The 57,671-nt window shown below is 38.6% G+C and carries 64 protein-coding genes and 1 riboswitch (1 of these 65 running past the window's edge); of the genes, 52 read left to right on the top strand and 12 right to left on the bottom strand.

Features of this window, described 5'->3' with window-relative positions:
- Positions 1–123: transposase (locus AC1DSK_RS06320; RefSeq protein ID WP_477598137.1), on the bottom strand; the 123-nt coding region annotated here is incomplete at its 3' end.
- A gap of 432 nt (positions 124–555) precedes the next feature.
- Here AC1DSK_RS06320 and AC1DSK_RS06325 point away from each other — a divergent pair.
- From AC1DSK_RS06325 to AC1DSK_RS06375, 11 genes are all read left to right on the top strand, one after another.
- Positions 556–2,640, top strand: coding sequence for an HD family phosphohydrolase (locus AC1DSK_RS06325; RefSeq protein WP_477547303.1), 2,085 nt, complete (start codon positions 556–558; stop codon positions 2,638–2,640).
- Between the two features lie 12 nt (positions 2,641–2,652).
- On the top strand, positions 2,653–3,141 hold the full coding sequence (ybeY, locus tag AC1DSK_RS06330) for an rRNA maturation RNase YbeY (protein WP_477547187.1): 489 nt from the start codon (positions 2,653–2,655) through the stop codon (positions 3,139–3,141).
- Positions 3,128–3,493, top strand: a complete 366-nt coding sequence (locus AC1DSK_RS06335; protein WP_477547304.1) for a diacylglycerol kinase family protein — start codon at positions 3,128–3,130, stop codon at positions 3,491–3,493. The genes ybeY and AC1DSK_RS06335 overlap by 14 nt, the downstream gene beginning before the upstream one ends.
- 12 nt (positions 3,494–3,505) lie before the next feature.
- Positions 3,506–3,916, top strand: coding sequence for a cytidine deaminase (locus AC1DSK_RS06340; protein ID WP_016426894.1), 411 nt, complete (start codon positions 3,506–3,508; stop codon positions 3,914–3,916).
- Entirely contained in the window at positions 3,900–4,814 is a 915-nt protein-coding gene (era, locus tag AC1DSK_RS06345; protein ID WP_477532468.1) for a GTPase Era, read from the top strand. The genes AC1DSK_RS06340 and era overlap by 17 nt, the downstream gene beginning before the upstream one ends.
- An 18-nt stretch (positions 4,815–4,832) precedes the next feature.
- A complete protein-coding gene (gene recO / locus AC1DSK_RS06350; protein WP_016426896.1) occupies positions 4,833–5,627 on the top strand; it encodes a DNA repair protein RecO in 795 nt (264 codons plus the stop codon).
- Between the two features lie 214 nt (positions 5,628–5,841).
- Entirely contained in the window at positions 5,842–6,381 is a 540-nt protein-coding gene (locus tag AC1DSK_RS06355) for an AAA family ATPase (RefSeq protein WP_477547188.1), read from the top strand.
- Positions 6,382–7,118: 737 nt separating this feature from the next.
- Positions 7,119–7,664: an N-acetyltransferase family protein gene (locus AC1DSK_RS06360; protein WP_477547189.1), complete on the top strand. Its 546-nt coding sequence runs from the start codon at positions 7,119–7,121 to the stop codon at positions 7,662–7,664.
- 123 nt (positions 7,665–7,787) lie between these two features.
- Complete coding sequence (locus AC1DSK_RS06365) at positions 7,788–8,297, top strand: DinB family protein (RefSeq protein ID WP_477598108.1); 510 nt, start codon at positions 7,788–7,790, stop codon at positions 8,295–8,297.
- Positions 8,298–8,415: 118 nt separating this feature from the next.
- Complete coding sequence (locus AC1DSK_RS06370) at positions 8,416–8,853, top strand: GNAT family N-acetyltransferase (protein ID WP_477547191.1); 438 nt, start codon at positions 8,416–8,418, stop codon at positions 8,851–8,853.
- A gap of 71 nt (positions 8,854–8,924) precedes the next feature.
- A complete protein-coding gene (locus tag AC1DSK_RS06375; protein WP_477547192.1) occupies positions 8,925–9,692 on the top strand; it encodes an alpha/beta fold hydrolase in 768 nt (255 codons plus the stop codon).
- A gap of 106 nt (positions 9,693–9,798) precedes the next feature.
- Here the strand turns inward: AC1DSK_RS06375 and AC1DSK_RS06380 are convergent, their stop codons facing one another.
- A complete protein-coding gene (locus tag AC1DSK_RS06380) occupies positions 9,799–11,181 on the bottom strand; it encodes a glycine--tRNA ligase (protein ID WP_477547193.1) in 1,383 nt (460 codons plus the stop codon).
- 330 nt (positions 11,182–11,511) lie between these two features.
- Between AC1DSK_RS06380 and ccpN the strand changes: the two genes are divergently transcribed.
- From ccpN to AC1DSK_RS06420, 8 genes are all read left to right on the top strand, one after another.
- The gene (gene ccpN / locus AC1DSK_RS06385) at positions 11,512–12,150 is read left to right on the top strand and encodes a transcriptional regulator CcpN (protein ID WP_477547194.1); all 639 of its coding nucleotides are present in this window, start codon (positions 11,512–11,514) and stop codon (positions 12,148–12,150) included.
- A 13-nt stretch (positions 12,151–12,163) separates the two neighbouring features.
- Positions 12,164–12,967: a pyruvate, water dikinase regulatory protein gene (locus AC1DSK_RS06390; RefSeq protein WP_477547195.1), complete on the top strand. Its 804-nt coding sequence runs from the start codon at positions 12,164–12,166 to the stop codon at positions 12,965–12,967.
- A gap of 301 nt (positions 12,968–13,268) precedes the next feature.
- Complete coding sequence (dnaG, locus tag AC1DSK_RS06395; RefSeq protein ID WP_477547305.1) at positions 13,269–15,080, top strand: DNA primase; 1,812 nt, start codon at positions 13,269–13,271, stop codon at positions 15,078–15,080.
- A gap of 29 nt (positions 15,081–15,109) precedes the next feature.
- Positions 15,110–16,240, top strand: a complete 1,131-nt coding sequence (gene rpoD / locus AC1DSK_RS06400) for an RNA polymerase sigma factor RpoD (RefSeq protein WP_016426907.1) — start codon at positions 15,110–15,112, stop codon at positions 16,238–16,240.
- Positions 16,241–16,378: 138 nt separating this feature from the next.
- The gene (locus AC1DSK_RS06405) at positions 16,379–17,518 is read left to right on the top strand and encodes an acyl-CoA dehydrogenase (protein WP_477547196.1); all 1,140 of its coding nucleotides are present in this window, start codon (positions 16,379–16,381) and stop codon (positions 17,516–17,518) included.
- Positions 17,519–17,658: 140 nt separating this feature from the next.
- Positions 17,659–18,021 carry a cytochrome c550 gene (gene cccA, locus AC1DSK_RS06410; protein WP_477547197.1) on the top strand — a complete coding sequence of 121 codons (363 nt, stop codon included), beginning with the start codon at positions 17,659–17,661 and terminating at the stop codon, positions 18,019–18,021.
- 240 nt (positions 18,022–18,261) lie between these two features.
- Entirely contained in the window at positions 18,262–18,960 is a 699-nt protein-coding gene (locus tag AC1DSK_RS06415) for a tRNA (adenine(22)-N(1))-methyltransferase (protein WP_477547198.1), read from the top strand.
- Complete coding sequence (locus AC1DSK_RS06420; RefSeq protein ID WP_477547199.1) at positions 18,957–20,075, top strand: Nif3-like dinuclear metal center hexameric protein; 1,119 nt, start codon at positions 18,957–18,959, stop codon at positions 20,073–20,075. Before AC1DSK_RS06415 ends, AC1DSK_RS06420 begins: the two co-directional genes overlap by 4 nt.
- 32 nt (positions 20,076–20,107) lie before the next feature.
- On the opposite strand, the gene AC1DSK_RS06425 is transcribed toward AC1DSK_RS06420, so the two are convergent.
- Entirely contained in the window at positions 20,108–21,085 is a 978-nt protein-coding gene (locus tag AC1DSK_RS06425) for a 4-hydroxy-3-methylbut-2-enyl diphosphate reductase (protein ID WP_477547200.1), read from the bottom strand.
- Positions 21,086–21,150: 65 nt separating this feature from the next.
- Positions 21,151–21,711 carry a VrrA/YqfQ family protein gene (gene vrrA, locus AC1DSK_RS06430; protein ID WP_477547201.1) on the bottom strand — a complete coding sequence of 187 codons (561 nt, stop codon included), beginning with the start codon at positions 21,709–21,711 and terminating at the stop codon, positions 21,151–21,153.
- A gap of 122 nt (positions 21,712–21,833) precedes the next feature.
- Between vrrA and AC1DSK_RS06435 the strand changes: the two genes are divergently transcribed.
- Both AC1DSK_RS06435 and AC1DSK_RS06440 read left to right on the top strand, forming a co-directional pair.
- Positions 21,834–23,135, top strand: a complete 1,302-nt coding sequence (locus AC1DSK_RS06435) for a DEAD/DEAH box helicase (RefSeq protein ID WP_477598110.1) — start codon at positions 21,834–21,836, stop codon at positions 23,133–23,135.
- Between the two features lie 12 nt (positions 23,136–23,147).
- Entirely contained in the window at positions 23,148–24,035 is an 888-nt protein-coding gene (locus tag AC1DSK_RS06440; RefSeq protein WP_477547202.1) for a deoxyribonuclease IV, read from the top strand.
- A 52-nt stretch (positions 24,036–24,087) separates the two neighbouring features.
- Here AC1DSK_RS06440 and AC1DSK_RS06445 read toward each other — a convergent pair whose 3' ends face one another.
- On the bottom strand, positions 24,088–24,327 hold the full coding sequence (locus AC1DSK_RS06445) for a hypothetical protein (RefSeq protein ID WP_016426916.1): 240 nt from the start codon (positions 24,325–24,327) through the stop codon (positions 24,088–24,090).
- A 103-nt stretch (positions 24,328–24,430) separates the two neighbouring features.
- Here AC1DSK_RS06445 and AC1DSK_RS06450 point away from each other — a divergent pair, with 103 nt between their 5' ends.
- From AC1DSK_RS06450 to AC1DSK_RS06460, 3 genes are read left to right on the top strand one after another with little or no spacing between them, the layout of a single operon-like run.
- Positions 24,431–25,204, top strand: coding sequence for a metal ABC transporter ATP-binding protein (locus tag AC1DSK_RS06450; protein WP_477547203.1), 774 nt, complete (start codon positions 24,431–24,433; stop codon positions 25,202–25,204).
- Positions 25,201–26,067 carry a metal ABC transporter permease gene (locus AC1DSK_RS06455; RefSeq protein ID WP_477547204.1) on the top strand — a complete coding sequence of 289 codons (867 nt, stop codon included), beginning with the start codon at positions 25,201–25,203 and terminating at the stop codon, positions 26,065–26,067. Before AC1DSK_RS06450 ends, AC1DSK_RS06455 begins: the two co-directional genes overlap by 4 nt.
- On the top strand, positions 26,064–26,474 hold the full coding sequence (locus tag AC1DSK_RS06460) for a Fur family transcriptional regulator (protein ID WP_477547205.1): 411 nt from the start codon (positions 26,064–26,066) through the stop codon (positions 26,472–26,474). The genes AC1DSK_RS06455 and AC1DSK_RS06460 overlap by 4 nt, the downstream gene beginning before the upstream one ends.
- Before the next feature lie 30 nt (positions 26,475–26,504).
- On the opposite strand, the gene AC1DSK_RS06465 is transcribed toward AC1DSK_RS06460, so the two are convergent.
- From AC1DSK_RS06465 to AC1DSK_RS06480, 4 genes are all read right to left on the bottom strand, one after another.
- On the bottom strand, positions 26,505–27,083 hold the full coding sequence (locus AC1DSK_RS06465; RefSeq protein WP_477547206.1) for a hypothetical protein: 579 nt from the start codon (positions 27,081–27,083) through the stop codon (positions 26,505–26,507).
- A gap of 14 nt (positions 27,084–27,097) precedes the next feature.
- Complete coding sequence (ispG, locus tag AC1DSK_RS06470) at positions 27,098–28,204, bottom strand: flavodoxin-dependent (E)-4-hydroxy-3-methylbut-2-enyl-diphosphate synthase (protein ID WP_016426921.1); 1,107 nt, start codon at positions 28,202–28,204, stop codon at positions 27,098–27,100.
- Between the two features lie 95 nt (positions 28,205–28,299).
- Complete coding sequence (locus tag AC1DSK_RS06475; protein ID WP_477598112.1) at positions 28,300–28,632, bottom strand: hypothetical protein; 333 nt, start codon at positions 28,630–28,632, stop codon at positions 28,300–28,302.
- A 52-nt stretch (positions 28,633–28,684) separates the two neighbouring features.
- Entirely contained in the window at positions 28,685–29,173 is a 489-nt protein-coding gene (locus AC1DSK_RS06480) for a DUF1189 family protein (protein WP_477547306.1), read from the bottom strand.
- A 200-nt stretch (positions 29,174–29,373) separates the two neighbouring features.
- Here AC1DSK_RS06480 and AC1DSK_RS06485 point away from each other — a divergent pair, with 200 nt between their 5' ends.
- From AC1DSK_RS06485 to AC1DSK_RS06550, 14 genes are all read left to right on the top strand, one after another.
- Positions 29,374–31,005, top strand: coding sequence for a Na/Pi cotransporter family protein (locus AC1DSK_RS06485; RefSeq protein WP_477547208.1), 1,632 nt, complete (start codon positions 29,374–29,376; stop codon positions 31,003–31,005).
- An 80-nt stretch (positions 31,006–31,085) separates the two neighbouring features.
- The gene (locus tag AC1DSK_RS06490) at positions 31,086–31,565 is read left to right on the top strand and encodes a DUF456 domain-containing protein (RefSeq protein ID WP_477547209.1); all 480 of its coding nucleotides are present in this window, start codon (positions 31,086–31,088) and stop codon (positions 31,563–31,565) included.
- A 119-nt stretch (positions 31,566–31,684) separates the two neighbouring features.
- Positions 31,685–32,293, top strand: a complete 609-nt coding sequence (locus AC1DSK_RS06495) for a superoxide dismutase (protein ID WP_477547210.1) — start codon at positions 31,685–31,687, stop codon at positions 32,291–32,293.
- A gap of 351 nt (positions 32,294–32,644) precedes the next feature.
- A complete protein-coding gene (locus tag AC1DSK_RS06500; RefSeq protein WP_477547211.1) occupies positions 32,645–34,846 on the top strand; it encodes a peptidoglycan D,D-transpeptidase FtsI family protein in 2,202 nt (733 codons plus the stop codon).
- A 150-nt stretch (positions 34,847–34,996) separates the two neighbouring features.
- Positions 34,997–35,932, top strand: a complete 936-nt coding sequence (locus AC1DSK_RS06505) for a PstS family phosphate ABC transporter substrate-binding protein (RefSeq protein WP_477547212.1) — start codon at positions 34,997–34,999, stop codon at positions 35,930–35,932.
- A 233-nt stretch (positions 35,933–36,165) separates the two neighbouring features.
- Positions 36,166–37,113, top strand: coding sequence for a phosphate ABC transporter permease subunit PstC (pstC, locus tag AC1DSK_RS06510; RefSeq protein WP_477547213.1), 948 nt, complete (start codon positions 36,166–36,168; stop codon positions 37,111–37,113).
- Between the two features lies 1 nt (position 37,114).
- Positions 37,115–37,993 (top strand): phosphate ABC transporter permease PstA, encoded by an 879-nt coding sequence (pstA, locus tag AC1DSK_RS06515; protein WP_477547214.1) that lies wholly within the window; start codon positions 37,115–37,117, stop codon positions 37,991–37,993.
- A gap of 27 nt (positions 37,994–38,020) precedes the next feature.
- Positions 38,021–38,845 (top strand): phosphate ABC transporter ATP-binding protein PstB, encoded by an 825-nt coding sequence (gene pstB / locus AC1DSK_RS06520; RefSeq protein ID WP_477547215.1) that lies wholly within the window; start codon positions 38,021–38,023, stop codon positions 38,843–38,845.
- A 19-nt stretch (positions 38,846–38,864) separates the two neighbouring features.
- Positions 38,865–39,524 (top strand): phosphate signaling complex protein PhoU, encoded by a 660-nt coding sequence (gene phoU, locus AC1DSK_RS06525; RefSeq protein WP_477547216.1) that lies wholly within the window; start codon positions 38,865–38,867, stop codon positions 39,522–39,524.
- 160 nt (positions 39,525–39,684) lie between these two features.
- Positions 39,685–39,834, top strand: coding sequence for a 50S ribosomal protein L33 (gene rpmG / locus AC1DSK_RS06530; RefSeq protein ID WP_016426933.1), 150 nt, complete (start codon positions 39,685–39,687; stop codon positions 39,832–39,834).
- 55 nt (positions 39,835–39,889) lie between these two features.
- The gene (locus tag AC1DSK_RS06535; RefSeq protein WP_477547217.1) at positions 39,890–40,462 is read left to right on the top strand and encodes a 5-formyltetrahydrofolate cyclo-ligase; all 573 of its coding nucleotides are present in this window, start codon (positions 39,890–39,892) and stop codon (positions 40,460–40,462) included.
- 4 nt (positions 40,463–40,466) lie between these two features.
- Entirely contained in the window at positions 40,467–40,673 is a 207-nt protein-coding gene (locus AC1DSK_RS06540) for a YqgQ family protein (protein ID WP_477547218.1), read from the top strand.
- A gap of 417 nt (positions 40,674–41,090) precedes the next feature.
- Positions 41,091–42,992, top strand: coding sequence for an LTA synthase family protein (locus tag AC1DSK_RS06545; protein ID WP_477547219.1), 1,902 nt, complete (start codon positions 41,091–41,093; stop codon positions 42,990–42,992).
- 117 nt (positions 42,993–43,109) lie between these two features.
- Complete coding sequence (locus AC1DSK_RS06550) at positions 43,110–44,213, top strand: YqgU-like beta propeller domain-containing protein (protein ID WP_477547220.1); 1,104 nt, start codon at positions 43,110–43,112, stop codon at positions 44,211–44,213.
- Positions 44,214–44,412: 199 nt separating this feature from the next.
- On the opposite strand, the gene AC1DSK_RS06555 is transcribed toward AC1DSK_RS06550, so the two are convergent.
- Entirely contained in the window at positions 44,413–44,592 is a 180-nt protein-coding gene (locus AC1DSK_RS06555) for a DUF2759 domain-containing protein (protein WP_016426938.1), read from the bottom strand.
- 162 nt (positions 44,593–44,754) lie between these two features.
- Between AC1DSK_RS06555 and AC1DSK_RS06560 the strand changes: the two genes are divergently transcribed.
- Positions 44,755–45,393 carry an MBL fold metallo-hydrolase gene (locus AC1DSK_RS06560; protein WP_477547221.1) on the top strand — a complete coding sequence of 213 codons (639 nt, stop codon included), beginning with the start codon at positions 44,755–44,757 and terminating at the stop codon, positions 45,391–45,393.
- A gap of 103 nt (positions 45,394–45,496) precedes the next feature.
- Here AC1DSK_RS06560 and AC1DSK_RS06565 read toward each other — a convergent pair whose 3' ends face one another.
- Positions 45,497–45,739: a DUF2626 domain-containing protein gene (locus tag AC1DSK_RS06565; RefSeq protein WP_024534515.1), complete on the bottom strand. Its 243-nt coding sequence runs from the start codon at positions 45,737–45,739 to the stop codon at positions 45,497–45,499.
- 353 nt (positions 45,740–46,092) lie between these two features.
- Between AC1DSK_RS06565 and AC1DSK_RS06570 the strand changes: the two genes are divergently transcribed.
- The 11 genes from AC1DSK_RS06570 (at position 46,093) to gcvPB (ending at position 55,142) form a co-directional block, all read left to right on the top strand.
- Positions 46,093–46,287, top strand: coding sequence for an ArsC/Spx/MgsR family protein (locus tag AC1DSK_RS06570; protein ID WP_477547222.1), 195 nt, complete (start codon positions 46,093–46,095; stop codon positions 46,285–46,287).
- Between the two features lie 215 nt (positions 46,288–46,502).
- Positions 46,503–47,546, top strand: coding sequence for a competence type IV pilus ATPase ComGA (gene comGA, locus AC1DSK_RS06575; RefSeq protein WP_477598115.1), 1,044 nt, complete (start codon positions 46,503–46,505; stop codon positions 47,544–47,546).
- Positions 47,515–48,579, top strand: coding sequence for a competence type IV pilus assembly protein ComGB (gene comGB / locus AC1DSK_RS06580; protein ID WP_477547224.1), 1,065 nt, complete (start codon positions 47,515–47,517; stop codon positions 48,577–48,579). The genes comGA and comGB overlap by 32 nt, the downstream gene beginning before the upstream one ends.
- A 15-nt stretch (positions 48,580–48,594) precedes the next feature.
- Entirely contained in the window at positions 48,595–48,921 is a 327-nt protein-coding gene (gene comGC, locus AC1DSK_RS06585) for a competence type IV pilus major pilin ComGC (RefSeq protein WP_477547225.1), read from the top strand.
- Positions 48,908–49,339 carry a prepilin-type N-terminal cleavage/methylation domain-containing protein gene (locus AC1DSK_RS06590; RefSeq protein WP_477547226.1) on the top strand — a complete coding sequence of 144 codons (432 nt, stop codon included), beginning with the start codon at positions 48,908–48,910 and terminating at the stop codon, positions 49,337–49,339. The genes comGC and AC1DSK_RS06590 overlap by 14 nt, the downstream gene beginning before the upstream one ends.
- The gene (locus AC1DSK_RS06595) at positions 49,332–49,631 is read left to right on the top strand and encodes a hypothetical protein (RefSeq protein WP_477547227.1); all 300 of its coding nucleotides are present in this window, start codon (positions 49,332–49,334) and stop codon (positions 49,629–49,631) included. The genes AC1DSK_RS06590 and AC1DSK_RS06595 overlap by 8 nt, the downstream gene beginning before the upstream one ends.
- Positions 49,616–50,056 (top strand): competence type IV pilus minor pilin ComGF, encoded by a 441-nt coding sequence (comGF, locus tag AC1DSK_RS06600; protein WP_477547228.1) that lies wholly within the window; start codon positions 49,616–49,618, stop codon positions 50,054–50,056. The genes AC1DSK_RS06595 and comGF overlap by 16 nt, the downstream gene beginning before the upstream one ends.
- Before the next feature lie 205 nt (positions 50,057–50,261).
- Positions 50,262–50,780 carry a shikimate kinase gene (locus AC1DSK_RS06605; protein ID WP_477547229.1) on the top strand — a complete coding sequence of 173 codons (519 nt, stop codon included), beginning with the start codon at positions 50,262–50,264 and terminating at the stop codon, positions 50,778–50,780.
- Between the two features lie 142 nt (positions 50,781–50,922).
- A riboswitch (glycine riboswitch) is annotated at positions 50,923–51,015 on the top strand.
- Positions 51,016–51,214: 199 nt separating this feature from the next.
- Positions 51,215–52,318 carry a glycine cleavage system aminomethyltransferase GcvT gene (gcvT, locus tag AC1DSK_RS06610; protein ID WP_477547230.1) on the top strand — a complete coding sequence of 368 codons (1,104 nt, stop codon included), beginning with the start codon at positions 51,215–51,217 and terminating at the stop codon, positions 52,316–52,318.
- Between the two features lie 24 nt (positions 52,319–52,342).
- On the top strand, positions 52,343–53,689 hold the full coding sequence (gene gcvPA, locus AC1DSK_RS06615) for an aminomethyl-transferring glycine dehydrogenase subunit GcvPA (RefSeq protein WP_477547231.1): 1,347 nt from the start codon (positions 52,343–52,345) through the stop codon (positions 53,687–53,689).
- Complete coding sequence (gcvPB, locus tag AC1DSK_RS06620; RefSeq protein WP_477547232.1) at positions 53,652–55,142, top strand: aminomethyl-transferring glycine dehydrogenase subunit GcvPB; 1,491 nt, start codon at positions 53,652–53,654, stop codon at positions 55,140–55,142. The genes gcvPA and gcvPB overlap by 38 nt, the downstream gene beginning before the upstream one ends.
- Before the next feature lie 466 nt (positions 55,143–55,608).
- On the opposite strand, the gene AC1DSK_RS06625 is transcribed toward gcvPB, so the two are convergent.
- Positions 55,609–55,989 carry a rhodanese-like domain-containing protein gene (locus tag AC1DSK_RS06625; protein ID WP_342543497.1) on the bottom strand — a complete coding sequence of 127 codons (381 nt, stop codon included), beginning with the start codon at positions 55,987–55,989 and terminating at the stop codon, positions 55,609–55,611.
- Positions 55,990–56,098: 109 nt separating this feature from the next.
- Here AC1DSK_RS06625 and AC1DSK_RS06630 point away from each other — a divergent pair, with 109 nt between their 5' ends.
- Positions 56,099–56,935, top strand: a complete 837-nt coding sequence (locus AC1DSK_RS06630) for a lipoate--protein ligase family protein (RefSeq protein ID WP_477547233.1) — start codon at positions 56,099–56,101, stop codon at positions 56,933–56,935.
- Positions 56,936–57,111: 176 nt separating this feature from the next.
- On the top strand, positions 57,112–57,671 hold the 5' portion of the coding sequence (locus tag AC1DSK_RS06635; RefSeq protein ID WP_477547234.1) for a vitamin B12-dependent ribonucleotide reductase. It continues 2,005 nt past the right edge of the window; only the first 560 of its 2,565 coding nucleotides appear in the window; it begins with the start codon at positions 57,112–57,114; the stop codon falls past the right edge of the window.

Consider the following 57,671-nt stretch of genomic DNA (forward strand, 5'->3'; position numbering starts at 1 on the left):
TTTATAAAGTGTGGATCTTGGAATTTCTAATTCACGAGCAACCTCCGTTGCTCTGCGTCGGTCTTCAACAATGATTTTAGCTATTTGTTCTTTGTACTCATGCGAATAATGTTTCCCATTCAATTTCAGCGCCTCCGCCCAGTTTCTTTTAGTATAAAGATTCTCTTTCAGGCGTGTACACTTTTTRGACTAACCCCATTACTGACCATTTATCACAATTTTTGTCCATTCAGCAATAGTTACCGTCCATTCGAAAACACTTTCTGYCCATTCGCTTGGACACGGACACTCAGTCCTTACCAGAAACACATACATACAAAAAAACCTGACATTTCATTAGGGGTCAGGTTTTTAATCTGATTTGAAAAATGAGTTGTGCGCAAATTCATTTTTTCATTTCTATTCAATCAACTAGTCTACGAGTCTATGAATGTGTAGTGTTGTTGCTTTACGCATTTCATAAATCTTTTACAATTGTCGGTGTAATGATAGAAAATTCTTGATATGATAGAAGGTAGAAGATGGGGTGATGCAGTGAATAGCTGGATTAATAAAATGCAGTCACTAGTGGGCTACCGAACATTTACCGTTTTAACGATAGTGATAACAGGTTTACTCCTTTTTTTAATTCTCATAAACGGAGTTAGACCAGAGAAATATGATATAAAAGAATTTCACCTATCGAAAGATACAATTCGCTCCATAAAAACAGTTGAAGATCCTGTGAAGACTGAAGAAGAACGTCAAAGAGCAGCTTCAGAGGTAACAAGTGTTTATCAATTCTCCGAAGAAATTGGCGAAAATCGTGCAGCAATTGTTACGTCCGTAATTGATTATGTTCTGGAAGAAAAAGCAGAATCAGTTAAATCGGCTACGCCAATAGAACAACAAGTAAATAACTTGAAGAAAAACCTTAATGTGCTAGAAACTGATGGGGAAGGAATTCGCTTTACCGATGATGCCCTGGTTTCCTTACTGTTATTGGAGAATGAGTCCTTAATAACTTTAAGAGATTCTCTAACTGCTTCAGTACGCGATATTATGAGTAAGCCGATTCGCACTGAGCAAGTAGCCAATGCCAAAAATGAAATCGAACGAAGCATTCGGGAAAATTTGCAGATACCAGAAAGTGTTCTGCCCACAGCTGTGTTAATTGGACGCTACAGCATCACTGTAAATGAAACGTTAAATGAGGAACTGACTCAGGCCCGAATCGAGCAGGCGCGAGCGAGTATTGAGCCGACCCGAATTCTTCAAGGGCAAGTAATTGTTCAGGAAGGTCAAATCATCGATCGAGAAGTGTATCGACAACTTGAACTTCTGGGAATGTTAACGAATCAATCGTCATTGGAACCGATTTTGGGGCTGATTCTCTTTATTTCACTTTGTATGTGGCTTGTACATATGCAAATGACAAAATGGCGTACGAATAAAGAAGAACGGCAACGGGCACTTCTTGTTGGAATGCTGATTTTTATTTTGTCTGTCATCGGGATGAAATTAATCAGTTTGGTATCAGACAATTTTGACGTGACAATTGCCTTTTTATTCCCCACTGCATTAGCTCCAATGCTAGTACGTTCATTAATAAATGAACGCTTTGCCGTATTAATGACCTTTTTGACGGCAGCAGTCGCAGGTCTAGTGTTCCAGGAAGGGTATTCTACTGTACTTCAGATGGAAATTGCCCTATATATTTTATTCGGTGGATTTGCAGGGTTATACGTGATTCAAGGTGCTGAAAAACGGTCACACTTACTTCAGACGAGTTTAAATGTAGCTGTTGTCAATTTCATTTTTATGGCATTTTATTTACTAATGACTCAATCAGACTATGGGGTCAGTGAATTGCTGTTTTACGGAATTGCTGCTCTCACCTCTGGTCTTTTGTCCGGCGCTTTGACCATTGGCTTATTACCGTTCTTTGAATCAGCTTTCGGATTAATTTCCACAATGAAACTGATCGAACTCTCAAATCCGAATCATCCATTGCTGAAAAAGATCTTAACTGAAACACCAGGAACATATCATCATAGTGTAATGGTCGCAAATCTGGCTGATGCGGCCTGTGAATCAATTGGTGCAGATGGATTATTAGCACGAGTAGGCTGTTACTATCATGATATCGGTAAAACAAAACGACCAGGATTTTTTATAGAAAATCAAATGAGTCATGCAAACCCTCATGATGCACTTCCTCCAGAAACCAGTAGGGACATCATTTTATCCCATGGTAGTGATGGAGCAAAATTATTGCAAAAGCACAAAATGCCAAAAGAAATTATTGATATTGCTGAACAACATCATGGTACAAGTTTATTAAAATATTTTTATTTCAAAGCAAAAGAGGAAGGGCAGCCCGTAAACGAAGAAGATTATCGTTATGCAGGGCCTAAACCTCAGAAAAAAGAGACAGCTATTATTTCTATTGCAGATAGTGTGGAGGCTGCTGTCCGTTCAATGAAGCATCCTACAGCAGAAAAAATACAGGAAATTGTACATTCCATTATCAAAGACCGATTACATGATGGGCAATTCGATGAATGTGATTTAACACTTAAAGAACTTAAAACCGTCGAACGCGTTCTTTGTGAAACTTTGAATGGTATATTCCATTCTCGAATTGAATACCCACAATAAAGGAGCTTAAATATGCACTTAACGCTAGATTTAATTGACCAAACAGAATCATTATCAACGGAGAACTTGGAGCTTATTGAAAAAATGTTACATCATGCAGCTCAGGCTGAAGGTATTGAAGCTGGCAGCGAGTTATCTGTGACATTCGTGAACAATGAGGATATTCAGCAAATCAACCATGAATATAGAGGTAAGAATGTACCGACAGACGTCATTTCATTTGCAATGGAAGAACTGGGAGAAGGTGAAATGGCGATTGACGTAGAGGGTGTGCCACGTATGCTAGGGGATATCATCATTTCAGTCGAACGCGCAAAGGAACAGGCAGTTGATTACGGCCATAGTGAAGAAAGAGAATTGGGCTTTTTAGCAATACACGGTTTCCTTCATTTACTCGGCTATGATCATATGGAAGCCGAAGACGAAAAAGAAATGACTCAAAAGCAAGAGACGATCTTACAGTCTTTTGGATTGCGACGTGAACAGGATGAAAAGCAATAGTTTCTTGAATTCATTCAAGTTTGCATTCGAAGGAATCATTTTTGCAAGTAAAAGTGAACGGAATTTTCGCTTCCATTTGCTTGCAACAATTGCCGTGATTTTGGCGGGAATGTTCAGCCATTTATCAACAGTTGAGTGGATTATCTTGATTTTATGTATTTCCGGGATGTTGAGTCTGGAATTGGTCAATTCTGCTTTAGAAAGAGTCGTTGATCTCGCTTCACCAGAAATTCATGTTTTAGCTAAGCTGGCGAAAGATATGAGCGCTGCTGCAGTTCTTGTATTTGCCTGTGCAAGTGCTATAATCGGAATACTCATCTTTTTACCTAAGTGGATGGAAATTATTAATTGAGGTGTTTGACTAATGGATAAATTACAACTAATGGAAGAATCCAAAATCGCACGCGAAAATGCGTACGTACCATATTCAAAATTTAAAGTGGGTGCTGCTCTGCTTACGAAAGAAGGCAAAGTATACCACGGCTGTAATATTGAAAATGCATCATATAGCATGACAAACTGTGCAGAGCGCACAGCGATGTTTAAAGCTGTTTCTGAAGGCGTTCGTGACTTTGCTTCACTTGCTGTCGTAGCTGATACGGACGGTCCTGTATCGCCATGTGGAGCATGTCGTCAAGTCATTGCAGAGTTCTGTGAGCCAAACATGCCTGTCTATCTTATTAACTTAAAAGGAGATGTACAGGAGACAACAGTTGCTGGGTTGTTGCCAGGTGCATTTACTCCGGAGGATTTAGCTTATGCTGGAAACAAATAAAGGGTACAAGTCTGGATTCATTTCAATCATTGGCCGTCCAAACGCTGGGAAATCGACATTCTTAAACCGTGTTATCGGTCAAAAAATAGCGATTATGAGTGACAAACCTCAAACAACAAGAAATAAAGTTCAAGGTGTTTTAACAACGGACACGGAACAACTTATTTTCATTGATACTCCGGGAATCAATGAGCCTAGACATAAACTAGGGGACTTTATGCTGAAAGTCGCGAAAAACACGTTACGTGAAGTAGATGCGATTTTGTTGATGGTTGATTCTACTGACCGTATCGGTAAACAAGACCGTTACATTTTAGATATGCTCAAAGGGAATGAAACACCAGTCTTCCTGGTGATGAATAAAATCGATTTAATCCATCCTGATAAGCTTTTAAGCGTAACTGAATCTTTCAGAAATGAATTTGAGTTTGCGGATGTATTGCCGATTTCTGCACTTGAAGGCATCAATATCGAAGGATTGTTGAAAGTCCTGACTCAACACTTACCTGAAGGACCTCAATATTACCCAGCAGATCAAGTAACTGATCACCCAGAACGTTTCATCATTTCTGAGTTGATTCGTGAAAAAGTTCTTCACTTAACTCATGAAGAGATTCCTCATTCAATTGCTGTTGTTATTGAGAAAATCAAACGAGACGAAGACAGTGAAAAAATCCGTGTGACAGCGACGATTATGGTAGAGCGCGACTCACAAAAAGGTATTGTTATTGGTAAGAAAGGTGCTCTTCTTAAAGAAGTTGGGATGCGAGCACGTAAAGATATCGAAATGTTACTTGGAAGCAAAGTATTTCTTGAGCTTTGGGTAAAAGTCCAAAAAGACTGGCGTAACAAACAAGTTCATTTACGAGATTTCGGTTTCCGCGACGACGAATATTAATAAGGGGCGTGGGGGCAGTTGCTGAATCGAATTGAAGGCATTGTCTTAAAAACGCAAGATTACGGGGAATCCAATAAAATAGTCACCATCTATTCACGAGAAGGCGGTAAGGTAACTGCAATGGCAAGAGGTGCGAAAAAGCCAGCCAGCAGACTCGCTGCCATCACTCAACCCTTCACTCATGGGTCCTTCCTGGTCCAGCAAGGACGAGGAATGGGGACCATGCAGCAAGGGGAGCAAATGGAGTCTTATCGTCATATCCGGGAAGATATTGAAGCGACTGCCTATGCAAGTTTTGTGGTGGAATTAATCGATCGTGCAGTGGAAGAACGCACCGCTCAACCAGCTATTTTCAATTTACTTCAACAAGCACTGCATGCCATCTCGGAAGAATATGACCCTGAAGCGATTGCTTTGTTCGTGGAGTGGAAAATGTTGCCGGTCACCGGGATTTACCCCACACTGCATCAATGTGCTAATTGCGGAGCAACAGATGGAGAATTTGCTTTTTCGTTTCAACAGATCGGTTTTTTATGTCATCGGTGTTTTGATATTGATCGCTATATAATTCGTTTGACTCCTGCTCAAGTCAAGCTCATTCGGACGTTTTACACGGTGCCGATTGAGCAAGTTGGGAAGTTGACATTAAAAAAAGAAACGAAAACGTTTATCAAGAAAATCGTGAGAACCATATACGAGGAACAAACAGGCATTCGACTCAAGTCCAGGTCATTCATTGATCAACTCGATCGTTCGCCGCAATATTTCCCCAAAAAAGAAAATCCGTCTATTGCCCCTGAAGAAGGGCAGTAAGACGGTTTTTTTTATGCGAAATACGTGTGCTCACGGAATATTCTCTAACCTTTTTGGTAAAATGGATATTGCTGGTATAATATGAGGGGTTATTGCTGGTGGATATGAAAAAATATTTACTGATTGGCATGCCAGTATTATTACTGCATTAAATGGTCCCAAAACAAAATCTGAATTTTAGAATGGAGCTGGATTATTGAAGAGGTTAGTTATTATGACAGTTGGTATCACTCATAGCGGTAAGACTACATTTGCGAAAGCTTTAGAAACAGAGATGCCTAACTCAGTTGTGATTGATCAAGATAATCATGCTGAATTCCTCCATACATACTACCAAACGTTATTACCGAAACAAGGACATAATACGATCAAGTACTCTCTTACACAAACTATTGTGAATTATGCAGTTAATGAGACTAATTGCCACCTCATTCTTTGTAACTCAAATCGCAATCGTAAAGGCCGTTTGAAGCTGCTTGAACATTATCATAATGAAGGATTTACAAGCATTCTTGTGAATTTTGATGTGCCAGAACATGTTCTTAAAGAGCGGGTTGCGAAAAGTAAACGAAGTACAAAAATATTAAGAATTGCTTCAACGTTTGAGGAAGTGCGAACTAGGCAACAGAATGAGACTAATAAAGGTGATGTGATAGCACCGATAGAAGGCGAAGCGGAGCATTTATTTGTAATCAAAAACGCTGTTGAAGTTCAGTCTGTTATTAGAAAAATTATCGAAATTGCTGATAATTGATGAATGCCAAAAATTTATCTAAAGTGTACATAAGTTAAGATTGCAAAAGGTTTGCGTTTTTACTAGAAGAATCTCGCTTGTTGACAAAAGAATAATAATTAATATAAAAGTATAAAAATTGAGTTCTTATTTTTTGCACTCTATCGAAAAAGATTGTGGTCGGCTATTTCTTTCGCTTTCCGCGGTCGAAAAGCTGAGCCTGTGGGGTCTAGCTTGTTTCGTTTTTCCGCAGGAGTCTTCAGAAATAGCCAACCACCTTCCAACTTAAATATTTTGCAGAGACACGCTTACAGAAGCAATTTCTTTTGATTAGAGTGGAGGCGGCGGAAAACAACTGCTCCTGTGACCGCGAAACGCGTCCGCCGCAATGAAAATCAACATTTTCTTGCATAGGCTCTTTTTCAATAGTATACAGTTATATTCACTCATTTTTTTGTTTGTCTACAGTCTGGGATTGCGTTTTTACTAGAAGAGCTTTTTTTATTCCTAGAAAGCGTATCAATTTAATCTCACAGGACAAATGGGGGATACTTAGTGAAATAAAACACTATTATGGATCGGAATCGGTAGCAACTTTTAATAAAGATCAAATTAAGGAATTTAAAGAAAATTAACATCAATTAGAACACTTATTCCAGAGGATTATCTGAAGGAAATAGATGAGTTGACCGTCATTTTTAGTAATGAAAAGATGATAAGGTCAAGATCGCAGGTGATTAAGACCAGGAGGCTATGGAATGAAAATTAATCCTATGGGATGTTTTATCAATAATTTACGTTATTCTATAAGATCTGCAATAGAAACCGATGCGAAAAATTTATCTGAAGTTAGATTGCAAATAGATGGAGAAACGGAAAATTTAGATAGGGAAAAAGGCGAGGCATACATAGACGAAACAGGCTTTAAACAAGTAATTAAAGATGATACGGAAAGTATCAGCAACCTATTTTTAGTGGCAGAAGTTAATGGGAGAATTGTTGGTTTTTCAAGATGTGAAGGAAACAAATTGAAAAGAAGTTCTCATAAAGTAGAATTTGGTGTCTGTGTATTACAAGAGTTTTGGGGCTATGGAATCGGAAAAAACCTGTTACAACAATCCATTCAATGGGCAGATTCTAATGATATTAAGAAAATAACCTTGAAGGTTCTCGAAACCAATGATCAAGCTATGGAACTATATAAAAAATATGGTTTTGAAGTGGAAGGCATGTTAAGAAAAGACAAACTTCTTTCTGATGGAAATTTCTATAATACCATATTGATGGGGAGATTTAATGATTGACTCTTCTATTCGTTTAACTTTTTGTATGCCATTATTCCGTGCGATTACTATTCATGAATATTTTAAACCATGGCGAATAGTATGTTACGTGGTAGATAAATTGACTTGAAAGGTTGGGATGTTTTGAGTAAATTTGAAAATAAAAATCTGTTAATAACGAGAAATAATCTGCTAAATGAAATGAATTTATTAAGTGATGAAGAATTCAATTATAGTTCTGGAATAAAGAGCTGGAGTATTGCGCAAATATGCAACCACTTAGCTTTGACAGAAGAAACTTTTGCTAAGGCAATTGCTTATGGACTCAAAAAATCCAACATCAGTGCAGAACCCAAAAAAATCGATTATTTATTAGACAGATCAAATAAGTTGGAAGCACCAGAACTCGTTAAGCCACAAATTGAATCTGCCGAGACTCATCAAATTATTGACCAATTAAACAAGTCAAGAAATTTATTAAATAACATCTTAAATACTGTAGAAGATACATCGATCTTGGCTGACAAATCAGTAAAACATCCATACTTAGGTGATTTACCTCTTTATCAATGGATCGAATTAATTTATTTACATGAACAGCGGCACATTGAGCAAATAAAAGAAATTAAATCACTGTACCAAACCACCCGGTAGTCTTAATCAATTGAACTGGTGCTTTACTTCAAGATGGAGTAAAGCATTTTTCTTTATGGGACATTTAAAAATCAATTGAAACTGATAAATAATATAAAGTAAACAGGATGGTTAATCAATGACAATTGAAATTAGAAAAGTACAATCATCTGATTATGAAGATTTACTCGAATTGATGGCGGAATTAGGTTATCCTACATCACTTGAAGAACTTACGAAACGATTTGAGTTATTATTAAGTCATACTGAATATGAAACATTAGTGGTTGTAAAAAATAATCAATTAATTGGTTTTGCAGGGTTATGTAAGGCTCTATCTTTTGAAATTACTGGAGTATTTGCACGAATACAGGCATTCGTTATAAGTTCAAAACAACGTAAACAAGGGGTCGGCTCAATGCTATTGAAAGCTTGCGAAGAATGGGCTATTGTGCAAGGCGCAGGTTCCATAACTTTAAACAGTGGAAATAGAGAAGAGCGAATACCAGCACATGCTTTTTATATAAGAAATGGATATATTGGTAAAAGTACGGGTTTTACAAAAAAATTAATATGAGGTTCAGAAGTTTCTCTATTCAATTACCGGTTTTACTTCATGTGACCTCGTACAAAATGAGGTGATGCGCATTGAAAATAGAGAAATATTACGTGGAAACATCTAAAGGAAAGCTGCAATATAATATTAGCGGAAAAGGCAAACCCAATGTCGTTTTGATTAACGGTGGGTCGGGTCCCATTGAAGGTTGGATGAAAATACTCCCGGAAATTTCGCAATTCTCATCAGTATTTTCTTATAATCGATTTGGTGTTACTGGTAGCGATAAGCCAAACGAAAATCAAGATGGGATGACAATTGTTAATGCTCTACATGAAATACTAAAAATCTTGGGATTTGAACCTCCTTACTTACTTGTTGGACATTCTCTAGGGGGCTTATATGCAAATTTATATGCGCGACTCTATCCTAACGAAGTAGCTGGAATTGTCTTTTTGGAATCCAGCCATCCAAAAGATATCAAACTTGAAGAATTGGAAGGTAAGGCAGTAAAAACAATTAATAAGGTGCTCAAAATGTTGGATTCCTTATCTTCACACAAACAATTCGATGAAGTACATTTTGTAAAACGAACTGTGAGTCAAATTCATCAAATAGATGCTTTTCCCGAAATACCTGTATTTGTTGTTACAGGTGGGAAGAAAAATCGAATGATGCCAGAGGAAGTACGAATACAGCGACAAGATAATCAATTGGAATTACTGACATTGTCAAAGAATAGTAAACACATTGTTGCTGAAAAAAGTGGACATTTCCCGCAATTATCAGAGCCAAGAGTCGTCATTGATACGATCAAAGATTGTGCAAACGAAATAAATGAACTAGCCCATAACAAGTAGTCTCATATTGATAAAAATAGGGAGGGAGTTGTGATAAAATTCACATCTCCCTCCCTTAAATTATTCTATAGAGCAACTGAGCCCAAAAGCTTCAATCCTGTTTAAATTAAAATTCCAAGTGTTTTTCAATATATGCTTTAACTTCTACGATAGGCATACGTACTTGTTCCATTGAATCACGGTGACGTACTGTTACTTGACCGTCTTCAACTGAATCAAAGTCATACGTGATACAGAAAGGTGTTCCAATTTCGTCTTGTCGACGGTAACGTTTCCCGATTGATTGAGACTCATCATAATCGACCATAAATGATTTGCTTAAATTAGCAAACACTTCACCAGCGCCTTCAGCTAATTTTTTCGATAATGGTAAGATAGCCGCTTTTACCGGAGCTAATGCAGGGTGGAAACGTAACACGGTACGTTTATCATCGCCTTCAAGAGCTTCTTCAGCATATGCATCACATAAGAATGCAAGTGTGACACGGTCTGCACCTAATGATGGTTCGATACAGTATGGTACATAACGTTCATTCGTTATCGGATCGATATAGTTGAAATCTTCACCAGAGTGCTCCATATGGCGTTTTAAGTCGAAGTCTGTGCGGTCTGCAATACCCCAAAGCTCGCCCCAGCCGAATGGGAATTTGTATTCCACATCTGTTGTAGCAGATGCATAATGTGATAGTTCTTCTTTATCGTGATCACGTAAACGCATGTTTTCTTCGTTCAAACCTAAGTTCAGTAACCAGTTTTTACAATAGTCGCGCCAGAAAGTAAACCATTCCAAATCTTCACCTGGCTTACAGAAGAATTCAAGTTCCATTTGCTCAAATTCACGCGTACGGAATGTGAAGTTACCTGGCGTGATTTCATTACGGAAACTCTTACCGATCTGAGCAATCCCGAATGGCATTTTTTTTCGCATTGAACGTTGCACATTTTTAAAGTTTACAAAAATCCCTTGTGCCGTTTCTGGACGTAAGTAAATATCGTTAGAAGAAGTCTCCGTCACACCTTGAGAAGTTTTGAACATTAAATTGAACTGACGGATGTTTGTGAATTCTTGAGCTCCACAATCTGGACAAATAATGGCGTGTTCGCTGATTAATTCTTCCATTTTTTCGAATGGAAGTCCGTCAACAATCATTTCGATTCCTTTTGCTTCAAGAGCATCTTCAATCAGTTTGTCTGCACGATGGCGTGCTTTACATTTTTTGCAGTCAATCATAGGGTCATTGAAATTTCCGATATGACCTGATGCTGACCAAACTTTAGGATTCATCAAGATAGCTGCGTCAAGACCAACATTATAAGGAGATTCTTGAACAAATTTGCGCCACCAAGCTTTTTTGATATTATTCTTAAGTTCAATTCCAAGTGGACCGTAATCCCAAGTGTTGGCTAAGCCTCCATAAATATCTGAGCCAGGGAAGACAAAACCTCTGTGTTTCGCTAAACTAACTACATTTTCCATTGTGATTGTCATAACAATCCCTCCAAAAATAAAAATAGCACTCGTCCCCGGACAATAAATGTCCGGGGACGAGTGCATAATACCCGCGGTTCCACCCCAGTTAATTGCTAAAAGCAATCCACTTTCATTAGCATGACTCCAGGACGCCTTTTCTTGTTCGTTGCAGACTTGCACCGTCTCTGCTCGCTAAAGGATGAACAATACTTATTTTCCTATCTTCGTCTATATAATTGACTATATTATAGCATATTAAAATCTAAAGTGCCACTTAAACAGGGTACTAGATAAGCCCACTTAATTAGTATATAATATTGAACATTGAGTATAACACTTTTTGAGGCGGTGAGTCCGATCGAACTCAACAAACGTCAAGAGGACATTTTGCAAATTGTAAAAGAAAATGGTCCGATTACAGGAGAACAAATTGCAGAGCGTCTGCATTTAACAAGATCTACACTTCGACCGGATTTAGCTATATTAACCATGTCGGGGTTTCTTGATGCACGACCTCGTGTAGGATATTTTTATTCGGGCAAAAAAACTGGTCAAGCTGTTTCTGACAGCATGATGAATATGAAGGTTCGGGACTTTCAGTCAATCCCGATTGTTGTAGCAGAAGATATGACCGTATATGATGCCATCTGTCAAATGTTTTTGGAAGATGTCGGCACGCTATTTGTTGTAGATAAAAATTCATATTTAACAGGCGTTTTATCAAGAAAAGATTTACTTCGCACGAGTTTAGGTCAACAGGACTTAAATAAAATTCCCGTACATATCATAATGACTCGGATGCCAAATATAACATTTTGTTATAAACACGACTCACTTATCCATGCCGCGAAGAAGTTGATTGACAAACAAATAGATGCTTTGCCAATCGTAAAACAACATCCGGATGGTTACGAAGTGATTGGTCGTTTGACCAAAACAAACATTACACGTGCTTTTCTGTCATTAGCGGAAAATCACGATTTGTGAGGTGACGGAAACCATGAAAAAACTGCAAATATTTATTGTTTCGGATTCAGTGGGCGAAACAGGAGAATTAGTTGCGAAAGCAGCGGTAAGTCAGTTTAGACCTGGTTTACAGGATACGTCCTTAAAACGATTCCCTCATATCGAAACACTCGATCATGTGAAAGAAATTGTAAATCTTGCAAAACTGCAGCAAGCGATTATTTTATATACGCTTGTCCGAAAAAAGATGCGCTCAACTTTGCAAATGGAATGTGCAAAACAAAGTGTAAGATCCATCGATTTAATGGGTCCACTGATGGATACACTTGAACTTGAATTGAATGAAATTCCTTTTGAAGAACCAGGGTTAGTGCGGAAATTGGATGACGATTATTTCAAAAAAATTGAAGCAATTGAGTTTGCTGTAAAATACGATGATGGACGGGATCCACGTGGTTTACTATTGGCTGACATCGTCCTCGTCGGCGTTTCCCGCACTTCCAAGACCCCTTTATCTCAGTATTTAGCACACAAACGATATAAAGTCGCAAATGTTCCATTAGTGCCTGAAGTAGAGCCTCCGGAAGAGTTATTCAAAGTTGACCCGGAAAAATGTTTCGGACTTGTCATTTCTCCAGAGAAGTTAAATTCAATCCGGAAAGAACGATTGATTGCTTTAGGACTTAATGATGATGCAAGCTATGCAAAATTGGAACGCATTAAACAAGAAATCGTCCATTTTGAAAAAGTAGTTTCCCGAATTGGATGTCATGTGATTGATGTGACGAATCGTGCAGTCGAAGAAACAGCAAATGTCATCTTAAACAAAATCCAGTAAGGTGAAAACCATCCCTATGAGGGAAGGTTTTTTCTTTTGAAATAATAATTATTTTGTAGATTTTTCAAGAAAAACGTTTTATAATAAAAAATTGTGGTAAAAATATTTAATAAGGGTTGTCATTTCGTAAGTTTTGTCAAGATTTCAATAATTTTGATTTTTGAAAATCGCTATAAAAAAAACATTATTACTTCTACAAAGGGGGTAATATGTATTTTTTTTATTATTTTGTCGAAACTTGCAGGATTTTCATCGATTATCTCGAATTCAATATATAGCCTATAAAGATGGTGATGACAACGTGCAACGAATTCCGGAAGAAACAATTGAACAGATTCGCACGAGTAATGATGTTGTTGATGTTATTAGCGAATACGTTCAATTAACAAAACGTGGACGCAACTGGTTTGGTCTTTGTCCTTTTCATGGAGAACAAACACCTTCATTCTCAGTTTCACAAGATAAACAAATCTTTCATTGTTTTGGATGTGGTGCCGGAGGAAATGCCATTACCTTCGTAATGGATATCGACAATCTTTCTTTTCAGGAAGCAGTTAGCAAATTAGGATCACGTATAGGTATCGACCTGGACATTGAACCTCAGAATGGCGAAGCCAAAACGGTATCCAAAGAAGAAACACGAATGAAAGAAGCGCACACGTTTGCTATGAATTACTACCATCACTTGCTTCTAAATACGGAAGAAGGAGAAAAGGCCCTTCATTATTTAGAAGAAAGAGGATTTTCAAGAGAGCTTATTGAACAATATAGAATTGGGTGGTCACTACCTAATTGGGATGCCTTAACCACGTTGCTTGAACGTAAAGGATTCAATCCGGCCGAAATGGCACAAAGTGGTCTGCTCATTCAAAAAGAAAATAAAAATGAATACTTCGATCGATTTAGAGAACGAATCATGTTTCCGGTTCGTGATGAAGCGGGACATGTCATAGCATTTTCTGGACGTGTGTTAACTACGGAGTCGCAGGATGCGAAGTACATGAACAGTCCTGAGTCCCCGATATTTCAAAAAAGCAAAGTTTTGTATAATTTGGATGTTGCGCGCCCTATAATCCGTAAAAAGCATAAAGTGATTGTCATGGAAGGTTTTATGGATGTAATAGCAGCGGCAAAAGCGGGTATCATGAATACTGTTGCTACTATGGGTACTTCGCTTACAAAGGAACATGTTAATAAACTGAAACGTCTAACTGATTCTGTGACACTTTGTTACGATGGGGACGCTGCAGGGCTAGAAGCTGCAAAACGTGCTGCACAGCTATTAATGCAGGATAAAGTGAAAACGGAAATAGCCATCCTGCCAGATCAAATGGACCCGGATGACTTTGTTCAAAAAAATGGAGCAGAGGCATTCGAAAAACAAATAATTGAACGACCCCATGCTTATTTGGCTTTTATGATGATGGTTGCAAGACGTAATAAAAACTTTCAATTTGAAAATGACACGTTACAATACGTGCAAGAAGTTCTCGAACACTTTGTCGGAAATTCTTCACCAGTTGAACGCGATTTATATATTCGGCAATTAGCCAAAGAAACCAATATTTCGGAAGATGCGATTTATCAGCAATTTCGAAAGATTGAAGGGAAAGATATTAAACAGAACTCGAGACAACAGGCTCCTCCTGTTGCCCAAAACGCTCCGGTAAGTCGTAAGCGTATACAGGCAATTGATCGGGCTGAAAAATTGTTGCTCGCTCATATGTTACATCAAGTTGATATTGTCGATCGTTTACACCAAGATCATGGCCTACACGTATTCATCCACGATCCTTATGAAGCGATATTTGTTCGTCTCATAGGTTTCTACGACACATATCCTCAAGCTGATACACATCGTTTTCTAGAAATTCTAGAAGACACAGAACTACGAAAGCTGGTCATGGAAGCAACGTTAACAGAACGAGACCCGGAACATGCAAGTGAAGAAGTCTCCGACTGCTTACGACAAATAAATAAACATCGAATCGAGCTTCAAATTCAAACGAAAATGCACGAGTCCAAAGAAGCAGAAAAACTTCAGGATATGACACGTGCTTTAGAGCTAGCAAAACAAATGATCGATTTGAAAAAATCGTTATCAACGATGTAAATTGATTGGTTTTTAAAGGAGGAAGACTTATGGCGGACAAGTCTGAGCGTTCAAAAGAGGTAGAAACTGAGGTCACATTAGAAGAAGCAAAAAAATCTCTACTCGAACTGGGTAAAAAATCGGGGGAGCTGACTTTTGCTGACATAGCTGAAAAATTATCCGTATTTGAATTAGAATCAGATCAAATCGAAGAATTTATTGAACAGCTAGAAGCACAAGGTGTGGAGCTTGGTCGTAAAGACGGCGATGAAGAAGACTTAGAAAAATTAATGAAAAAAGGGCAAGAAGAGGAAACATTCGATTTAAACGATTTAAGTGTACCACCTGGTGTTAAAATCAATGACCCAGTGCGAATGTACTTAAAAGAAATCGGTCGTGTTGACTTACTTTCTGCAGATGAAGAAATTGCCTTGGCTAAACGTATTGAAGCAGGCGATGAAGAAGCGAAAAAACGTTTAGCAGAAGCGAACTTACGACTGGTTGTAAGTATTGCCAAGCGTTACGTTGGCCGTGGCATGCTGTTCCTGGATTTAATTCAGGAAGGTAATATGGGTCTAATCAAAGCGGTGGAAAAATTTGATTTCCGTAAAGGATTCAAATTCAGTACGTACGCAACTTGGTGGATTCGACAAGCGATTACACGTGCTATTGCTGACCAAGCTCGTACGATTCGTATCCCTGTCCATATGGTTGAGACCATCAACAAATTAATCCGCGTTCAGCGACAGTTGCTTCAAGACCTAGGTCGCGAGCCTTCTCCAGAAGAAATAGGGGAAGAAATGGAATTGCCAGCTGAAAAAGTGCGTGAAATTTTAAAGATTGCTCAAGAGCCGGTTTCACTTGAAACACCTATCGGGGAAGAGGATGATTCGCACTTAGGAGACTTCATTGAAGACTCGGATGCACAATCTCCATCTGACCATGCAGCTTATGAGTTGTTAAAAGAGCAGTTAGAGGACGTTTTAGATACTTTAACTGACCGAGAAGAAAATGTATTGCGTTTGCGTTTTGGTCTTGATGATGGACGTACACGCACTTTAGAAGAGGTAGGGAAAGTATTTGGTGTTACGCGTGAACGTATTCGTCAAATCGAAGCAAAAGCTTTACGCAAATTGCGCCACCCTTCAAGAAGTAAACGACTGAAAGACTTTTTAGAATAGATTGTTCAAAGATGCTCACACCGGTGAGCATCTTTTTTTGTTCTCTTTTTTAATAGAAGAATAATAGTTGTGAATGTTAGAATATTTCATATATAATGAAAAATGAAAGCGTTTTAAAATTAAAAGGGGTTGAATGTAGTGAATTTTGATTTATCGCAAGAACATCAGATGATTCGCAAGACAATGAAAGAGTTTGCGGATAAAGTTGTATCACCAGGTGCGATAGAACGTGATCGGACGAAAGCTTTTCCAAAAGAAATTTTTAAACAGTTAGCCGACATGGGGATGATGGGTTTACCGTTTTCAGAAGAATATGGTGGGGCTGGTGCAGATACAATCAGTTTTGCTATTGTTACTGAAGAACTTAGCAGAGCATGTGCATCTACCGGTATTACGTATTCAGCGCATATTTCTTTAGGTGGGGCTCCGCTTAATTTGTTTGGAACAGAAGAACAAAAACATAAATATTTAACGCCGATCTGCACAGGTGAATCTTTTGGAGCTTTCGGGTTAACTGAACCGAATGCAGGCTCAGATGCAGGAGGTACACAAACACGTGCAGTTGAAGATGGTGACGATTTCGTCATTAATGGCAGCAAAGTATACATTACGAACGCAAGTTATGCGAAACATTTGGCAATCACAGCGATTACCGGAGAAGTAGATGGTAAGAAGGAAATCAGTGCGATTATTGTGCCAACTGATGCTGAAGGATTCACAGTGATTGATAACTACGAAAAAATGGGCTTGAATGCTTCCAATACTACAGAACTAGTTTTAGAGAATGTGAGAGTACCGAAAGAAAATCTATTAGGCAAACGCGGCGAAGGATTCCGCCAGTTTTTAGTGACACTCGATGGCGGTCGTATCGGTATTGGCGCAATGGCGGTAGGGATTGCTCAGGCAGCATTCGACCGTGCGCTTCGTTATTCTAAAGAACGCAAACAATTCGGCAAACCATTGTCCGATTTCCAAATCACTCAATTCAAATTGGCGGATATGGCCATGAAAATCGAATTGGCTCGTACGATGGTCTATAAAGCTGCGTGGCTTAAAGATCAAGGTCGTCCATTCTCAAAAGAAGCATCAATGTGTAAATTATATGCTTCAGAAATTGCTATGCAAATTGCGGACCAAGCCGTTCAAATTCATGGTGGGTATGGCTATATGAAAGAATATGAAGTTGAGCGTTATATGCGCGACGCTAAATTATGCGAAATTGGCGAAGGTACTTCAGAAGTGCAAAGAATGGTAATTGCTCGTTTAATCGGCTGTTAAATTTCGCTAAATTGTCGAATTTATCACAATCCGTGAAAACTTCCGAGATAAGACTTTTCGTTTTTGATGGAATGCAGTACAATAACACTGTTGACTGATTCTATTTTAGAAAAAGAACGAACGAAAAAGGAGGTTACATGATGCAAAAAAATCCAATAGTTCCTTTCATTTTAATTATGGCATTTGGTATCGGTCTTATTTTCTTCTTATCAATTCAAGGTGTTGATAAAAAAGAAGAAATCGCTGCTGAACATGAAGGTGGCGCAGAAGGCGGAAAAGCTGAAACTGCAGAGTTCGATCCAGAAGTGGCGAAAGGAAAATGTATTTCTTGTCACGGAGGAGATCTTAAAGGTTCAGTAGGTCCTGCTTTAGCTGGTACTTCTTTATCTAAAGAAGAAATTACTAAAACTATCGTAAATGGTAAAGGATCCGGCATGCCTGCTGGTTTACTACCTGAAGATCAAGCAGCACAAATGGCTGATTACATTTTAAGTCTAAAATAAGCTGAAACCCTTATCCGAAATGGATAAGGGTTTTTTCATGCACTAGATTTGTCATGCTTCGTGAATAGAATACATAAGTGCACGAATAGAAAGTGTGAAATTCAAAATACCGCGAAAAGGACCTCTGAAACCGCGAATAGACGAAAAAATCATTTTCAACGGTCTTCCCATTACATTCGGGAACCCGTTTTTTCATGTCTATGGTACAATCTTGTTTATAGAAGAAAGGAGAGGATTTCGTTGAACGCACAACGTCTCTCAGAGCGATTAACACGTGTCGCTTCATTTGTTGAAAAAGGTTCAATTGTGGCAGATATCGGAAGTGACCATGCTTATTTACCATGTTATCTTGTTCATCAGCAGATTGCAGAAAAAGCAATAGCAGGGGAAGTGGCAAAAGGACCGTATGAATCGGCACGTAATCAGGTTCGTGCTGAACAATTGCAGGAACAAATTACGGTTCGGTTTGCAAACGGACTGCAAGCAATAGAAAAAGAAGATTCTGTTGATACAGTGACAATAGCTGGAATGGGTGGACCATTGATTGCCTCCATATTAGACCAAGATATCGACAGACTGATAACAGTAGACAGACTCATTTTGCAACCGAATATTCATGCGAAAGCAATTCGAGAATGGGCAATATTAAATGAATGGAAGCTGGTTGCAGAAGAAATTTTGCAGGAAGACGACAAGATTTACGAAATTCTGGTGTTGGAAAGAGGAAAGATGTCTTTAACAGCAGCACAGTTGCTCCTTGGTCCGTTTTTAATGGAGGATCGTAATGATGCCTTCCGTAAAAAATGGGAGAAAGAATCAGCTGAATGGGCACGCATATTAGAAGCGATTCGCGTAGCTGAATTATCAAAAGATGTACAGATGAAAAAAGAAGAAATCGAAGAAAAATTGAAGATTGTAAAGGAGGCTCTCAGTGCATGAAAACTGCGAATGGACACGAAATCATTCAATTATTTGAGTCCTGGTCGCCTAAATTCTTTGCATTAGAAGATGACCCCATCGGTTTACAGATCGGTAAATTGAATCTACCTATTAAAAATGTATTGGTTACACTCGATGTTACACTTGAAGTTGTACAGGAAGCAATCGACCAAAAATGCCAGATGATTCTCGCACATCATCCACCTATTTTCCGTCCATTAAAAAATCTCCGTACCGATTCGCCATCAGGTGAAATGTTTGCACTTTGCATCAAACATGACATCGCTGTTTATGCTGCCCATACCAATCTGGATGTGGCACCGGGTGGGGTGAATGATTTGTTGGCCGAAGCACTCGGATTAAAACAAATCAACATTCTGGAAGAAACATATGCGGAACCGATGATGAAGTTAGCCGTGTTTGTACCGACCTCATCTTCAGAAGATTTACGTAAATCGCTCGCATCTGCTGGAGCAGGGCAAATCGGCAATTACGATAGCTGTAGTTTTTCATCCACCGGAAAGGGGAGATTCCAGCCTATAGATGGATCAAATCCCTTTATCGGCACTAAGAATCACCTGGAAGAAGTAGAAGAGGATAAAGTGGAAGTAATTTTCCCTGCTTCCCAAAAATCAAAAATCCTAAGAGCCATGTATACAAATCATCCATATGAAGAAGTGGCTTTTGATATATGGACACTTGATTCAAAAACACAGCAGCAAGGAATTGGGCGCATTGGAGAGCTTGAACGAGAAATGACTCTTGATGAGTTTGCTCAACAAGTCAAAAATCGACTGTCTGTTCCTTTTGTGCGTGTTGTAGGCGATTCTTCGGCAAACATCCGTAAAGTGGCTGTTTTGGGTGGGGACGGCAATAAGTACATCCAAAAAGCAAAACGGGCAGGAGCTGATGTCCTTGTAACGGGGGATTTATATTTCCATGTTGCACAGGATGCACAAGCACTCGGCTTAAATGTAATTGATCCAGGACATCATGTTGAATCCATTATGAAAAAAGGTGTTTCCGAAAAAATGAATGGCATGTGTAAAGAGAAAAAATTCGACTGTACATTTATTGCATCGGAAATTTCCACTGAGCCCTTCCGAATCCTATGAAAAAAGCTATCCATTGCTGGATAGCTTTTTTATTAAGTAAGTGTATAGGGTTCAATCCGGTCAACCGGCTTAGGAGTTTTGATTTTAGGTAAAATCTTATCAATTGTAACCGTACGATCCAAACGATGAGTTTGTGGATCTAGTGGGTCATACTTCTCCAAAAATTGGACAACTTCTTTTACGATAGGTGTCGGTGTAGAAGCACCCGCTGTAACGGCAATGCGCTCAATTCCTTCTAACCATTCAAGTTTAAGCTCAGATAAGTCGGATATCCTGTAAGAAGGGGTGTTGGCAATTTCTTCGGATACCTGGGTAAGTCGATTTGAATTATTACTCATCGGATCTCCGACAACAATTAACAATTGGGCAGCACCGGCTTGATCGGCGACGGCTTCTTGTCGAACTTGAGTAGCCAGGCATATCTCTTTGTGCACTTCGATATGAGGATATTTAAGTGATAATTTTTCCATTAAGGCAGCAACATCCCATTGGCTCATCGTCGTTTGGTTTGTCACAATCAATTTTTCTGCCTGAATGTTCAGTTGTTCAACATCTTCGACCGTCTGTACAAGATGAACAGCATCTGGTGCAACACCTACTGCTCCTTCAGGTTCTGGATGTCCTTTTTTGCCGATGTAAATGACTTGATATCCTTCAGCTGTCTTTTCACGAATCAAATCGTGAGTAACCGTCACGTCAGGACAAGTGGCATCAATTGACACCAATCCTTTTTGTCTGGCTAATTCACGGACTTCAGGTGAAACTCCGTGGGCAGTGAAGATGACTGTGCCGCCATCGACTTTTTCCAGAATTTCTTTACGATTCTCTCCATCCAGCGTAATGATCCCGTCATTTTCAAAGGCATCGGTAACGTGTTTGTTGTGAACAATCATACCTAATATATAAATCGGGCGTGGAAGGGATGTATCCATCGCTGCATTACGAGCGATTACCATTGCATCCACGACGCCATAACAATAACCACGTGGGGAAATTTTGAGTACTTGCATATGTAGCACTCCTCTCAGAAGTTGTTAATTTTTATTATAACTGAGAGGAGCGGTGAATTCAAAAATCAAAAGGGTGGCTGGAAAATACGTGGTTGTGAAATTCCACCAACGCGGGGAGCAACGGATGCAACATTACGGACAGCGCTGGCAGTGGCCGTGGCGTCAGGCATATTTTGAAAACCTCTGTACATTCTCCATAATGCCGGTATGTTCTGGACCATAGGTGCAACTTGTTGGACCATAGGTGTCAGTTTCTGAGCGGTGTTCAAGAAACGGTCAGCGGTTTCCATGAACTGCTCAACACGGTTGGTTCCTTGTGGTAATCCACCATTTCCTAAGGCATTCCTTAAACCACCAAAAGGCGTTTGGGATGGATTAGCATTACTATTACCAAAGGCATTTCCTAAACCACCAAAAGGCGCTTGGGGTGGATTATCATTACCAAATGCATTCCCTAAACCACCAAAAGGCATTTGGGGTGGATTATCATTACCAAAGGCATTCCCTAGACCACCATAAGGCATTTGGGTTGGACTTCCACCAGAAAAGCTTTGCGGCATCGAGTGCCTCGGTGAAACATTCGGCATTTGTGATTGTGCGAATGGATAAAAAGATTGATAACGCATAAAATCCTCCTTTCTAAATAAATAGTTAATTGACGCAGAGGGCACACTACAACTATGATAAGCTGATGGTCTTCAAAATAATCAAAACATGATACAATGGAAGAACGTAAGGAGGGGCAAAAATGTCCAAATATACAGATTATGATTTTCAACCTTTTTTACAAAATGCCATTAGTAAATTAGGCTTTACAGAACCAACCCCTATTCAAAAAGAAATGATACCTCTAATTCTTAAAGGAAAAAGTGCGATTGGCCAAGCACATACGGGTACAGGGAAAACGCATAGTTTTTTAATTCCGATTGTTGAGCGAATCCTCACTGACAAAACAGAATTACAAGCTATCATAACTTCCCCAACACGTGAACTTGCTTCCCAGATTTTCGAAGAACTAAGCAAACTGACTGAAGGTACAGACATTCAATCAAAATTGTTTATCGGTGGAACTGATAAACAACGTTCGATTGACAAGTTAAAATCACAACCACATATTGTGGTTGGGACACCAGGTCGTATTCGTGACTTAGTCAAAGAGAATGCTTTGCTTGTTCATACAGCACCGATATTAGTAGTAGATGAAGCAGACCTCGCTTTTGACATGGGCTTTATCGAAGATATCGATGCATTTGCAGGAAAAATGCCAGATTCACTTGAAATGTTCGTATTCTCAGCGACGATTCCTGAACGCTTGCAACCATTCTTGAAGAAATATATGGAGTCTCCAGTACACATCAACATTGGTGAAAAACGACCAGTAGCAGAAGGAATTGTCTTCAATCTGGTTCCTGTTCGAAGCAAATCGAAAAAGAAACGTTTAGTTGAAGTGTTGAATGGGATTAATCCTTACTTGGCTATTATTTTTGCCAACACTCRAAAAAATGCTGATGACGTAGCCAATTATTTAGCTGAAGCGGGTTATCGTGTAGGACGGATTCATGGTGATTTAGCGCCACGTGAACGTACACGCATGATGAAACAAGTCCGTGAACTTGAGTATCAATACATCGTTGCAACAGATCTTGCTGCCCGTGGTATCGATATTCAAGGTGTCAGCCATGTCATCAACTATGAGCTGCCAGAAGACTTGGAATTCTTCATTCACCGTGTCGGACGTACAGCTCGTGCAGGTTTGGAAGGCACAGCTATTACATTATATGAACCGACAGATGAAGACGCGATTATCCGCATTGAAAAAATGGGAATTCCTTTTGTTCATGTGGATGTAGTTGATGGTGAGTGGTCACCTTTAAAAGAACGCCACACACGCAAAAACCGTAAAAAAACAACTGAAGATGAAATTGATGCGAAAGCAAAATCAATGGTCCGTAAACCGAAAAAGGTTAAACCAGGATACAAACGTAATATGAAATGGGAAATGGACAAAATCAAGAAGAGAGAACGCCGCATCAAAAACCGCAAAAAGTAAGGGGTGTTCTTTATGCTATTAGGTTCACATGTTTCCATGAGTGGAAAAAACATGCTGGTCTCAGCCAGTGAAGAGGCTGCGTCTTATGGGGCAGACACTTTTATGATTTATACTGGTGCACCACAAAATACGCGTCGTAAACCGATAGAAGAATTGAATATTGAAGCGGGACAAGCACATATGTTGGCGAATGGTATGTCGAACATTGTGGTTCATGCGCCATATATCATCAATATCGGGAACTCGTTGAAACCAGAAACGTTTGCACTCGGCGTCGAGTTTTTACAAAAAGAAATTGAGCGAACTGCCGCATTGGGTGCCAAACAAATCGTCTTGCATCCTGGAGCACATGTTGGGGCAGGAGCAGATGTCGGCATTGCAAAGATTATTGAAGGCCTAAATGAAGTGCTTTCACAAGATTTCCCTGTGCAAATCGCTTTAGAAACGATGGCAGGAAAAGGTACGGAATGTGGTCGATCTTTTGAAGAGCTTGCACAAATCATAAATGGCGTGACACATAACGAACGAATGTCGGTTTGTTTTGATACTTGCCATACGCATGATGCAGGTTACGATATTGTTGAAGACTTTGATGGTGTCTTAAATCAGTTTGATCAGTTGATCGGACTGGATCGTTTGAAAGTTCTTCATATTAATGACAGTAAAAATGTCCGTGGTGCAGGTAAAGACCGTCATGAAAATATAGGATTTGGTGAAATTGGTTTTGATGCACTTAATTATATCGTGCATCATCCCCAGCTTACTGGAGTTCCTAAAATTCTAGAAACACCTTTCGTTGGATCAGATGCGAAAAACAAAAAAGCACCTTATCTATATGAAATTGACATGTTCAAAAAACAGACGTTCATGCCAGAAAGCATTGAGAATTTACGTTCTTAAATCAAAAGAGACTCAAGCATATATTTGCTAGAGTCTCTTTTTTGTCGATTGATTATAGTCCAAAATGGGTGAAAAGCTTTTTAGTGCGTGTTTTGCCTAATATCCCTTGAAGTTGTTTATGAACATGTGCTGGTGGCCCAAACAATAACCATTGAAGTGAGGCTTTGTCAAAGATAGGGCGAACTAATTTCACTTCTTCTACGGTCAGGGTAACGGGAAGAATACTGGTCATTTTTGCAATTTCATCATCCGGTTTATCTTTTATTGCTTGAACAAGTTCCCAAATATCCATTACTTCATCCTTTCAAGATAATAGAGTTTACTTCTTGTCATTTCTTCGATATACTAATGCATTGTAAATCGTAATGATTATGAATTAGAAAGAGGCGATCTAGATGAAAACGCCATTAGATATCAACATACAAAATGTGTCATTTCAATATGATCAAACTGTTGTATTGAAGAACATTTCTCTACAAGTAAAGCAAGGGGACTTCCTCGCAGTACTGGGACCTAACGGATCAGGGAAGTCGACATTGTTAAAAATAATATTAGGATTGCTGAAGCCCACCTCCGGGACCGTTGAGTTATTTGGACAGAAGAGCCAGGATTTTAAAAATAGAGAATGGATTGGCTATGTCTCTCAAAAATCAAATGCTTTCAATACAGGCTTTCCAGCTACTGTATTTGAAGTGGTTGCGAGTGGTCTCGTAAAAAAATCGGGACTCTTTAAAAAATACCCAAAAGACGTAAAGCAACGAGTGGGAAATGCTCTACATTCTGTAGGGATGGTGGAGTTTATGAACCAATCCATAGGGGAGTTATCTGGTGGTCAGCAACAACGAGTGTTTATTGCGCGTGCACTAGTTGCCGAACCGAAATGTCTGATACTGGACGAACCAACCGTCGGGATAGATCATCAGCATGTGCAATCATTTTATAATATGCTTGCGGAATTGAATCGTGAACAACAAATAACTCTCATTCTCGTGACTCATGATGTCGATACTGTTTCAAGCAATATCAGTCACGTGGCATGTTTGAATCAGACGATTCATTTCCACGGATTAGAAAATGATTTCAACCAATTAAGCGACGAAGACCGTCAAGCCTGGTATGGTCACTCAGTTCGTAAAATTCACCATGTGAAAAGTGAGGGAACTCGATGATATCAGCACTATTTAACTATGAATTTTTACAAAATGCTTTTGCTTCAGGAATCATTATTGGGTTGATTGCACCACTCCTTGGTGTTTTCATTGTCGTTAGAAGATTATCGCTTATTGCGGATGCTCTCAGTCACGTAACGTTAGCAGGAATTGCAGGAAGTTTGTATTTATCTCAAACCACCGCCTTTTTCGCTCTTTTGAACCCATTATATTTAGGTATTGTTGCAGCTGTTACAGGCTCTGTATTGATTGAAAGATTACGTCGTTTATATAAACACTATGAGGAACTTGCAATTCCAATCATCATGTCTGCCGGTATCGGTTTCAGTGCCATTTTTATTTCATTGGCAAATGGATTTAGTTCCGATTTATTCGGTTATTTGTTTGGCTCTGTATCGGCGGTTAGTCGACAAGATTTATGGATAGTTCTGATCATTGCTGTGATTGTCGTCGTATTTTTGTTGATGTTTTATAAGGAATTATTTTTATTATCATTCGACGAGGAATATGCAAAAGCTTCAGGTCTTCCAGCGAAATGGGTTCACTTATTGTTTATGGTCGTTACAGCGCTCGTCATTGCTGCGAGTATGCGGATTGTGGGAATTCTCCTTGTATCATCTTTGATGACCTTACCTGTTGCAGCAAGCATGCGTCTTGCTAAAGGTTTTAAACAAGCTATCCTGTATGCCGTTTTGTTTGGCGAAGCTGCAGTGATTATTGGTCTTGTGATTGCATTTTATTTAAATATCGCACCAGGTGGAACAATCGTTGTGACATCCATCGCCATATTACTGCTTGTATTAATCGGTAAAAAGATATGGTTGGGTGTCGTAACGAAAAATGAAAGGGGTCGTCTCGTATGAATATTACGAAGGCATGGGACCTATTAAAAGAAAATGGTTATAAAAAAACAGATAAGCGAGAACAAATATTGAATTTGTTTAAAGACAATGAACGATATTTGACTGCCCGTGACTTGTTGGACGTGATGAAGAAAGATTATCCTGGCATGAGCTATGACACAATCTATCGAAATTTAAGTACTTTTGTGGAGTTAGGAATTTTAGAAGAAACCGAGCTATCAGGTGAACGCCATTTCAGAATGCAGTGCGAAACGGATCATCACCATCATCATTTCATTTGCATGACTTGTAGCAAAATCAAGGAAATCCATATATGCCCAATGGATCTGCTACAGGAAACATTGCCGGCTTATCAGATTGAAAATCATAAGTTCGAAATCTACGGCAAATGTCCGGAGTGTCAGTAAACTATATATAAAAAGCGTGAGGCATAGGCCTCACGCTTTTTGTTTAAGAAATGTATGTTGGATCCAACTGTCTGCTTCAAGCCAGTTATTCACGCGAATCACGCCATTTGGAACAGGCTGCTGATTATACGGCGTATTGAACAATAACACTGGAATGTTCAACTCTTCGGCGATGCCGACTGCATTGTCATGTTTATCTTCAAAAAACACATCAATTTCAAAATTTCTTGCCGTTTGAATCTTATCATGTGTCCCAATCAATTCAATGTGATCATATTCAAGATTCTGTTCGATAAACCATTGTAATGTGACGTCACGAACATTGTGACCACGTGCCGATATGAAATACAACTCATGCTGTTTCTTCCATTCAGTTAATATTGCGTGTGCATCCACTTGAATAGGGGATGAGGCATAAATTTCAGGTTCTGCTTGCTTGAACCATTTATAAAAATCTTCCGTTGTAACAGGAAAAGCTTTCGTTAAATCGTATTCTTTAATATCATCCAGTACCAAGTTACATTCAAAAGCTTTATTGATATGGGGCAGTAAAGAAGTCGGGCATGTGACAGTACCATCTATATCGATGCCAAATCGGTAGTTAGACATATGCTAAAACTCCTTTACGCGTTTAATTTTTCTTTTTCCTGCTTGTCGAAGTATTCTTGTGCAATCTTATCGATTTCCACTTTCAATTCTTCTACCATAGTTGCTTCTGGCACTTTGCGGACTGTTTTTCCTTTCATGAACAACAATCCTTCGCCACGAGCACCTGCAATGCCGATATCGGCTTCACGGGCTTCCCCTGGTCCATTTACCGCACAACCAAGAACAGCGACTTTAATCGGTGCTTTAATAGTGGAAATGTATTCTTCCACTTCATTCGCAATGGAAATCAAGTCGATTTCAATTCGACCGCAAGTTGGGCATGAAATCAATGTTGCTGCATTTGATGAAAGTCCAAACACTTTTAATAACTCACGTGCAACTTTTATTTCTTCGACTGGATCTGCACTCAAAGACACTCGCAATGTGTTACCGATTCCGTGGCTTAATAGTGCACCAAGTCCGGCAGCACTCTTGATTGATCCGTTGACTAATGTACCTGATTCCGTAATCCCAAGGTGGAGCGGGTAGTCGAATGCTTGTGAAGCTTTCACATAAGCTTCAATTGCCAAACTTACATCAGAAGCTTTTAAAGATACGATAATATCATGGAAATCCAAGTCTTCTAGTATTTTGATATGATGCAGTGCACTTTCAACCATACCATCGGCAGTAGGATAGCCATACTTCTCGATGATTTTGCGTTCAAGCGATCCAGCATTTACACCAATACGGATTGGAATGCCTTTTGCTTTAGCTGCATTAACAACAGCTTCCACTTTTTCACGTCGACCAATGTTACCCGGATTGATACGGATTTTATCCGCACCATTTTCAATGGCTTTCAATGCTAATTTATAATCAAAATGAATATCTACAACAAGTGGAATATGAATACGTTTTTTAATTTCAGCAATTGCATCAGCAGCACGGTCGTCCGGACATGCAACGCGAACAATTTGACATCCCGCTTCTTCCAGACGCAGAATTTCTGCAACTGTTGCTTCAACATCATGTGTTTTTGTTGTGGTCATACTTTGTATGAATAGTTCATTACTGCCACCAATTGTAATTTCGCCGACACGAACCGGTCGAGTTTTGGAACGGTGAATAATTTCACTCATGAAAATTCTCTCCTTTTCGGGCTCAAAGCCTTCACTATTCTTTATTTTAGCAGTCATGAAAAGGATATGACAAGGAAGAAACATTACTTGGAAAATTATGAGCAAGATAATGGCGTGTCTTTGTAAATTGGAACATTTATTATTTCGCCTGCTTGCAATGCTTGATTACGCAAATGTGGATTTTCTTTATAGAAAGCTTCCAACCGTTCAGGGAAGCTCACCCATACTTCTGAAGGGTACACGCCAAACAATGACAATACGGTATCACCTTCGAGAGCTTGAACCGGAAACACATCATATTCTTCTTGTTGAACGCAATCAGGTYCAGTCTTTGTAAAAGCAGCCAATGAGATTGTGCCATCGAGTAAATCTACCTTAATAATATAAGAAAGCAATAATATTGAGATTGCTAGTCCAATAATGCGCATAAAAAAACCCCCCTTTGTACAACAACTTATGCTGAACAAAGAAGGAATATACTTATTTTTTGGGATAATATTTTAGGGCGAGCACTAAATAGATTACACATACGATTGAAGTGCTAATGGTAATCCATCCGTCTGAAAGGTTTGTAAATAAGAAAGCAATTGACAGCACAGTTGGTGCAGTATAGGCAAATGCTGTGGTGCGCCAAACATGCCGGTAATCTCCTCGGCGTTTCCAAACTTTCAAGATCATCATTCCGACGAAAGCCATTATACTGATCCGGACAAACAATAATAGAGTGGACATGATAAATTGAGTAATAAAGGCAAAGGGATACAGAATCCATTCCATGTCTTCTACATAATCTAGCAAACCATCTATAGAAGAAGAGTCATCTTCCCATCCAGACGTAAATTGTATGAACGAAAGGATAGACAGAATGGTGACAAATAAAAACACATATAAAAGGACTTTGCCGATGGGCAGAAGCCGGAAAGCGGCAATTTTTTTCGGGTTGGTTATGGAAGCTAAGAATAGTTGCATGATTGACAAGAAAATCACTCCTTATAAGCTATCATACTACTTTCCAAAGATAGATTTTAAGAATTATTTGTACAAATTACGTACAAAGCTCTAAATGTTAAGTTCTTGTAAATATTTAATGAAGTTCTTTACAATCATTTGCACAATTCTTCATAATGGGGACTGTTGATAATTGTACATACAGGGGTTGAAGTTGAATAGTGGAACTTAATTGGCAAGAAATGATGTTTCAATTCATTGGAGGTCTAGGGATCTTCTTGTTCTCTATCAAATACATGGGTGACGGCCTGCAAAAAGCAGCAGGTGATCGCTTACGTGACATATTAGATCGATTTACGACGAACCCATTCATGGGTGTTTTAGTCGGGATTGCGGTTACAGTTTTAATTCAATCCAGTTCAGGTACGACTGTCATAACCGTAGGTCTTGTCAGTGCTGGATTTATGACGTTAAAACAAGCAATCGGTGTCATCATGGGAGCCAATATAGGTACAACAGTCACTGCTTTCATTATAGGGTTTGATGTGGGAGAATACGCTTTGCCCGTTATGGCAATTGGTGCTTTCCTGATTTTCTTTTTCAAGAAAAGCCAGATTCAAAATTTGGGAGAAGTTATTTTCGGTTTCGGTGGTTTGTTTTTAGGAATGGAATTAATGAGCGGGGCAATGAAACCTCTTAGTGAATTGCCAGCATTTATCGATTTAACCGTCAATATGAGAGAACATTCCATTCTAGGCGTAATTGTCGGAACGGTATTTACATTAATCGTTCAAAGTTCAAGTGCAACAGTCGGAATTCTTCAAGGTTTGTATTCAGAAGGGGTTTTAAATCTGGATGCGTCACTACCGGTTCTCTTCGGAGATAATATCGGAACAACCATTACAGCTGTATTCGCATCAATTGGTGCTTCGATTGCAGCTCGACGCGCAGCAGCTACACACGTTTTATTTAACGTGGTAGGTACAATTATATTTATGATGATTTTAGAACCTTTCACTATGTATGTTGAATGGTTGTCTGGCGTTTTAAATATAGGAGAAAAAATGCAAATTGCTTTTGCACATGGTACGTTCAATGTAGCCAACACCATTATTCAATTTCCATTCATCGGTGCATGGGCATACCTTGTAACGAAATTAATTCCGGGCGAAGAAGTAACAATAGAATATAAACCGAAGCATTTAGATCCTCACTTTATCGAGACAGCTCCTTCCATTGCTATCGGACAAGCAAAAGAAGAAATTTTGCGTATGGGTCGCTTCAGTGTTCAAGGATTGCAGGAGTCCTTTGACTATTTGAAAACACATAATAAAAAACATGCAGAAACGGGTTACCAGCTAGAAGACGCTATTAATAATCTGGATAACAAAATCACGGATTATTTAGTGAAAATTTCAGCTGAATCTATTTCCAAAGCAGACTCTACTCGACATATTATGTTAATGGAAACCGTTCGTGATATCGAACGGGTTGGTGATCATTTTGATAACATTATTGAGTTGATAGACTACCAGGAAGTTAACCGTCTTAAGTTAACGGACGATGCGATTAAAGATTTGACAGAAATGTTCACATTAACGATAGGGACTGTTGAAAAAGCATTGGAAGCATTGGACACAAACAGCCTTGGATTGGCACGTGAAGTAGCGGAGCAGGAAGATTTAATTGATAAAATGGAACGTAAATTCCGTAAAAAGCATATTTTACGTCTAAATGAAGGCATATGTTCACCTCAAGCGGGGATGGTCTTTGTGGATATTGTTAGTAATCTGGAACGAATCGGCGATCACGCTGTCAACATTGCGGAGGCCGTATTAGGTAAAAGAGCATAAAATGACATCTCCTCTGGTGCTTTACATCTTGCAAAATGTAAGGCACGATTAAGAGGGAATTTTTTTATTGGAGGGAAATCATGGAAATTGTTGGCTGGGGACTTATCATTATTAGTTTTGCTATTGGATTCATTGGACTCGTCTACCCAATTATTCCATCTGTAATTTTTATTGTAGGTGGATTTTTATTATATGGGGTGTTTTTCTCGTTCGCTGACCTCCCTTGGTGGTTCTGGTTAATTGAAGTATTATTTGTCATTTTACTTTTTGGAGCCGATATGATGGCTAATGCATTCGGCGTGAAAAAATATGGTGGGAGTAAAGCTGGTATATGGGGGAGTACAATTGGGTTATTAATAGGACCTATTGTTTTGCCGTTTGCAGGAATTATTCTAGGGCCATTTTTAGGAGCGATTATTGCCGAGCTCCTCTTTGCTCGCACATCCATCAAACAAGCAATTAAAACTGGGTTTGGATCAGTAATTGGGTTCCTGACTTCGGTTATTACAAAGGGTATCGTGCAGATCGTCATGATTGTCATTTTCTTTTGGGTTGTCTGATATTCAGTCGAAAGTCTGAATTCACAAAATTGCATTGATAATATTTGAACGAGAGAACTTATTTTGATACGCTATTAAATGTAAAAACTAATTAGAGATCCTTTAGGAGGAAATGACACATGGCTTACGAATTACCACAACTCCCTTACGCGTATGACGCACTAGAACCACATATTGACAAAGAAACAATGAATATTCACCACACGAAACACCATAACACATATGTAACAAATCTTAACAACGCTCTTGCTGGTCACGATGACCTTCTTAGCAAATCAGTTGAAGAATTGATTGCAAACCTTGATGCAGTTCCTGAATCAGCTCGTACTGCAGTTCGTAACAACGGTGGCGGTCATGCCAACCATTCATTGTTCTGGGAATTATTATCTCCTAACGGTGGTGGAAACCCATCAGGCGCATTAGCTGAAGCAATTGATGCGAAATTCGGTGGCTTTGATGCATTCAAAGAAGAGTTTGCTAAAGCAGCAACAACTCGCTTCGGTTCTGGCTGGGCTTGGTTATCAGTTAAAAACGGTGAATTAGAATTAACTTCTTCACCAAACCAAGACTCTCCGATTATGGAAGGTTCTACACCTATTCTTGGTTTAGATGTTTGGGAACACGCGTATTACCTAAACTATCAAAACCGTCGTCCTGACTACATTGGCGCTTTCTGGAATGTAGTAAACTGGGATGAAGTATCAAAACGATACGAATCTGCTAAATAATAAGAAAAGTGTAAAGCGCCACTCTAGCTCGACCCCGACGATGGAAGTAACGAATCGAAAACCTGTTTTCGAATGAGTTACTGAAGCGGAGGTGCGAGCTGGCGCTTGAAGCCAGACAATAAGAAAAGCGTAAAGCGCCACTCTAGCTCGACCCCGACGGTGGAAGTAACGAATCGAAAACCTGTTTTCGAATGAGTTACTGAAGCGGAGGTGCGAGCTGGCGCTTGAAGCTAGACAAATTATCGATAAATGAAACATAACACACACTCATTTCGTTAAATGAGTGTGTGTTTTTTTGCGCAAAATGATATACTACATTACAGTTAGAAAGCTAGAAGGAGGACTGCGGCAGTGCGCAAAACATCAAAAAAGAGAGCGGCAAGTGCAAAGGCAAAACACCTCGCAAATGTCGCATTTCGAATGAATATCCTCTTTTTCTCCATCTTTTTGTTATTCTCTATCCTCATTTTACGCCTCGGATATTTACAGATTGTCAAAGGAGAAGATTTCGTCCGTGAACTGGAAAGAACGGAAGAGGTACCTGTTAATACAAGTGTTCCCAGAGGAAGAATATATGATAGTGCAGGGCGTATTTTAGTAGATAATGAACCTAAAAATGCAATTACGTATACAAAATTGCAAACGACCAAACAAGAAGAAATGTTAACAATTGCTGAACAGTTGGCAAAGTTAATCGAGAAAGAGCCAGACAGTGTGACATTGCGGGATAAACAGGATTATTGGATTCAACTACATAAAGAAGAAGCTTATGAAAAAGTATCCAAGAAAGAAGAAAACAAATTATTGGCGGACGAAACACTTTCGTCAGCGGATATGCAGCTTCAAATCGACAAATTGGTTAGAGAGCGGATTACAGAAGAAGAACTTGCCACTATAACTGAGCAGCAACTTGAAGTTCTGGCAATATATCGCGAAATGGCATCGGGGTATGCATTATCACCACAAATCATTAAAAGTGAAAATGTGACACCTGAAGAATTTGCACGTGTTTCTGAGCGATTGACAGAAATGGTAGGAGTCAATACCACGACTGATTGGGTTCGAGTTCCTAAATCACCACTTGCTATTTTAGGTCGTACCACATCCCCGAAAGAAGGGATTCCAAGGTCCCAACTGGACTATTATATCTCACGTGATTACACGAGAAATGACCGGGTTGGTCGCAGTTATATTGAACAGCAGTATGAAGATATCCTACAAGGTCAGAAAACCGTAGTGAAAAATATTACTGACGGAAAAGGTACAGTAACCGAAACGGAAACAGTCTTTGAAGGTCAACCTGGAAAAGATCTAGTGTTAACAATCGATAGCGAGTTTCAAGCGAAAGTTGAAAGTTTAGTAGAAACGAAACTTTTGGAATTGAAAAAGAAAAATGGTTCAAACTTATTGGACCGTGCCTTTGTTGTTGTAATGGATCCAAATACAGGTGAAGTAATATCAATGGTAGGAAAACAACTTGGGAAAGATAAGAACGGTAAACAGGTAGTCAATGATTATGCATATGGAACGTTCACCACTTCCTATGAAATAGGCTCAGTCATTAAACCGGCAACAATTCTCACTGGTTACGACCAAGATGTTCTTGAAATGAACGAAAAATTGGTGGATGAACCGATTAGAATTAAAGGTACAAAGCCGAAAAGTTCGATTTTTAATCGATCTTCAAGAATTCTCATGAGTGACCTACAGGCACTTGAAAGGTCTTCGAACGTTTATATGTTTAAAATTGGTTTCCGTTTAGCCAATGCCATTTACCGACCTGACCAATCCATCAATATTGATGAGGCTGCATTTGGTACGCTACGTAATTCCTATGCACAATTCGGTTTAGGTGTTCCAACAGGGATTGACTTACCTGGCGAAGCTACCGGATTTAAAGGGAAAGAATTGAAGGCAGGGAAACTGCTGGATTTAACGATCGGTCAATTTGACACATATACTCCGTTACAAATGGCGCAATATGTATCCACGATTGCCAACGGCGGAAGTCGTATTCAACCACATGTTGTGAAAGAAATCAGAAAACCTTCTTCTGACGGCATTACGATGGGTCCACTTGTCACAGAAATAGGTCCGACCGTAATGAATCGTATTCACAATACGCAAAGTGAAATAGAACATATCAAAAAAGGGATGAACCTTGTTTACTACGGCAATCAAGGCTCTGCGAGATCATATTTTGGGGATGCGCCATACCAGGCTGCCGGGAAAACCGGAACTGCCCAAGTAGTTTATTACGGGCCGAAAGAAGATTACTGGGGAGACAATACAATCAACTCCACACACATCGGTTTTGCACCATTTGATAATCCTGAAATCGCTTATGCCGTCATGATTCCATGGGCGCCATATCATAATGGCGTGTATGAAAGTACGGGAACAATTCTTGCCCGTGAAGTCGTCGATGCTTATTTTGCGATACAAAAGGAAAATGGCAAAACTGAAGAAAACGAATCATCAACACTGAAAACTATTAAACCAGCATTTACAGATACTAAAATAGATGAAGATACCGAAAATTCAGTTGAATAATATATAAAAAAAAGACCATGATAACTTCAATATCATGGTCTTTTTTTGTTTACAATTTCTTTACATTCAGTTTATATGTCCTCAACATAGAACGTTTAAAGTATTGTTTGTAAGGGAAAACAACAACCAACCTTAGGGGGAACTAGACAGATGAAAAACTTGAAATTCTTTATGATGTCAACAATGATTGGCTCGGCACTTTTACTTGGTGCATGTGGTAATGAGGATAAAGAAGGAAACGGAGAAGCGACAGAACAACTGTCTGGCTCAGTTTCTGGTGATGGTTCATCTACAGTTGCTCCGATTACGGAAGCATTAGTTGAAGAGTATCGACTTGTTCAACCAGACGTTAAAGTAACTGCTGGTGTATCTGGAACAGGTGGCGGTTTTGAAAAATTCATTGCCGGAGAAACAGATTTCTCAAACGCTTCACGTCCAATTAAAGAAGAAGAGTCGGCTAAGCTTGGAGAAGCCGGTATTGATTTTACTGAATTAGAAGTTGCGTATGACGGTTTATCAATCGTTGTAAATAAAGAAAACGATTGGGCTAAAGATTTAACAGTAGAAGATCTTAAAAAATTATGGGTAGAAGATGGAACAACAAAAAAATGGTCTGATATTAATCCTGAATGGCCAGATGAAGAAGTTGTTTTCTACTCACCAGGAACTGATTCTGGTACATTTGACTACTTCAATGAAGTCATTCTTGAAGATGCAGATATCGTAAAATCAGCAACACTTTCTGAAGATGACAATGTCTTAGTACAAGGTGTAAAAGGAGACAAAAATGCAATTGGATTCTTTGGCTATGCTTACTACCTTGCTAACAAAGATACAATGAACGTTGTAACTATTGATGGAGTTGAACCAACTAACGAAACAATCGAGTCTGGTGAATATAAACCACTTTCACGTCCATTGTTTGTTTATGTTAAAAACTCTTCAGTAAAAGACAATGAAGCAGTATATGATTTCATGAAGTATACGGTTGAAAATGCTGGGGATATGGCTGAAGCTGTCGGTTATGTAAGATCTCCTGAAGAAACTTATAAAGAAGATCTTAAAGCTTTAGAAGCACTAAAATAAAGCATTAATAGAAGTAAAAAGTAAGTTTTGCAATAAGCGGTTAAGAAGGAGTAGCACTGGTGCTACTCTCTTCTCATGTTAATTGATAAGAAAGCTGAAGAGACAGTTGATAAGTCAACGTGAGAACGCCAAATCGCACGTAAGCGACAGCCAACTATTGAGCCTGTTCTTCCGGTTAATCCGAATGCCAGGGTTTCGCATTTTCACTTTTCTTACGTATAGGGGGATTTCAAATGGCTTCAAATGAACAAGCTTCCAAATTATCTGTCCAGCAGATGATTGCAAAGCAAAAAGGTAAGAAAGGAAAAAAATGGATAGAAAAATCAATTCCAGTTATTCTTTTCATAATTGCCTCAATTTCAGTATTAACCACGTTTGGTATTGTATTCACTTTGCTTTTCGAAACGTTTGAGTTCTTTCAGCGCGTTCCTTTCCTTGATTTTATTCTCGGGAAAGAATGGTTGCCTTTCTCAAATAACGAACCACTCTTTGGAATTTTGCCGTTAATTGCGGGGACTCTTAAAGTCACACTGATTGCTGTCGTGGTTGCGGTGCCATTCGGCTTAGCATCAGCTGTATATTTAAGTGAATATGCAAGTGACAATATGCGTCGGGTAATCAAACCAGTTCTTGAAGTATTGGCAGGAGTTCCTACCATTGTTTATGGTTTTTTTGCCTTAACTTTCGTCACACCTTTTCTGCAACAATTTATACCTGAACTGAAGATTTTTAATGCAATAAGTCCTGGTATTGTAGTGGGAATTATGATTTTGCCCATGATTGCATCTCTTTCAGAAGACGCCATGTCTTCAGTACCGAACTCTATTCGTGAAGGGGCGTTAGCCCTGGGAGCAACAAAACTTGAAGTGGCTATCAAAGTAGTATTACCTGCAGCCTTATCAGGTATTATGGCTTCCATCGTTCTTGCTGTGTCACGTGCTATCGGAGAAACTATGATTGTTTCTTTGGCAGGAGGGTCAACACCAAGATTCGATTTGGATATGACAGACTCGATTCAAACAATGACTGCTTATATTGTACAAGTTTCAACCGGTGATGCTGGATATGGAACGACCATCTATTATTCGATTTACGCAGTCGGATTTACTTTATTCCTCTTCACGCTTCTCATGAACTGGTTAGCTCATGCGATTTCAAAACGCTTTAGGGAGGAATATTAAGATGAAATATATCGATCATACATCCGTGGTTAAACGAATGAGTGGCAGGATGATTGTTAATAAAATATTTAAAACCATATTTTTCATGGCCACATTATTTGCTTTGTTATCGCTGGCAGTACTCTTTTATCGTATTGTGAGTCAAGGTGTGGGGTATTTAACTCCTGAATTCTTTACAAACTTTGGTTCGCGGTTCCCTGAAAAAGCAGGGATTAAAGCGGCATTGGTTGGATCACTTTGGATGATGGCCGTTGTTGCACCAGTATCCTTGATTTTAGGTGTGGGTTCAGCAATTTACCTAGAAGAGTATGCTAAGAAAAACAAGATCACACAATTCATTCGCATGAATATCGCGAATTTAGCTGGCGTACCATCTGTTGTGTTTGGTTTACTCGGTTTAACGATTTTTGTACGAGCATTAGCTTTAGGTAATAGTATTCTGGCTGCCGGATTTACGATGAGTTTGCTCATTCTGCCTGTTATTATCGTAGCTTCACAGGAATCCATTCGTTCAGTGCCGAATCATTTACGAGAAGCTTCTTATGGAATGGGCGCAACCAAGTGGCAAACCATTGTCAAAGTTGTCTTGCCTTCAGCGATTCCGGGTATATTAACCGGTGGAATTTTAGCTTTATCCAGAGCAATTGGCGAAACAGCTCCACTTGTAGTAATTGGTATACCAGTTATTATTCAATTCTTGCCAGAAAATTTACTTAGTCAATTTACTGCAATGCCAATGCAGATCTTTGACTGGGCAAAACGTCCACAGGAAGCATTTCAACATGTAGCTTCAGCAGGAATAATCGTCTTAATGATTTTCTTGTTACTGATGAATTCAATTGCTGTGTTCATTCGAAATAAATTCCAAAAACGTTATTAAGCCGATTCGGCACGGGAGGGTTTCAAAATGGTTCAACTGAATGTAAACAAACAAAAAACAACAAATTCAACAAGCACTAAACCAGAAACGATAGATAGAAACATTGTATATGATACGCGCCAATTAAATTTATGGTATGGCGAGCACCACGCATTGAAGAACATCGATTTAGCAATCAAAGAAAATGAAGTGACTGCAATTATCGGACCTTCAGGTTGTGGGAAATCGACATATATCAAGACATTGAACCGTATGGTTGAATTAGTACCTTCAGTAAAGACTTCTGGTGAAATCATTTACAGGGATCGAAATATTTTCGATGCCGATTACGGGGTTGAAGAGTTGCGAACAAAAGTGGGGATGGTTTTTCAAAAACCAAATCCATTCCCAAAATCAATTTATGACAATATTGCCTATGGTCCTCGTATACATGGTATTAAAAACAAAAAAACCCTGGATGAAATCGTCGAGCAAAGTCTTCGCGGAGCGGCTATCTGGGATGAAGTGAAAGACCGATTGAACGAAAATGCATACGGTCTTTCGGGTGGACAACAACAGCGTATTTGTATTGCACGTGCTCTTGCAATTGAACCAGATGTGATTTTAATGGATGAGCCAACTTCTGCTCTTGATCCGATATCTACGCTTAAAGTGGAAGAACTTGTACAGGAATTGAAAAAAAATTATTCCATCATCATTGTCACGCACAATATGCAACAAGCTGCACGGATTTCAGATCAAACTGCCTTCTTCCTAAATGGAGAAGTCATCGAGTTTGATAAGACTGACACAATTTTTTCTACACCTTCTGACAAACGTACAGAAGATTACATTTCAGGACGCTTTGGATGATCAAGAAGGAGGAATTTGAATGGTAGTAAGAGAAAAATTCGAACACGAGCTAAGAGGTGTTCAGGAGCAATTTTTAATGCTTAGCAATTTAGCCATTTCTACGTTAAATAAATCAATTGATGCATTATTAAGCCACGATGTCGATGTAGCCCTATCAATCATTGAAAATGACAAGCATATTAATCGCTTGGAAGAAGAAATTAATGACCGTGTCATTTTATTGTTGGCAAAACAGCAACCGGTTGCTACGGATCTGCGTAGATTGATTGTATTATTGAAAGCTGCCCATGATATGGAACGAGTTGGAGATTATGCTGTCAATATTGCAAAAGAAAATATCCGTATTGGTAAAGCCGATTTTGTTTCACCTATCAAGAATATCGAAGAAATGCGGTCTAAAACCATTACAATGCTAACGGAAGTAATGAAAGCATTTATCGAAGAAAATATTGAAGATGCACGTAAGATTGCTGAGCTTGATGATCAAGTGGATAATTTGTATGGCCAAACCATTCAACAACTTTTAAAAGTTGGCGCTGATAATCCGCAAATGTTAAGTCAAGTTACGCAACTGTCATTTGTATGCCGTTATTTGGAGCGATCAGCCGATCATGCAACCAATATAGCGGAACAATTATTTTATTTGGTCAAAGGTCGTCATTACGAACTGAATAAGTAAATGGACGGAGAAAGACACGTTTTGTCTTTCTCTTTCTATGTCGAGAAATATTTCACAGTTGGTAGTAGATTTTTCAATGAGGTATGATATAATAGGTTAGTCGTATAAATCATTGCTCATAAGATTTAAAAGATTCCTGATTAGAGTGGGAGGGATAATGATGCGCGTTAACATCACACTAGCTTGCACAGATTGCGGCGAGCGCAACTATATTTCTAAGAAAAACAAGCGTAACAACCCGGAACGTCTTGAAATGAAAAAATATTGCTCACGTGAAAAGAAAATGACTTTACACCGTGAAACAAAATAAAACCATTTAACCAAAACCTGCTCAGGTTTTGGTTTTTTTCATGGAGGGAATATTATTGGAAAAGACGACAATTCGAAAAGCTATCTTAAACGATTTAAATAATTTATTACCAGAGGAACATGAAAACCATTCATGCATGATACATAGAAAAGTATTAATGGAAGAAACGGTCAAAACAGCACAAGTAATCGGTATCACATTATCTGCATTTCCTGAAGTAGATACATGGAAATTAATTGAAAAGTTTTGGCAACAAGGGAAAAGAGTGGCCGTTCCGAAGTGTCATCCCGCCACAAGGGAAATGACTTATTTTGAAATAACCTCCTTTAATCAACTTGAGGTAGTGTATATGAAACTAAAAGAACCGATTCCAGCCCTTACAACTAAACTGGATACGCCTCAAATTGATGTACACATTGTTCCGGGAGTCGTATTTGATCCAAAAGGATATCGTATTGGCTTTGGTGGAGGTTACTATGATCGTTATTTAAGTACATACACAGGATCAACAATCGCGATGGCTTTTGACAGACAGATTGTTGAACAAGTTCCTATCGAACAATTTGATTTACCAGTACAATGTATCTTGACCGAAACAAAACGGATTGTATGTATGAAAACGGAGTGAAAGTATGAAATCAATTTATGATGTTCTTCAATATTTAAAACGCTATGGAACTTTTATCTACACAACAGACCGACAGGCTGATTTATTGTTAATGGAAGATGAAATTCGCGAATTGTATAACTCGCATATAATGGAAACGCAGGATTTTCAGATGGCTATTCTATTAATTCGGCAAGAACGGTCACGTTTAAATGACAAAAACATAAAATAACATGTAAAGACCATGTAAAGACAATCTGACGAAAGTAGTCAGGTTGTTTTTGTTTTTGGTAAAATATAGGGGTGGCTTGAAAAAAATTTACTTTTTTTTAACAAAAACGAAACTTTTATATGTTTCATCCGTCTTATAAGGGGTAACCAGGTGAAGGAGCATAGACATCTGACTATTTTACTCTTGAATTATTAACAGAAAGTTGCATGGTTGTAAAAAAAGGATTAAGATATACTAATGTTTCTTTCTTTTGTTGAATAAAATAGACTTTCTGCAATAAAGTCGCTCTTACCGTTTGTTACGGGAAATTAAATAATTCATGTGGAGGTCAGTCGTTGCCATTCTTATAAATGGGATTGCACGATGACTTTTTGCTGAAAAATTCAAAGTTTGAAAGTGATAAGGAGGATGTTAGGAATGAAGAACATAAAAATACCTAAACATTCGATTTTGGCTCTAGCCATTTTAATGACTTGGATTAAAACCTATGTGGTATACCATACGAGTTTTGATATGAAAATTGAAAATGTCATGCAAGAAGTAATTTTGTTTATAAATCCATTAAGCTTTTTGCTTTTTGTGTATGGTATCTCATTATTCTTTAAATCCGTTAAAGCCAGAAATCGATATTTATTAATTACGAGTACAATATTAGCGGTGATTTTATACGCCAACGTCGCATTTTACCGTTTCTTTAGCGATTTCATCACACTTCCGGTATTGTTCCAAACGAGCAATTTCGGAGACTTAGGTGCATCTGCAGCCGAAAGTATTTACTTCACGGATGTATTCTACTTTGTTGATGTTGCGTTATTATTTGCGGCAATTAAATGGTTGCCGAAAGTGACAGAATTTAAAGTTGTAAGACCAGCTATCCGTAGAGCATATTTTGTGTTGGCAGCAGCAGTTTTATTCCTGAACTTAGGATTAGCAGAAACTGAGCGTCCACAATTGTTAACTAGAAGTTTTGACCGTGAATTATTAGTGAAGAATATCGGAATGTATAATTATCATATATACGATGTTTACATTCAATCGAAATCTCATGCACAGCGAGCATTAGCTGATGGCAGCGAACTAGTAGAAGTCAATAACTATGTACGATCAAATCAAGCAGAACCTAATTACGAAGTATTTGGTACTGCTGAAGGCAAAAACTTAATTGTTGTTTCACTTGAATCACTTCAAAATTTTGTAGTGAATGAAGAAATGAACGGTGAAGTTATTACACCTTTCTTGAATGAATTAACGAAAGACAAAGATACGTATTACTTCCCGAATTTCTACCATCAAACAGGATTAGGAAAAACTTCCGATTCTGAATTCGTGGTAGAGAATAGCCTTTACCCATTAGGTGGAGGCGCAGTGTTCTTTACGAATAGTGGGAACACTTACAATTCAATGGCCGAATCATTAAATGAAAAAGGTTATTTCACAAATGTCATGCATGCGAATAACAAGAGTTTCTGGAATCGTGACATTATGTATAATGCCTTGAATGTTGAAAAATTCTATGATGTGGAAAGTTACGATATTGCTGAAGGCGATTCAGTTAACTGGGGAATGAAAGATATACCTTTCTTCGAACAATCAGTTAATCATATGGCTGAAATGGAACAACCTTTCTACTCACGATTGATTACATTGACGAATCATTATCCTTTCCATTTGGAAGAGAAAGATCAATTTATTCCTGAATACAATTCAAATTCAGGAACATTGAATCGTTACTTCCAGACAGTACGGTACATGGATGAATCAGTGAAATCTTTATTTGAAGACTTGAAAGCTAAAGGGTTATACGAGGATTCAATCATTGTCATGTACGGTGACCACTATGGTATTTCTGAAAACCATAATGAAGCGATGGCACAATATTTAGGAAAAGAAATTACACCTTTTGAAACTGCTCAATTACAACGTGTACCAATGTTCATTCATATTCCTGGATCGAACCAGGGTAAAGTTGTTGAAGAAGTTGCTGGTCAAATCGACATTCGTCCAACTATTCTACATTTATTGGGTGTAGACACAAGTAAAGATATGCAAATGGGTGCAGATATCTTTTCTAAAGACCATGAAGAATTTGTTGTATTCCGTGATGGTCGCTTTGTTACTGATAAAGTGGTTTATGCAGGAAATGTATGTTACGACAAGGAAACTGGTTTAGAAACAGAAGCTAAAGCTTGTGCACCTTACATTGAACGGGCGGCAGAAGAACTTGGATACTCAGATCAAATCATCAATGGGGATTTGCTTCGTTTTTACGATGAAAAAACAGGCAACCTGCTAATTGATGAGACTGCTGAACGTAAATAATGTATTCTGTTAAAAACGTCAAAAAGTGTAGAATCACTTTTTGACGTTTTTTTTTATTTATTGAAACACATATCGATTCAATACGTACTACTTGTATATAGGAAAGGGGGAATGGTTATGAGACGAAGCATTCGATACTACAGTATATTTCTTTTGCTTCTTTTAACAAGTTGCCAGCAGAATGTCTCAGAACCGTTCTTACCGGAAAAATCAATTTCCCCTGAACAAGAACAACCAAATAAAGAAGATACTATTTTACCTTTATCAGAGCTGAACGGAAATTTTGATTGCGTGATTGGCTGGCTTTCTGACGAAGAGATTCTCTATATAACAAGACAACAATCAGACTATCAAATTAATTCCTATCATATTGAAACCGGGGCTAACAAAATTATCTTTACTATTTCAGAACCTATCATTGAAGCGAGGATTCATCCGAACTTGTCTAAAATTGCTATTGTAACGTCCAGTAATTCATTGAGCGCGTCTATACATTTTTATTCGTTGGCAGGTCAGGAATTGGACAAGTTAACGATCGAATCATCCGAATTGTATTGGGACTGGCATCCAACTCAAGCTGATGAAATTTTTTTCAGTGCATTTTATGAAGACTGGACGTTTGATTCTTTTGTCTATTCAAGCGGAACAAAAGAAATGAAACGCTTTGAAACAAATGATCCATTTGGTAAATGGGGAAAAGAATCCTCTATATACACTATTAATTGGCCAGAAAACGATTCATTAAGTGGTGGAACATTACGTGAAGTGAATACCGTGACGATGAAGGAAGCTGAGTCGGACGCTACCAATATTATTCACGTGTCGGCTACAAATGATGTTGAAGTGCGAGTAAGTATTTCAGATGATCAGCAAAAGTTTTTGTACACACTGATACGGTATCGGGATGGGAAATCTACAACGTTCGAGTTGCCGGCCATCAGTAATTACTCGCAATGGTTTGTTCCAGAAATAGAATGGCTTAGTGATGGAACTATGTTGACATATGAAGCGTCTCAATCAGGTTTAATGGATGATATTCCATCAGACTTTGATCTTGTCCAATTGTCTATTACTGAGCCTATGAAAACAATATTGAAAGGACCTTATGAATCCTTTTCGTGCAATCCATCTGGCCAATATTGTTTAACAGGAGTTCAATTAGAAAATTTGCTAAAGGTTAAAAGTGGTGAAACATTGCCTTGGATTACATTGCAGGAATAATAAATAGGGTGCCCACGTGCCACTATTAATCGATAATTTAATTGGAACTAAATATTTTTAAGATCAGTTAAAGAAAACTGTGATGATTGAATAAAAATTGAGAGAGTACTTTGCGCCTACGATAAGTAACCATTTAGTTTATCGGAGACATAATATAAAAAAAGCTGACGTTCGTGTGAACGTCAGCTTTTTTATGGTATTAGTGTAATGCTGGTGGAAATCCGTGTTCTAAAATCGTCATCACTGTGAACCATCCAAAAATTGCAAAAGTTCCTACGTTGAAGACTAATCCTAAAAGGTTTTTCTCTTTAAATGCTTGGTAAGAACCAATTGCACCAAAGATAGCAACCAGGCCAAAAATAACCATTAATAAGTTCATTATAGACACTCCTTTTGACATCAGAAAATGAATGCCGAGTACAAGTTTTCTACCTTATTATAAGTTTTTATATATGATTTGTCGAGGATTAAAAAGTGTCGGATATATGAACTGCGAGAATGCCGACAGAGTTTCTGCTACAATAATCTTGAGGTGATTGACATGTTAAATATACGTACGTTCCCACTGGGTCCATTACAGACCAATTGCTATGTGGTAACCAATAAAGAAAAACAATGTTTGATCTTTGATCCAGGTGAACAAGGAGATGCTTTAATTAAAGAATTGCGGAGATTACAGGTAAAGCCTTTAGCAATTATTTTAACGCATGCTCATTTCGATCATATTGGAGCTGTCGATGTAGTACGTGATACGTTCAATGTTCAGGTCTATATACATCAGGCAGAAAAAAATTGGCTTTCTGATTCGACTAAAAATGGTTCAGCACGCTTTCGCGAATTGCCTTTAGTGGAAGGAAGACCAGCAGATGTATTGATTGATGCAGATGGTAAGTTGGAAATCGGACCGTTTTCATGTAAGATGTTCCATACTCCTGGTCATTCACCTGGAAGCATTTCCTATTGGTTTGAAGAAGACGGTTTCGCAATTGTTGGCGATACATTGTTCCAAGGCAGCATAGGGAGAACGGATCTTCCTTATGGTAACCATAAAGAGTTGATTAATTCTATTCACAATAAGCTGCTTACTTTACCAGAAGAAACAATCTACTATCCTGGACATGGTAATCCTACGACTCCTGCAGAAGAAATGGGCAATAATCCGTTTCTTAATGGATTTTGACAAAGAGCGTGTGTCCATAGTTAAATAACCGGTTTTTGTGGAGACCAAAAATCCCAAACAAAAAAGACAGTCATATGAAATGACTGTCTTTTTATAATCTTGATCAGTGTCCAGCACCAGGTACGTGAATAAATGTCGTATAGTAAGTGAAGCCAGCAAAAAACACCGTTAAATATGCTCCGAAGATGTAAATGTACATACGCTCTGAAAGGTTTAAGAAACCTAAAAGAATAAATAAACCTGTGTTCGCTAGAAATAATAATGATGCCGAATACATATCACCTAAATAAAACATAACTGCGAAAATTCCTGTCCAGAAACCCATCACTTTATACATATTGTTCATGAGTAGTCCCCTCCTTTTACAACTATACAATAATCTCTACCTCATTATAGATGATTCGGTTCCCAGATGTAAACTCTTGAATGTCTTTAGAATGTGACAGAACAGTGGAAGTTGTGAATTCTTACTTGAAAAAAGACCAAAAAATTTTCTGATCAGTTAAGTATGTCCAAATATAATCGATATTAAAAAGTTTTTAAAGATGTTTCTTATGTTAGTTGAAAACGTTTTACAAATTGTATAACAAATGAAAAGGGAATTGGAGGAATATTAAGGGTTGATTTTACATTCTATACTTATCCATCATTTAATCTCTAACCAGATTAGATTCGAAGAAAGACATATAATTCCCTCAAATGCCAACTGTTGAAAAAGTATCTTTTCTTTTGTCGATGATAATGGAAGGTCTTGATGAAATTCTAGCTACCCGCAGTCAATCATTTAAAGACTTGAATCTGAATATCGATGACTTGCCATTATCAAAAGTGGTTGAATTGATGATAGAAAATCCAGAGTTATTAAGAAGACCGATTTTGACAGATGGCAAGTAATTAGTGGTAGGGCATCAACCGGAACATTGGGGTTCCTTTTGACGCAAAAGTAAATTATTCCACGCATTATTAGTAGCAAAATAAAAATTTCCTGCCTTAAAAGGTGGGGAATTTTTATTTTGCTGAAAAATATATATTTTTTATGCTTATGACTTTATAATGTCGAGAACAGGGTATGAGCGGTCCTAACCTGTTTTGGGTGAATGGTCTTATACATGAATGAATTACAGAATATTATTGAACAAAAAAGTGAAGAGTTGATTAATCGAGCAGTATTAGCACGGGCTTCTGATATTCATTTAATTCCTACATCAGGAGGGTATACAATTTATTTTCGCTTACACATAAAATTGGTCCCAGCAGGTAAGCTTCACCTGGACATCGGGGATCGTATGATTTCTTACTTCAAGTTTTTATCCTCTCTTGACATCAGTGAAAAACGAAAACCTCAAAGTGGTTCATTCCAACAAATCTTCAATACACAAGAATGTTCTTTCCGCGTTTCGACTTTACCATCTGTTCAAAATAAAGAAAGTCTTGTAATTAGAATTCAATTGCATGATGATTCTAAACCATTACAAGAACTTGCTCTTTATCAGGATGCAGCTAAATTACTGCATGACTTAATGATGTCCCGTCAAGGTTTGATATGCATCACCGGACCAACTGGCTGTGGGAAAACGACAACCATGTACTCACTTACAAGTTATAGTACGCATCAATTGAATCGGCATGTCATTTCCCTGGAAGACCCGGTGGAAAACAGTCAATCCCACTTGCTTCAAATACAAGTGAACGAACGTTCTGGAATTTCCTATGCTGCAGGTTTGAAAGCGATATTACGCCATTCGCCAGATGTCATAATGATTGGAGAAATTCGTGATTCAGAAACAGCCCAAGCAGCTGTTCAAGCATCTTTAACAGGACATCTAGTTATTACGACTGTACATGCCAAGAATCCGATTGGATGTCTATATCGATTAATGGATTTGGGGATTCCGATTGATGACTTACAACAATCTATTCTTGGAATTACAAGCCAACAACTAGTAATCACTTCATATGATAGGGAAGGTGATCGGGTAACGCCGAACCGCTCTTCTTTGTATGAAATTCTGTATGGTCAAACTCTTGAAGAAGCAATCCATACGATAAAAATAGGTGGATCTTTTAACATGCCACAAAAGTATACGCTTTCCAATCAGTACGAGCGAGGAGTGAAACTGGGTGTCATTAAAGTTTCTCCCGTCACGTATTGAAGTACGAGATTGTCAAATACCCAGGAAAAAACAAGCCCAGTTTTTAAACAGACTCTCTACGCTCTTGTCTGAAGGATACACATTTTACGATTCTTTGGTGATGCTGTTGCCTCACCATGTAAAAGCAAGTGAAGAAGCACACAACAAACTTGCGGCCAACTTGAAAAATGGAGATGGAGTCACCACGTTATTGATGACATTAGGAATTCCCAAGAGTAATTTATTATCTATCCAAATGGCGGAATCCCATGGAAAATTACAGAAAGCGCTACTTTGTCTTCATACGCACATTGCTATGCTGGATCGGGCAAAAGCGAGCCTTAAAAAAGTGGTCATGTATCCTGTATTTTTATTTTGTATGCTGGCAGGGTTGTTTTTGGCATTTCGTACTTATTTTTTACCAAACATGCAGTTGCTTGCAAATTCCAGACAGAATACTGCATCTTCGAACACGATGAGTTGGACAAGCTTATTGCTGCATTTGCCAGATGTGTTAGTCACTGTCTGTCTGTTGGTCTTTATCATGGTGTTTTTGTTTCGGTGGGGAATTCAACGGTATTCTTATGCACGTCAATTATCCATCTTATTAAAAACACCCATCTTATCCAATTGGATGAAATTATTTTGGACGAAAAGTTTTTCACAGGAACTTGGGACATTATTAGCCAGTGGATTATCTTTGCAACATGCTTTGGATGTTTTGAAAAAACAAAATTACCAACCTTATTTGCAAGTTATATCTGCAAATATATACACATCCATTCTATTGGGAGATTCTTTGAAACAAGCAGTTCAGATAGCAGATTGTTTTATGGATGATTTTCCTACATACATTTCGCATGGAGAGGTAAGCGGACATTTAGACAGGGAGCTATTGATTTATAGTGATTTGCTGAATGAACAGACTGAAGCGTCCTTGACGAAATCTTTGTCTTTTGTCCAACCTGTGTTATTTGGCGTATTAGCAATTTGTATTTTGGCTGCGTATTTATCCATTTTGTTGCCTGTTTATGGAATGATAGATTTTATTTAATAGGAGGAAGCAAGTATGAAAAAGATAAAGTGCCAAAAAGGGTTCACTTTAATTGAAATGATGGTCGTATTACTGATAATTTCCGTTCTGATATTAATCGCAATTCCCAATGTGACGAAGCATTCGGCAACGATTGATGAAAAAGGGTGCGAGGCTTATATCAAAATGGTTCAAGGGCAAGTCGAAGCATATCGGATCGATATGAAAGATGTTCCTACACTTTCGGATTTAACAGATAACGATTATTTAAATGACGGTGAAACAACTTGTCCAAATGGTGATCAGATACAAATAGATGCAACTACCGGACTTGTATCGGTGACGGAAGATGTCGCTGGATAATAAAGGCTACTCGTTGCTGGAGTTATTACTCGTTTTGACGATTGTGCTGGTCATCAGTACGAGTGTGTTGTATGCGAACAATCAGTATGTTGAAAGACACACATTTGATTTGTTCTATAACCAATTGAAACTCGATGCCATGCACACTCAAATGACTGCTGTGGAAGAAAAAAGGTACGTTAAACTGATTTTTAACGCAGGAGGTAATCGTTACATTGGAAGAAAATCACTATACGAACCTCTTTTCGAGAGAAATTTACCTGCAGGTTACAGTTTATCTTCCAGTAGTACATTAACCGAGCTTGCCTATTTACCGAATGGTACAATTGAAAAATTTGGAACGATTGCATTTGTGACGCCCGGGGGCATTAAGATTGTCCGGGTCTTTATAGGGAAAGGACGGATGAGTCTTGAATAATCACCAAGGATTTTCATTCGTCGAAACGATTCTCACGGTCAGTATTCTTTTTTTGTTATTTGGGACATTGTTGCCTATGACAAATCAAATGATGTTTAATCTTGCCGAAAAGAAAGTGGCATTGCATGTGGCAATTGCGAAAAACCAAGCAGCAACTTTAATTAAAAATGGGCAAATGTCAGGTGAGATATTTCTCGACAATGTGTCTTTTTCCTGGCAATGGACAGATCCAACAATGTGTGTACGGTATGTTTTTTTTGAAGAGAGCAAAGAGTCGTGCGAAACCTTTTAACAGATAGGGGATACACATTAGTCGATGCAATCATTCAACTTGCAGTTCTGTTGTTGTTTTCGCAACTCATTTTGTTTTATTCTGTATGGTTTACACAAGTGGAAAAGCATTTCTTTCAATCAGTATCACTTGAATGGGAAATGTTTTCATTGGAAATGGAAAAAATCCTCTTTTCGGTCAATGTGATAGAAGAACAAGTCAATCAGACAGGAATTCGTCTGAAAAAAGATGGGGTGGAGTATGATATTGAATGTTACCCATCACTCATTCGCAAACAGAAGAATCGTTTGGGACATGAGCCTTTGTTAACGGGAGTTAAAAGGTGTAAGTTTCGAGTTGATGGTGATCAAGTAATCGCCCAAGTTGAGTTTTTAAACGGACGAAAAGAGGAACGTGCATATGAAGTGTTTATATCCTCGCAATGAATCTGGATTTTTACTGCCCGTATCCATCGTTTTATTATTTGTTGTGTCCGGCATCCTTCTTTACTTTGTTACTTCTTACATATCACAGATGAATATCTATGAAATGTTGGAAAGTCATTATATTTCTGCTACTATTATTAAAATGGAAAATTAGCGATAATAGTCGTTTAGTGATGATTTGTAGTGAAGTGAGCGGGGTAGGGATATGAAAAAAATTTATTTAATTGGTTTCATGGGATCAGGAAAAAGCGCTATCGGCCGACGATTAAGCTTTTCGCTAAAAATTCCTTATTACGACATGGATCAGGAGATTGTGAAAAAAATGGGGATGACCATCCCTGAAATTTTTGAAAGATACGGCGAGCCTTTTTTTCGTCAACAAGAACATGAATTTCTGAAAACCTTCAGAGATGAGTGGTGTATCGTATCGACTGGGGGAGGTGTTGCTGTTAACCCAAGCAATAGTAAAGTCATGCGTCAAACCGGTTTAGTATTGTTTTTGGATGCAACGTTTGCTGATATATGGAAACGAATTCATCGTGATGTTAACAGACCCATTGTACAATCATCTACTAAGGAAGAGTTGGAAGCGTTATATACCATGCGAAAGCGTTATTATAAAGCCACCGCCCATATTACCGTAAGAACCGAAGGACGCTCGTTAAGACAGATAACTGAATATGCAGCATTTCAAGTAAATCGCTTAAAGGCGAACGATTTTTGATAATAATCATAAATCGTTCGCCTTTAGAGTGTAATAAGAAAATAGATTGCGCTTACTTTGAATCAATGTTAGGATATACACGAAGCGGTACTCGCTTTTGTTCATTGATTTCTTAATATACCAAAACGCATGTTTTGGGCGGATGAATATACGGGGAGAGAACGCGCCAGTCGCGTCACCGAAGGAGCAAGTAGAAGCTACGAATCTCTCAGGTAAAAAAGACTCGTATAGGACGCATCTCTGGAGAATGCTATTACACTTCATAGCTACCAAAGAGGAAAGCCGATTTCAGGTAAACTTTCAGGTGCCAGGACAGAGAATTCTCATATAAAGGGGATTCTCTGTCCTTTTTTGTGGGTACAAGATTATTCATTTTGAAATCGGGAGACCAGATCTTATAAGAAAGATTGCTTAGTGAAGAGGAGGAAAATGAAATGTCGGAAAATTTAAAACGCACGCCATTATTTGATTCGTATAAAGCGTACGGTGGCAAAACTATTGATTTTGGTGGATGGGAACTTCCTGTTCAATTTTCCAGTATAAAAGAAGAACATGAAGCGGTACGCACAAAAGCAGGATTATTCGATGTCTCACATATGGGTGAAATCATCGTTCGCGGTGAAGATAGCCTTGTATATCTTCAAAAATTGCTGACTAATGACGTTTCCAAACTTCAAGATGGCCAAGCGCAGTATAATGCAATGTGCTATGAAGATGGAGGGACTGTCGATGATTTATTAGTATATAAAATTGCACAGAATGACTATTTACTTGTCGTCAATGCTTCTAATATCGAAAAAGATTTTGAGTGGATGAAAAAATTCATGATTGGTGACACCGTTGCACATAATGTTTCAGATTCATATGGTCAACTTGCTTTGCAAGGACCACTTGCAGAAAAAGTTCTGCAAAGACTGACAAAAGAAGACTTAAGCGAAATCGGCTTCTTTAAATTCAAAACAAATGTAAAACTTGGCGAATATGATGCTTTAGTGTCGCGAACAGGTTATACAGGTGAAGATGGGTTTGAAATATACGGAGAACCGGCTTCCATAGTCGCACTATGGGACTTGATTTTGGAAGAAGGAAAAGAAGACGGAGTATTACCTTGTGGTCTAGGTGCTCGGGATACTCTTCGGTTTGAAGCATGCTTGGCACTGTATGGCCAGGAGCTTTCAAGTGATATTTCACCACTGGAAGCGGGAATTGGGTTTGCAGTGAAATTGAAAAAAGAAGATGACTTTATCGGTCAAAAAGCGCTTGTTGCACAAAAAGAAGCGGGTATCCCACGCAAATTAGTAGGATTGGAAATGATTGATAAAGGCATTCCTAGACATGGCTATACCATTTTTAAAGATGATCAAGCTATTGGAGAAGTTACAACAGGTACACAATCCCCTACGCTGAAGAAAAATATTGGCTTGGGCTTGATTGTCAGCGAATTCACGGAGCTTGGAACTGAAGTTGAAGTGGAGATTCGTGGGAAGCGCTTGAAAGCTGTTACCGTGGCAACTCCGTTTTATAAACGCCAAAAATAACTGTCGGAAAGAGGTCATGACCCAATGAAACATCGTTATTTGCCTATGACGGAACAAGATCAAAAAGAAATGTTGGATACAATTGGTGTTTCTTCTATAGATGAGCTATTCTCGGATATTCCTGAAAAAGTTCGTTTCCAAGGAGAATATCAAATTAAAGCAGCCAAATCAGAGTCTTCTTTATTAAAAGAGTTGTCTCAAATGGCTGCGAAAAATGCGGACAATAAAGCATATGCATCCTTTTTAGGTGCTGGTGTATATGACCATTACAAGCCGATTATTGTAGATCATGTTATTTCTCGTTCTGAATTCTATACAGCTTACACTCCATATCAGCCAGAAATTTCACAAGGTGAGCTTCAAGCTATTTTTGAATTCCAAACAATGATTTGTGAGTTGACTGGAATGGATTTGGCGAACTCTTCGATGTATGACGGCGGTACAGCACTTGCAGAAGCAGGTATGCTTGCAGCTGGTCATACAAAACGCAAAAAACTTCTCGTTTCCGGTGCAGTCAATCCAGAATCTCAAGACGTGGTTCGCATGTATGCATTGGGTCAATCGATTGAAGTTGTTCAGATTCCAACTAAAGACGGCGTAACTGATATTGATGCATTAAGCGAAATGATCGATGACAATACTGCTGCTGTTCTTGTTCAATATCCTAACTTCTTTGGTCAAGTGGAAGACTTGCGCAAAGTTGAAGCAGTTACACATGGAGCGAAGGCTTTGATGGTGGTTTCTTCAAACCCATTGGCACTTGGGATTTTGACTTCACCAGGTAAACTTGGTGCAGATATTGTCGTAGGGGATGCGCAGCCATTCGGTATCTCTGAGTCCTTCGGCGGACCTCACTGTGGATACTTTGCGGTTACGAATAAATTAATGCGTAAAGTTCCAGGGCGTCTAGTAGGAGAAACAACAGATGAAGTGGGACGACGTGGTTTTGTTTTAACATTGCAAGCGCGTGAGCAACACATTCGTCGAGACAAGGCGACTTCTAACATTTGTTCGAATCAGGCATTGAATGCACTTGCTGCTTCAGTAGCAATGACTGCGCTTGGTAAAAAAGGTGTGCAGGAAATTGCCACTCAAAATATCCTGAAAACGAACTATGCGAAAAAAGCATTTGAAGCGGCAGGATTTGAAGTAGCGTACCAAGGTCCACACTTCAACGAAATCGTTGTCAACGTTAAAACATCTGTAACAACTATAAATAAAGAGTTGTTTAACAAAGGCATCATTGGTGGATTCGACTTAGGAAAAGTTGATGGAAAATTGGAAGGGCATGCGTTAATCGCAGTCACTGAACAACGGACGAAAGAAGAAATCGATGCACTTGTGCAAGAAATGGGGTCTTTCCGTGCATAAAGATAATCAACCATTAATTTTTGAAATGACAAAAGACGGCCGAGTAGGCTATAGCTTACCTGATCTTGATATTCCAGAAGTAGATTTATCAACGTTGTTGCCTGAAGGTTTGCTTCGAGAAGAAGCGGCGGAACTTCCTGAGGTATCTGAACTGGATATCATGCGTCACTATACAGCACTTTCTAAGCGTAATCACGGTGTCGATTCAGGATTTTATCCATTAGGCTCTTGTACGATGAAATACAATCCGAAAATCAATGAATCAGTTGCGCGTTTCCCTGGATTCGCTAATATTCATCCACTTCAAGATGAAGAGACTGTTCAAGGTGCAATGGAATTAATGTATGATCTTCAAGAACATTTGATTGAAATTACGGGAATGGATGATTTAACGCTTCAACCGGCTGCAGGTGCTCATGGAGAGTGGACTGCTCTAATGATGATTCGTGCTTTCCATGAAGCAAACGGGGACACACATCGTACGAAAGTAATCGTACCTGACTCTGCTCACGGGACAAACCCAGCATCGGCAACAGTCGCTGGATTTGATACAATCACGGTGAAATCTGACGAAAACGGCTTGGTTGATTTAGAAGATTTAAGAAGAGTGGTTGGGGAAGACACGGCTGCGTTAATGTTAACGAACCCGAATACTTTAGGGTTATTTGAAGAAAACATTTTAGAAATGGCTTCTATTATCCACGGTGTTGGTGGGAAGTTGTACTATGATGGAGCAAACTTAAATGCGGTTATGTCGAAAGCACGTCCAGGCGATATGGGCTTCGACTGTGTTCATTTAAACTTGCATAAAACATTCACAGGCCCACACGGTGGTGGTGGACCTGGATCTGGTCCAGTTGGCGTGAAGAAAGACTTGATTCCATTCTTGCCAAAACCAGTACTTGTAAAAACAGAAGAAGGCTACCACTTCGATTACGATCGTCCTCAATCAATCGGGCGAGTGAAGCCGTTCTATGGAAACTTCGGAATCAATGTACGTGCCTATACGTATATTCGTTCAATGGGTCCAGACGGGTTGAAAGCCGTAACGGAATACGCTGTATTAAATGCAAACTATATGATGCGTCGTCTGCAGCCTCATTTCGACTTGCCATATGATCGTCACTGTAAACATGAATTTGTATTGAGTGGCCGTCGTCAAAAGAAATTGGGAGTACGTACACTCGATATGGCTAAACGACTGCTTGACTTTGGATATCATCCGCCAACAATTTACTTCCCATTAAATGTAGAAGAGGGCATGATGATCGAGCCGACAGAAACAGAATCCAAAGAAACGCTAGATGCTTTCATCGATGCGATGATCCAAATAGCGAAGGAAGTCGAAGAAACACCTGAAATCGTGCAACAAGCTCCTCATACAACAGTTATTAAACGTCTGGATGAGACTAAAGCTGCCCGTACACCAGTATTGCGTTATAAAAAAGCATAAGAATGAAGAAAGAGAGCTCATCAATCGAGCTCTCTTTTAGATTCACTTCATTTACTGTTTATACATATAAGAACATGTCTTTCGATGATGCGTTCTGCAAGAAAACCATGGAATTCCTCAATTTAGAACTATTGACATAAAAAGACACCCTGTTAAGAGTATCTTTTGTTTTTTTAATATCAATTTTGTAGTATTATAAATCTCTTATCAAAGGTCGTATAAAATGTGTGAAAAACAGGAGTATCAGGTTTGAACCTATCAACATCCGGATATTTTTCGTTAAATTCTTCGATTAAGTTATTTATTAGCATATTATTACTCTCTCAATTTAGTTGTGTGCTGTCCGAATCCAATAAAATCAAGGAAATGAGTGTAATTGGTTTCATTGAGATCTCAGTTATTGTGAAATTTCATACATATTTTTTTGATGAAAAAAGTCCCTCCATTTGGAAGAACTTTGAATGACTTATTTTGTTCTGATTTTCCCAGTCCACTGACGGAAACCGCCTTGCAGTTGGTAAATCTGGTTATAGCCTTTTTTCTTAAGGAACAATGCCGTACGTGCGCTTCTTGCGCTATTTTGGCAATATAAGTATACGGGCTTGTCCGCACGAATTTCTTTGTAACGCTGACGCATTTGTGATGAAGGAATATTCCGTGCTCCAAGGATATGTCCACCTTCAAATTCTTTAGGTTCACGCACATCCACAAGTTGTGCTTTACGGTATCCTTCAATGAATTGTTCTTGTGTTAAACCTGATACAGCCTTTTTTAATCGCAAAGACGAGATTAAAAAGTAAATGATCAAACCAAATAATGCAGCAGAGCTAATGTATACAAATGTCAAAACAACTTTCCCCTTTCTATCTATGTACTTATTATAAAAGAAAGTGTAGCCACAATACAATCGGTTTGTTAATATGAATAGCATTGTGACATTTTGAGGAGGAAATTATATGTCTAAACCGATTTGGTATTTTATTAATTCTGGCGCTTGCAGTCCGTCCTTCAATATGGCGCTGGATGAAGCTTTAATGGACTGGCATAGTGATGGGATCCTTCCACCTATTGTCCGATTCTATGGATGGGAACCTGCAACATTATCCATTGGTTATTTTCAAAATGTCGAAAAAGAAATCAACATGGAAGCTGTCAAAGAGCATAACTTAGGTTTTGTCAGACGTCCCACCGGAGGACGTGGCGTATTGCATGAACATGAATTAACATATAGCATTATCGTCAGTGAAGACTATCAAGATATGCCTGCGACCGTTACGGAAGCTTACCGTGTGCTGAGTGAAGGGTTATTGATTGGTTTTCAGAAGCTTGGATTGAACGCCAATTTCTCGGTGCCTGATACTGATAAAATGAAGAGTGATTTGAAAAATCCAAAAAGTGGCGTCTGTTTCGATGCACCGTCATGGTATGAATTAGTTGTGGAAGGTAAAAAAGTAGCAGGAAGTGCACAAACAAGACAAAAAGGTGTCATTCTTCAACATGGAGCGATTCTATTAGACCTGGATGAAGATAAATTAGTTTCTTTATTTAACTATCCATCAGAAGCCGTAAAAGAGCGAGTTCGTAGAGGCCTTCCGCAAAAAGCGGTGGCAATAAATCGTTTGCGGGAAACTCCAGCTACGATCGAGGAATGTGAAGAGGCATTTAAAGATGGTTTTGCTGAAGGTCTTAATGTCAATTTTCAACCATATGTGCTAACAATCGAGCAATTGGATTATGTGAAAAAGCTTGAAGCTCGACGTTATGCAAATGATGAATGGACATACCGTAAATAATAGGTAAAAAGAATTAATTTTTTCAAAAAATAAGTAGTATTTTCCTATAGACGTTGTGTGTGTATGTTCGAACATACATCCGCTTTATTTGATTTAGATGTCAATATATAGTACCCTAAACACAACGCGTAACACTATATGTAGTGTTTTTTCTGTTAATTAAGGAGGAGTAGTAAATGGTACTAGTTTCCAAGCAACAAATAGGGGAGTTAAACATTGAAATGTTGAATAATGACATCGTTTCATTCCCTCAAGTTCATCCCATCACGAGTGACATGACATTAACTCACAAAGGTGTATCCAGGTTAGTCATGATTGACCGCTATTCTTTTAAAGATACTGAAAAGAAAACATTAAAAGCAGGCGACTTTGTCGTATTGACGGTTAAGGAAGACCCGAAATTCCCTGCCCGCGGTTTGGGTTATATTGTTTCCATCGATCATTCGATAAATAAAGTACGTGTTTTAATTGAAGAAGATTATAGAAGTGCAATTGATGATCCAATTGAGCAGGAGTCGGGTATTGTAACTCGTTCCATTAATGTCATCGAAAAACCTTTGGAAGTTTTCTATGAGCAAATTGCTAAACGCAATGCGACCGGACTTGCTTCTGTTGAAACTTCGGAAGAGAAGAAAAAAGAATGGTTTGAAAAGTTTTATCAGCAATTGGTCCAATTGAAATTTATTCCTGCAGGCCGTGTGCTTTATGGAGCGGGTGCAGGAACAGACGTTACGTA

The organism is Paenisporosarcina sp. P4_B8, assembly GCF_056402175.1.

What these genes read in the sequence shown, in the direction of transcription:
- gcvPA (WP_477547231.1), top strand. Translation starts at nt 52,343, where the DNA reads ATGAAACATCGTTATTTGCCTATGACGGAACAAGATCAAAAAGAAATG.
- AC1DSK_RS06340 (WP_016426894.1), top strand. Translation starts at nt 3,506, where the DNA reads ATGGATAAATTACAACTAATGGAAGAATCCAAAATCGCACGCGAAAAT.
- AC1DSK_RS06605 (WP_477547229.1), top strand. Translation starts at nt 50,262, where the DNA reads ATGAAAAAAATTTATTTAATTGGTTTCATGGGATCAGGAAAAAGCGCT.
- AC1DSK_RS06380 (WP_477547193.1), bottom strand. Translation starts at nt 11,181, where the DNA reads ATGACAATCACAATGGAAAATGTAGTTAGTTTAGCGAAACACAGAGGT.
- AC1DSK_RS06550 (WP_477547220.1), top strand. Translation starts at nt 43,110, where the DNA reads ATGAGACGAAGCATTCGATACTACAGTATATTTCTTTTGCTTCTTTTA.
- AC1DSK_RS06455 (WP_477547204.1), top strand. Translation starts at nt 25,201, where the DNA reads ATGATATCAGCACTATTTAACTATGAATTTTTACAAAATGCTTTTGCT.
- AC1DSK_RS06630 (WP_477547233.1), top strand. Translation starts at nt 56,099, where the DNA reads ATGTCTAAACCGATTTGGTATTTTATTAATTCTGGCGCTTGCAGTCCG.
- cccA (WP_477547197.1), top strand. Translation starts at nt 17,659, where the DNA reads ATGCAAAAAAATCCAATAGTTCCTTTCATTTTAATTATGGCATTTGGT.
- AC1DSK_RS06425 (WP_477547200.1), bottom strand. Translation starts at nt 21,085, where the DNA reads ATGCAAGTACTCAAAATTTCCCCACGTGGTTATTGTTATGGCGTCGTG.
- gcvT (WP_477547230.1), top strand. Translation starts at nt 51,215, where the DNA reads ATGTCGGAAAATTTAAAACGCACGCCATTATTTGATTCGTATAAAGCG.
- ispG (WP_016426921.1), bottom strand. Translation starts at nt 28,204, where the DNA reads ATGAGTGAAATTATTCACCGTTCCAAAACTCGACCGGTTCGTGTCGGC.
- phoU (WP_477547216.1), top strand. Translation starts at nt 38,865, where the DNA reads ATGGTAGTAAGAGAAAAATTCGAACACGAGCTAAGAGGTGTTCAGGAG.
- rpoD (WP_016426907.1), top strand. Translation starts at nt 15,110, where the DNA reads ATGGCGGACAAGTCTGAGCGTTCAAAAGAGGTAGAAACTGAGGTCACA.
- AC1DSK_RS06490 (WP_477547209.1), top strand. Translation starts at nt 31,086, where the DNA reads ATGGAAATTGTTGGCTGGGGACTTATCATTATTAGTTTTGCTATTGGA.
- AC1DSK_RS06370 (WP_477547191.1), top strand. Translation starts at nt 8,416, where the DNA reads ATGACAATTGAAATTAGAAAAGTACAATCATCTGATTATGAAGATTTA.
- AC1DSK_RS06545 (WP_477547219.1), top strand. Translation starts at nt 41,091, where the DNA reads ATGAAGAACATAAAAATACCTAAACATTCGATTTTGGCTCTAGCCATT.
- pstC (WP_477547213.1), top strand. Translation starts at nt 36,166, where the DNA reads ATGGCTTCAAATGAACAAGCTTCCAAATTATCTGTCCAGCAGATGATT.
- AC1DSK_RS06445 (WP_016426916.1), bottom strand. Translation starts at nt 24,327, where the DNA reads ATGGATATTTGGGAACTTGTTCAAGCAATAAAAGATAAACCGGATGAT.
- AC1DSK_RS06590 (WP_477547226.1), top strand. Translation starts at nt 48,908, where the DNA reads ATGTCGCTGGATAATAAAGGCTACTCGTTGCTGGAGTTATTACTCGTT.
- AC1DSK_RS06560 (WP_477547221.1), top strand. Translation starts at nt 44,755, where the DNA reads ATGTTAAATATACGTACGTTCCCACTGGGTCCATTACAGACCAATTGC.
- ybeY (WP_477547187.1), top strand. Translation starts at nt 2,653, where the DNA reads ATGCACTTAACGCTAGATTTAATTGACCAAACAGAATCATTATCAACG.
- AC1DSK_RS06565 (WP_024534515.1), bottom strand. Translation starts at nt 45,739, where the DNA reads ATGAACAATATGTATAAAGTGATGGGTTTCTGGACAGGAATTTTCGCA.
- AC1DSK_RS06390 (WP_477547195.1), top strand. Translation starts at nt 12,164, where the DNA reads ATGAAAAAACTGCAAATATTTATTGTTTCGGATTCAGTGGGCGAAACA.
- AC1DSK_RS06555 (WP_016426938.1), bottom strand. Translation starts at nt 44,592, where the DNA reads ATGAACTTATTAATGGTTATTTTTGGCCTGGTTGCTATCTTTGGTGCA.
- gcvPB (WP_477547232.1), top strand. Translation starts at nt 53,652, where the DNA reads ATGCACTTGTGCAAGAAATGGGGTCTTTCCGTGCATAAAGATAATCAA.
- AC1DSK_RS06570 (WP_477547222.1), top strand. Translation starts at nt 46,093, where the DNA reads ATGCCAACTGTTGAAAAAGTATCTTTTCTTTTGTCGATGATAATGGAA.
- rpmG (WP_016426933.1), top strand. Translation starts at nt 39,685, where the DNA reads ATGCGCGTTAACATCACACTAGCTTGCACAGATTGCGGCGAGCGCAAC.
- vrrA (WP_477547201.1), bottom strand. Translation starts at nt 21,711, where the DNA reads ATGCGTTATCAATCTTTTTATCCATTCGCACAATCACAAATGCCGAAT.
- AC1DSK_RS06360 (WP_477547189.1), top strand. Translation starts at nt 7,119, where the DNA reads ATGAAAATTAATCCTATGGGATGTTTTATCAATAATTTACGTTATTCT.
- AC1DSK_RS06540 (WP_477547218.1), top strand. Translation starts at nt 40,467, where the DNA reads ATGAAATCAATTTATGATGTTCTTCAATATTTAAAACGCTATGGAACT.
- AC1DSK_RS06495 (WP_477547210.1), top strand. Translation starts at nt 31,685, where the DNA reads ATGGCTTACGAATTACCACAACTCCCTTACGCGTATGACGCACTAGAA.
- AC1DSK_RS06465 (WP_477547206.1), bottom strand. Translation starts at nt 27,083, where the DNA reads ATGTCTAACTACCGATTTGGCATCGATATAGATGGTACTGTCACATGC.
- AC1DSK_RS06325 (WP_477547303.1), top strand. Translation starts at nt 556, where the DNA reads ATGCAGTCACTAGTGGGCTACCGAACATTTACCGTTTTAACGATAGTG.
- era (WP_477532468.1), top strand. Translation starts at nt 3,900, where the DNA reads ATGCTGGAAACAAATAAAGGGTACAAGTCTGGATTCATTTCAATCATT.
- AC1DSK_RS06505 (WP_477547212.1), top strand. Translation starts at nt 34,997, where the DNA reads ATGAAAAACTTGAAATTCTTTATGATGTCAACAATGATTGGCTCGGCA.
- AC1DSK_RS06355 (WP_477547188.1), top strand. Translation starts at nt 5,842, where the DNA reads ATGACAGTTGGTATCACTCATAGCGGTAAGACTACATTTGCGAAAGCT.
- AC1DSK_RS06420 (WP_477547199.1), top strand. Translation starts at nt 18,957, where the DNA reads ATGAAAACTGCGAATGGACACGAAATCATTCAATTATTTGAGTCCTGG.
- AC1DSK_RS06450 (WP_477547203.1), top strand. Translation starts at nt 24,431, where the DNA reads ATGAAAACGCCATTAGATATCAACATACAAAATGTGTCATTTCAATAT.
- pstB (WP_477547215.1), top strand. Translation starts at nt 38,021, where the DNA reads ATGGTTCAACTGAATGTAAACAAACAAAAAACAACAAATTCAACAAGC.
- AC1DSK_RS06480 (WP_477547306.1), bottom strand. Translation starts at nt 29,173, where the DNA reads ATGCAACTATTCTTAGCTTCCATAACCAACCCGAAAAAAATTGCCGCT.
- comGA (WP_477598115.1), top strand. Translation starts at nt 46,503, where the DNA reads ATGAATGAATTACAGAATATTATTGAACAAAAAAGTGAAGAGTTGATT.
- AC1DSK_RS06440 (WP_477547202.1), top strand. Translation starts at nt 23,148, where the DNA reads ATGCTATTAGGTTCACATGTTTCCATGAGTGGAAAAAACATGCTGGTC.
- pstA (WP_477547214.1), top strand. Translation starts at nt 37,115, where the DNA reads ATGAAATATATCGATCATACATCCGTGGTTAAACGAATGAGTGGCAGG.
- comGC (WP_477547225.1), top strand. Translation starts at nt 48,595, where the DNA reads ATGAAAAAGATAAAGTGCCAAAAAGGGTTCACTTTAATTGAAATGATG.
- AC1DSK_RS06335 (WP_477547304.1), top strand. Translation starts at nt 3,128, where the DNA reads ATGAAAAGCAATAGTTTCTTGAATTCATTCAAGTTTGCATTCGAAGGA.
- AC1DSK_RS06460 (WP_477547205.1), top strand. Translation starts at nt 26,064, where the DNA reads ATGAATATTACGAAGGCATGGGACCTATTAAAAGAAAATGGTTATAAA.